General features: G+C 68.0%; 52 protein-coding genes and 2 pseudogenes (1 of these 54 running past the window's edge). 34 read left to right on the plus strand and 20 right to left on the minus strand.

Annotated features, from left to right (window positions below):
- The 4 genes from OG921_RS23145 to OG921_RS23160 all read left to right on the plus strand — a co-directional run.
- A partial coding sequence (locus OG921_RS23145) for a cbb3-type cytochrome c oxidase subunit I (RefSeq protein WP_266114900.1) occupies positions 1–844 on the plus strand: 844 nt, incomplete at its 5' end.
- A gap of 156 nt (positions 845–1000) precedes the next feature.
- Positions 1001–2230: a phosphoserine phosphatase SerB gene (gene serB, locus OG921_RS23150; protein ID WP_266114901.1), complete on the plus strand. Its 1230-nt coding sequence runs from the start codon at positions 1001–1003 to the stop codon at positions 2228–2230.
- Positions 2223–2984: an aminoacyl-tRNA hydrolase gene (locus tag OG921_RS23155; protein WP_266114902.1), complete on the plus strand. Its 762-nt coding sequence runs from the start codon at positions 2223–2225 to the stop codon at positions 2982–2984. Before serB ends, OG921_RS23155 begins: the two co-directional genes overlap by 8 nt.
- Complete coding sequence (locus OG921_RS23160; protein ID WP_266114904.1) at positions 2971–3411, plus strand: TIGR03668 family PPOX class F420-dependent oxidoreductase; 441 nt, start codon at positions 2971–2973, stop codon at positions 3409–3411. Before OG921_RS23155 ends, OG921_RS23160 begins: the two co-directional genes overlap by 14 nt.
- 6 nt (positions 3412–3417) lie before the next feature.
- Here OG921_RS23160 and OG921_RS23165 read toward each other — a convergent pair whose 3' ends face one another.
- The 3 genes and pseudogenes from OG921_RS23165 to glgX all read right to left on the minus strand — a co-directional run bounded on the left by OG921_RS23165 (position 3418) and on the right by glgX (position 7406).
- Complete coding sequence (locus tag OG921_RS23165) at positions 3418–4611, minus strand: lipid-transfer protein (RefSeq protein WP_266114905.1); 1194 nt, start codon at positions 4609–4611, stop codon at positions 3418–3420.
- A 125-nt stretch (positions 4612–4736) separates the two neighbouring features.
- Positions 4737–5165, minus strand: a pseudogene (locus OG921_RS23170) (Zn-ribbon domain-containing OB-fold protein); the annotation flags it as partial.
- Positions 5166–5279: 114 nt separating this feature from the next.
- Positions 5280–7406 (minus strand): glycogen debranching protein GlgX, encoded by a 2127-nt coding sequence (glgX, locus tag OG921_RS23175; RefSeq protein WP_266114906.1) that lies wholly within the window; start codon positions 7404–7406, stop codon positions 5280–5282.
- Between the two features lie 51 nt (positions 7407–7457).
- Here glgX and OG921_RS23180 point away from each other — a divergent pair, with 51 nt between their 5' ends.
- The 5 genes from OG921_RS23180 (at position 7458) to OG921_RS23200 (ending at position 12217) form a co-directional block, all read left to right on the plus strand.
- Positions 7458–8282 (plus strand): ABC transporter ATP-binding protein, encoded by an 825-nt coding sequence (locus OG921_RS23180; RefSeq protein WP_266114907.1) that lies wholly within the window; start codon positions 7458–7460, stop codon positions 8280–8282.
- Positions 8283–8317: 35 nt separating this feature from the next.
- On the plus strand, positions 8318–9130 hold the full coding sequence (locus tag OG921_RS23185; protein WP_266114908.1) for an NUDIX domain-containing protein: 813 nt from the start codon (positions 8318–8320) through the stop codon (positions 9128–9130).
- 22 nt (positions 9131–9152) lie between these two features.
- Positions 9153–9932, plus strand: coding sequence for an enoyl-CoA hydratase/isomerase family protein (locus OG921_RS23190; RefSeq protein WP_266114909.1), 780 nt, complete (start codon positions 9153–9155; stop codon positions 9930–9932).
- Positions 9933–10009: 77 nt separating this feature from the next.
- The gene (locus OG921_RS23195) at positions 10010–11011 is read left to right on the plus strand and encodes a class I SAM-dependent methyltransferase (RefSeq protein ID WP_266114910.1); all 1002 of its coding nucleotides are present in this window, start codon (positions 10010–10012) and stop codon (positions 11009–11011) included.
- 39 nt (positions 11012–11050) lie between these two features.
- On the plus strand, positions 11051–12217 hold the full coding sequence (locus tag OG921_RS23200) for a class I SAM-dependent methyltransferase (protein ID WP_266114911.1): 1167 nt from the start codon (positions 11051–11053) through the stop codon (positions 12215–12217).
- A gap of 9 nt (positions 12218–12226) precedes the next feature.
- Here OG921_RS23200 and OG921_RS23205 read toward each other — a convergent pair whose 3' ends face one another.
- Positions 12227–13525: a PQQ-binding-like beta-propeller repeat protein gene (locus OG921_RS23205; protein WP_323182864.1), complete on the minus strand. Its 1299-nt coding sequence runs from the start codon at positions 13523–13525 to the stop codon at positions 12227–12229.
- 151 nt (positions 13526–13676) lie between these two features.
- Between OG921_RS23205 and OG921_RS23210 the strand changes: the two genes are divergently transcribed.
- The gene (locus OG921_RS23210; protein ID WP_266114912.1) at positions 13677–14456 is read left to right on the plus strand and encodes an acyltransferase; all 780 of its coding nucleotides are present in this window, start codon (positions 13677–13679) and stop codon (positions 14454–14456) included.
- A 63-nt stretch (positions 14457–14519) separates the two neighbouring features.
- On the opposite strand, the gene OG921_RS23215 is transcribed toward OG921_RS23210, so the two are convergent.
- Entirely contained in the window at positions 14520–14960 is a 441-nt protein-coding gene (locus tag OG921_RS23215; RefSeq protein ID WP_266114913.1) for a VOC family protein, read from the minus strand.
- 100 nt (positions 14961–15060) lie between these two features.
- On the opposite strand from OG921_RS23215, the gene OG921_RS23220 reads away from it, so the two are divergent.
- Complete coding sequence (locus OG921_RS23220; protein ID WP_266114915.1) at positions 15061–15609, plus strand: DUF1697 domain-containing protein; 549 nt, start codon at positions 15061–15063, stop codon at positions 15607–15609.
- Positions 15610–15619: 10 nt separating this feature from the next.
- Here OG921_RS23220 and OG921_RS23225 read toward each other — a convergent pair whose 3' ends face one another.
- The 3 genes from OG921_RS23225 to OG921_RS23235 all read right to left on the minus strand — a co-directional run bounded on the left by OG921_RS23225 (position 15620) and on the right by OG921_RS23235 (position 19271).
- Positions 15620–16876, minus strand: a complete 1257-nt coding sequence (locus OG921_RS23225) for a glycosyltransferase family 4 protein (RefSeq protein WP_266114916.1) — start codon at positions 16874–16876, stop codon at positions 15620–15622.
- Entirely contained in the window at positions 16873–18423 is a 1551-nt protein-coding gene (locus OG921_RS23230; protein WP_266114917.1) for a glycoside hydrolase family 57 protein, read from the minus strand. Before OG921_RS23230 ends, OG921_RS23225 begins: the two co-directional genes overlap by 4 nt.
- Positions 18424–18485: 62 nt before the next feature.
- Complete coding sequence (locus OG921_RS23235) at positions 18486–19271, minus strand: bifunctional 2-polyprenyl-6-hydroxyphenol methylase/3-demethylubiquinol 3-O-methyltransferase UbiG (protein ID WP_266115062.1); 786 nt, start codon at positions 19269–19271, stop codon at positions 18486–18488.
- A gap of 190 nt (positions 19272–19461) precedes the next feature.
- On the opposite strand from OG921_RS23235, the gene OG921_RS23240 reads away from it, so the two are divergent.
- The 15 genes from OG921_RS23240 to OG921_RS23310 all read left to right on the plus strand — a co-directional run bounded on the left by OG921_RS23240 (position 19462) and on the right by OG921_RS23310 (position 34555).
- Entirely contained in the window at positions 19462–20247 is a 786-nt protein-coding gene (locus tag OG921_RS23240; RefSeq protein ID WP_266114918.1) for an electron transfer flavoprotein subunit beta/FixA family protein, read from the plus strand.
- A gap of 48 nt (positions 20248–20295) precedes the next feature.
- Positions 20296–21252 (plus strand): electron transfer flavoprotein subunit alpha/FixB family protein, encoded by a 957-nt coding sequence (locus OG921_RS23245; protein ID WP_266114919.1) that lies wholly within the window; start codon positions 20296–20298, stop codon positions 21250–21252.
- Between the two features lie 84 nt (positions 21253–21336).
- Positions 21337–21975 carry a nitroreductase family protein gene (locus tag OG921_RS23250; protein ID WP_266114920.1) on the plus strand — a complete coding sequence of 213 codons (639 nt, stop codon included), beginning with the start codon at positions 21337–21339 and terminating at the stop codon, positions 21973–21975.
- Between the two features lies 1 nt (position 21976).
- A complete protein-coding gene (locus OG921_RS23255) occupies positions 21977–22750 on the plus strand; it encodes a nucleotidyltransferase domain-containing protein (RefSeq protein WP_266114921.1) in 774 nt (257 codons plus the stop codon).
- Complete coding sequence (locus OG921_RS23260) at positions 22747–23664, plus strand: dienelactone hydrolase family protein (protein WP_266114922.1); 918 nt, start codon at positions 22747–22749, stop codon at positions 23662–23664. Before OG921_RS23255 ends, OG921_RS23260 begins: the two co-directional genes overlap by 4 nt.
- Before the next feature lie 97 nt (positions 23665–23761).
- Entirely contained in the window at positions 23762–24565 is an 804-nt protein-coding gene (locus OG921_RS23265; RefSeq protein ID WP_266114923.1) for a GNAT family N-acetyltransferase, read from the plus strand.
- Positions 24562–25482: a 1-acyl-sn-glycerol-3-phosphate acyltransferase gene (locus OG921_RS23270; protein WP_266114924.1), complete on the plus strand. Its 921-nt coding sequence runs from the start codon at positions 24562–24564 to the stop codon at positions 25480–25482. The genes OG921_RS23265 and OG921_RS23270 overlap by 4 nt, the downstream gene beginning before the upstream one ends.
- A 41-nt stretch (positions 25483–25523) precedes the next feature.
- Positions 25524–26789 (plus strand): cysteine desulfurase family protein, encoded by a 1266-nt coding sequence (locus OG921_RS23275; protein ID WP_266114925.1) that lies wholly within the window; start codon positions 25524–25526, stop codon positions 26787–26789.
- Positions 26789–27895: a tRNA 2-thiouridine(34) synthase MnmA gene (mnmA, locus tag OG921_RS23280; protein WP_266114926.1), complete on the plus strand. Its 1107-nt coding sequence runs from the start codon at positions 26789–26791 to the stop codon at positions 27893–27895. Before OG921_RS23275 ends, mnmA begins: the two co-directional genes overlap by 1 nt.
- On the plus strand, positions 27892–28932 hold the full coding sequence (locus OG921_RS23285; RefSeq protein ID WP_266114927.1) for a methionine synthase: 1041 nt from the start codon (positions 27892–27894) through the stop codon (positions 28930–28932). The genes mnmA and OG921_RS23285 overlap by 4 nt, the downstream gene beginning before the upstream one ends.
- Before the next feature lie 31 nt (positions 28933–28963).
- Entirely contained in the window at positions 28964–31078 is a 2115-nt protein-coding gene (gene ligA / locus OG921_RS23290; RefSeq protein WP_266114928.1) for an NAD-dependent DNA ligase LigA, read from the plus strand.
- Positions 31079–31136: 58 nt separating this feature from the next.
- Positions 31137–31835 (plus strand): SDR family oxidoreductase, encoded by a 699-nt coding sequence (locus OG921_RS23295; protein ID WP_266114930.1) that lies wholly within the window; start codon positions 31137–31139, stop codon positions 31833–31835.
- Positions 31832–32884: an S-adenosylmethionine:tRNA ribosyltransferase-isomerase gene (locus OG921_RS23300; protein WP_266114931.1), complete on the plus strand. Its 1053-nt coding sequence runs from the start codon at positions 31832–31834 to the stop codon at positions 32882–32884. The genes OG921_RS23295 and OG921_RS23300 overlap by 4 nt, the downstream gene beginning before the upstream one ends.
- A 72-nt stretch (positions 32885–32956) precedes the next feature.
- Positions 32957–33928, plus strand: a complete 972-nt coding sequence (locus OG921_RS23305) for an RNA polymerase subunit sigma-70 (RefSeq protein ID WP_266114932.1) — start codon at positions 32957–32959, stop codon at positions 33926–33928.
- A gap of 132 nt (positions 33929–34060) precedes the next feature.
- Positions 34061–34555, plus strand: a complete 495-nt coding sequence (locus OG921_RS23310) for a GNAT family N-acetyltransferase (RefSeq protein ID WP_266114933.1) — start codon at positions 34061–34063, stop codon at positions 34553–34555.
- Here OG921_RS23310 and OG921_RS23315 read toward each other — a convergent pair.
- A complete protein-coding gene (locus OG921_RS23315; protein WP_266114934.1) occupies positions 34548–35198 on the minus strand; it encodes an amino acid-binding protein in 651 nt (216 codons plus the stop codon). The genes OG921_RS23310 and OG921_RS23315 overlap by 8 nt on opposite strands.
- 237 nt (positions 35199–35435) lie before the next feature.
- Between OG921_RS23315 and gatC the strand changes: the two genes are divergently transcribed.
- From gatC to OG921_RS23330, 3 genes and pseudogenes are all read left to right on the plus strand, one after another.
- Positions 35436–35735 (plus strand): Asp-tRNA(Asn)/Glu-tRNA(Gln) amidotransferase subunit GatC, encoded by a 300-nt coding sequence (gatC, locus tag OG921_RS23320; protein ID WP_266114935.1) that lies wholly within the window; start codon positions 35436–35438, stop codon positions 35733–35735.
- A complete protein-coding gene (gatA, locus tag OG921_RS23325) occupies positions 35732–37222 on the plus strand; it encodes an Asp-tRNA(Asn)/Glu-tRNA(Gln) amidotransferase subunit GatA (RefSeq protein ID WP_266114936.1) in 1491 nt (496 codons plus the stop codon). The genes gatC and gatA overlap by 4 nt, the downstream gene beginning before the upstream one ends.
- 870 nt (positions 37223–38092) lie before the next feature.
- A pseudogene (locus OG921_RS23330) lies at positions 38093–38544 on the plus strand (amidase family protein); the annotation flags it as partial.
- A 95-nt stretch (positions 38545–38639) separates the two neighbouring features.
- Here the strand turns inward: OG921_RS23330 and OG921_RS23335 are convergent.
- The 7 genes from OG921_RS23335 to OG921_RS23365 all read right to left on the minus strand — a co-directional run bounded on the left by OG921_RS23335 (position 38640) and on the right by OG921_RS23365 (position 47364).
- A complete protein-coding gene (locus OG921_RS23335) occupies positions 38640–38903 on the minus strand; it encodes a hypothetical protein (RefSeq protein ID WP_266114937.1) in 264 nt (87 codons plus the stop codon).
- 716 nt (positions 38904–39619) lie between these two features.
- Positions 39620–40099: a hypothetical protein gene (locus OG921_RS23340; protein ID WP_266114938.1), complete on the minus strand. Its 480-nt coding sequence runs from the start codon at positions 40097–40099 to the stop codon at positions 39620–39622.
- 1040 nt (positions 40100–41139) lie between these two features.
- A complete protein-coding gene (locus tag OG921_RS23345) occupies positions 41140–41898 on the minus strand; it encodes a hypothetical protein (RefSeq protein ID WP_266114939.1) in 759 nt (252 codons plus the stop codon).
- Positions 41899–42269: 371 nt separating this feature from the next.
- Positions 42270–43022 (minus strand): hypothetical protein, encoded by a 753-nt coding sequence (locus OG921_RS23350; RefSeq protein ID WP_266114940.1) that lies wholly within the window; start codon positions 43020–43022, stop codon positions 42270–42272.
- A gap of 219 nt (positions 43023–43241) precedes the next feature.
- Positions 43242–45386 (minus strand): molybdopterin-dependent oxidoreductase, encoded by a 2145-nt coding sequence (locus OG921_RS23355; RefSeq protein WP_266114941.1) that lies wholly within the window; start codon positions 45384–45386, stop codon positions 43242–43244.
- 86 nt (positions 45387–45472) lie between these two features.
- Positions 45473–46840: an alpha/beta-hydrolase family protein gene (locus OG921_RS23360; protein ID WP_266114942.1), complete on the minus strand. Its 1368-nt coding sequence runs from the start codon at positions 46838–46840 to the stop codon at positions 45473–45475.
- The gene (locus tag OG921_RS23365) at positions 46837–47364 is read right to left on the minus strand and encodes a hypothetical protein (RefSeq protein ID WP_266114944.1); all 528 of its coding nucleotides are present in this window, start codon (positions 47362–47364) and stop codon (positions 46837–46839) included. Before OG921_RS23365 ends, OG921_RS23360 begins: the two co-directional genes overlap by 4 nt.
- Positions 47365–47567: 203 nt before the next feature.
- Here OG921_RS23365 and OG921_RS23370 point away from each other — a divergent pair, with 203 nt between their 5' ends.
- From OG921_RS23370 to gatB, 4 genes are all read left to right on the plus strand, one after another.
- Positions 47568–48770 carry a sensor histidine kinase gene (locus tag OG921_RS23370; RefSeq protein ID WP_266114945.1) on the plus strand — a complete coding sequence of 401 codons (1203 nt, stop codon included), beginning with the start codon at positions 47568–47570 and terminating at the stop codon, positions 48768–48770.
- A gap of 9 nt (positions 48771–48779) precedes the next feature.
- Complete coding sequence (locus OG921_RS23375) at positions 48780–49442, plus strand: response regulator transcription factor (RefSeq protein ID WP_266114946.1); 663 nt, start codon at positions 48780–48782, stop codon at positions 49440–49442.
- Positions 49443–49558: 116 nt separating this feature from the next.
- The gene (locus OG921_RS23380; protein WP_266114947.1) at positions 49559–50590 is read left to right on the plus strand and encodes an ATP-dependent 6-phosphofructokinase; all 1032 of its coding nucleotides are present in this window, start codon (positions 49559–49561) and stop codon (positions 50588–50590) included.
- A 45-nt stretch (positions 50591–50635) separates the two neighbouring features.
- On the plus strand, positions 50636–52141 hold the full coding sequence (gatB, locus tag OG921_RS23385) for an Asp-tRNA(Asn)/Glu-tRNA(Gln) amidotransferase subunit GatB (protein WP_266114948.1): 1506 nt from the start codon (positions 50636–50638) through the stop codon (positions 52139–52141).
- A gap of 85 nt (positions 52142–52226) precedes the next feature.
- Here the strand turns inward: gatB and OG921_RS23390 are convergent, their stop codons facing one another.
- The gene (locus OG921_RS23390) at positions 52227–53363 is read right to left on the minus strand and encodes a sorbosone dehydrogenase family protein (RefSeq protein ID WP_266114949.1); all 1137 of its coding nucleotides are present in this window, start codon (positions 53361–53363) and stop codon (positions 52227–52229) included.
- A gap of 116 nt (positions 53364–53479) precedes the next feature.
- Between OG921_RS23390 and OG921_RS23395 the strand changes: the two genes are divergently transcribed.
- Positions 53480–54346, plus strand: a complete 867-nt coding sequence (locus OG921_RS23395; RefSeq protein WP_266114951.1) for a DoxX family protein — start codon at positions 53480–53482, stop codon at positions 54344–54346.
- 64 nt (positions 54347–54410) lie between these two features.
- Here OG921_RS23395 and OG921_RS23400 read toward each other — a convergent pair whose 3' ends face one another.
- The 3 genes from OG921_RS23400 to OG921_RS23410 all read right to left on the minus strand — a co-directional run.
- Entirely contained in the window at positions 54411–55340 is a 930-nt protein-coding gene (locus OG921_RS23400) for a hypothetical protein (protein ID WP_266114952.1), read from the minus strand.
- Positions 55341–55499: 159 nt separating this feature from the next.
- On the minus strand, positions 55500–57341 hold the full coding sequence (ilvD, locus tag OG921_RS23405; protein WP_266115063.1) for a dihydroxy-acid dehydratase: 1842 nt from the start codon (positions 57339–57341) through the stop codon (positions 55500–55502).
- A 120-nt stretch (positions 57342–57461) separates the two neighbouring features.
- Positions 57462–57671 carry the final stretch of a PH domain-containing protein gene (locus tag OG921_RS23410; RefSeq protein ID WP_266114953.1) on the minus strand. Its footprint extends 345 nt past the window's final position, so the window shows 210 of its 555 coding nt (coding positions 346–555); the start codon falls outside the window, past its right edge — the gene reads right to left on this strand; its stop codon occupies positions 57462–57464.

Consider the following 57671-nt stretch of genomic DNA (forward strand, 5'->3'; position numbering starts at 1 on the left):
TGCCAGAAGGCTTCACGGCGCCGTGCTGCTGCCCTTCTTCTCGTTCATGACATTCCTCATCGCGGTGCCGACCGGTGTGAAGTTCTTCAACTGGATCGGCACCATGTGGAAGGGGCAGTTGACCTTCGAGTCACCGATGTTGTGGTCGGTCGGCTTCCTGGTGACGTTCCTTTTCGGTGGCCTGTCCGGTGTCATCCTGGCCAGCCCCCCGCTGGACTTCCACGTCACCGACTCGTACTTCGTCATCGCGCATTTCCACTACGTGCTCTTCGGCACCATCGTGTTCGCGACCTTCGCCGGCATCTACTTCTGGTTCCCGAAGATGACCGGTCGCATGCTTGACGAGCGCCTGGCGAGGTGGCACTTCTGGACCACGATTATCGGCTTCAATGCGACATTCCTGGTGCAGCACTGGGTGGGTGCCGAGGGCATGCCGCGTCGCTACGCGGATTACCTCCCGTCCGACGGCTTCACCGTGCTGAACTCGATCTCCACCGTCGGCGCGTTCGTCCTCGGTGCTTCGACGCTGCCGTTCGTCTGGAACGTCTTCAAGAGCTTCCGGTACGGCGAGGTCGTCACGGTGGACGACCCGTGGGGCTACGGCAACTCGCTCGAATGGGCGACGAGCTGCCCGCCGCCGCGGCACAACTTCTACGAGCTGCCCCGCATCCGCTCCGAGCGTCCCGCGTTCGAGCTGCACTACCCGCACATGGTCGAGCGGATGCGCGCCGAGGCGCACGTCGGTTTCGGCTCCGGGCACGGCACCGTCGACGCCCTCGAACGCGACCGAGTGCCGTTCGGCGACAAGGGCGACGACCACGCCGGCACCGATAGCACCATGTAGGACCGTTGCCGCGCGACGATACGACGGAAGGCCCCGCCGCGAGGCGGGGCCTTTCGCGTTCGCCCGGCAAGCAGTTGCGACAATGGTGCGCAGGGCTGTGCTCCGGCGGCGGTGTTGCCGCAGCGAGCCGGCGAACGATCGAACGGAGATGAGCGCGTGGGCACCCAGACGACTGTGCTGGTGACGGTCACCGGTGGCGACCGGCCCGGTGTTACCTCGGCGCTGTTTGCCTGCTTGACCCGCCACGATGTGAGCCTCCTCGACGTGGAGCAGGTCGTGATCCGGGGCCGGCTCACGCTTGGGGTGCTTGTCTCCTGCCCGAACGATCCGGAGGCGTTGCAGGAGCAGCTCGAGCAGGCGATGAGCACGGTCGATGTGACGGTCGAGGTGGCGATCGGGGTCGACCCGAAGCGTCGGATTTCCTCGACGCACGCGATCGTCATCCTCGGCAGCCCGGTGACGGCGAAGGCGTTCAGTGCCATCTCGCGCAAGCTCGCCGAACAGGGCGCCAACATCGACTCCATCCGGGGCGTCGCCGACTACCCGGTCACGGGCCTCGAACTCCTCGTCACCGCGCCGAATACCGGTGCCGACGGCGATGCGCTGCTGCGCACCGGGCTGGCCGAGGTGGCGGTGCGCGCCAACGTGGACGTCGCGGTCGAACGTGCGGGCCTGGCGCGGCGGGCCAAGCGCCTCATCGTGTTCGACGTCGACTCGACGCTGATCCAGGGCGAGGTCATCGAGATGCTCGCCGCCAGAGCGGGCGTGGAGGAACACGTCCGCGCGGTCACCGAGTCGGCGATGCGCGGAGAGATCGACTTCGGCGAATCACTGCGGCAGCGGGTTGCCACCCTCGCCGGTCTGGACGCGTCCGTCATCGACGATGTCGCGGGGGAGGTGCAGCTGACGCCGGGCGCGCGCACCACGGTGCGGACGCTGCGCCGGCTCGGCTATCACTGCGGTGTGGTCTCGGGTGGCTTCCGGCAGGTGATCGAGCCGTTGGCGCACGACCTCGAACTCGACTTCGTCGAGGCGAACATTCTCGAAATCGTGGACGGCAAAATCACCGGCCGGGTACTCGGCGAGATCGTGGACCGCGAGGGCAAGGCCGTTGCGCTGCGCCGATTCGCCGCCCAAGTGGGTGTGCCGATGGAGCAGACGGTCGCTGTGGGCGATGGCGCGAACGACATCGACATGCTCAACGCGGCCGGGCTCGGCATCGCCTTCAATGCAAAACCAGCGCTGCGCGAGGTGGCCGACACCGCGCTGTCGCACCCCTATCTGGACGCGGTGCTGTTCGTGCTGGGGGTGACGCGCGACGAGGTGGAGGCCGCCGACGCGGTGGACGGTCTGGTCCGCAGGGTCCCGCTGGAGCCAAGTGTCTGAGCAGGACTTCGTGTCCGAGCCGGCCGGGTTTGCCGTGCGGCACGCGGCGCTGGCCCGCGGTTACGGCCTCGCCGAGGATCCGGCCGATCCCGCTGCGGTACTGGCCATGCAGCTCGTGCTGCACCTGCCCAAGCAGGAACCGCCGCGGCGCAGTGCGATTCTCGAAGCGGCTGCCGCGGCGACGGTCGCGCTGTGCCTCGACGAGCGGGTCGGACCGGACGGCCCGTGGTTCGACGCCTTCGAGGCGTGGACCGCCGCTCGAATCCGCAAGATCGCTCGCCGTGCGCGTGGCGCGCACTGGCAGGCTGCCGGCGAGGTGCCCGGTGTCACGGCCGAAGTCGACGGTGCGCAAGTGCGTGCCCTCGTGCCGGGGCCGGTCGGCGAGGTCGACTCGCGCATCAAACGCCTGCAGATCGGCGGCACCGACCTCGAGCACGACGACCCAGGGCAGCCCGAGCGGGGCCTGCCGGTGCTGTGGATCAATCCGACCCTCGAAATGACGCTCGGCAAGGCCGCTGCACAGGTCGGGCATGCGGCGATGCTGCTCGTCGGGGCGCTGACCGTCGCACAGGCATGGGACTGGGCGCAGAGCGGGTTCCGCAGCGCGGTGCGTGGGGCGTCGGCGAACCAGTGGATCGCGTTGCAGCAGCTCGTCGGTCGCGGTCACGCTGTCGCAGTGCGCGACGCGGGCTTCACCGAGGTGGCGCCGGGTTCGATGACCGTGATCGCGGTGCCCGACCTTGGTCTCGCGTAGCGCGCGCGAACGGTTCGCCGCGGCACGCGTGGCGCGGCTCGCGACGGCGAGCGCCGCCGCGGTGCCGCATCTCGTGCCAGTCGTGTTCGCACTGGAAAACGACTACATCGCGCTCGCTGTCGACGCGAAGCCGAAGACGACCACCCGGCTGCGGCGGTTGGACAATATCGCCGCCACGGGCCGGGTGAGTCTGCTCGTCGACGCCTACGACGAGGACTGGAGCCAACTGTGGTGGGTACGGGTCGACGGTGTCGCCGACATCGTTGCGGCAGAACAACCGTCGGGGACAGCCGCGATCGACGCACTGGTCGCGAAGTATCCGCAGTACGCGCACGCCCGCCCCGCGGGCCCGGCGATCATTGTGCGCGACCTACGTTGGCGGGCCTGGGAATTCACCCCGCATCCCGGGGACCGGGACGCGGAGTGAACTCGGTCAGACCGCGACGATCACCGACGACCCGTGCCCGAACAGTCCCTGGTTCGCCGTAATCCCGACCCGAGCGCCCTCGACCTGTCGACCGTCGGCCTGCCCGCGTAGCTGCCAGGTGAGCTCGCAGACCTGAGCCAGCGCCTGCGCAGGCACGGCCTCGCCGAAGCAGGCCAGCCCGCCGGACGGGTTCACGGGAAGTCGGCCGCCGATTGTCGTGTCACCCGCACGAAGCAGGTGCTCGGCCTGGCCACGCTTGCACAGCGCGAGATCCTCGATCCAGTCGAGTTCGAGCGCGGTGGACAGGTCGTAGACCTCGGCGACGTCGACGTCCTCGGGGGAGATCCCGGCCTCCTCGTAGGCGGCGTACCCGATCGACTCCTTGAACGTCCGTTCCGGCGCCGGCACGGCGGCCGAGGAGTCGGTGGAGAAATTCGGCATGTCCATGACGGTCTGCGGGAAGGTCGGGGTGACCGTCGAAATTGCCTTGATCCGAACCGGATCCGTGAGGCCGTGCTTGCGCGCGTATTCCACCGAGGTGAGGATCAGTGCCGCTCCGCCGTCGGAGGTGGCGCAGATGTCGAGCAGGTGCAGTGGATCGGCGACCATCGCGGAGTTCAGCACGTCCTCGGCGCTGACCTCCTTGCGGTAGCGCGCATTCGGGTTGTTGAGCCCGTGGCGGGCGTTCTTCACCTTCACCGCCGCGAAGTCCGCGGGAGTCGCCCCGTAGAGGTCGATGCGGCGCCGCGCGTACAGCGCGAAGTAGCCCGGGTTGGTCATGCCCATCAACCGGAACCGAAGCCAGTCCGGGTCGTTCCAGCGCTCGCCTGCGTTCGGTGCGAGGAAGCCCTTCGGCGTGGTGTCCGCGCCGACAACCAGGGCGACGTCGGACAGTCCGGCCAGGATCCGCGCCCGCGCCGTGTCCAGTGCCTGGGCTCCTGTCGCGCACGCCGCGTACGATGTCGCCACCCTGGCGCCGTTCCAGCCGAGTGCCTGGGCGAAGGTGGCACCGGCGACGTAGCCGCCGTACCCGTTGCGGACCGTCTCGCCGCCGACAATCAGATCGACGTCGTTCCAGGCGATCCCGGAATCGGCAAGCGCGGCACGCGCCGCGGCGACACCGTAGTTGACGAACGGCTGTCCCCACTTGCCCCAGGCGTGCATGCCAACGCCGAGAATGGCAACGTCTTTCGAGCTCACGCGTCGGCTCCGTTCGAATCGGTGACATCGGCTCCGCTTCGCTGCGCGGTGACATCGGCTCCGCTTCGCTGCGCGGTGACATCGGCTCCGCTTCGCTGCGCGGTGACATCGGCTCCGCTTCGCTGCGCGGTGATCGGCTTCCAGCGCCAGATCGTTCGTACGCCCACCTCGTCCGTGTACAGCGGTTCCACCACGAGTTCCACCGGGCTGCCCACCTTCAGATCGGCGACGCCGTGTCCGTCGGCGACCTGGCCGAGCACCACGATGCCCTCCGGTAACTCGACGGCGGCCAGCGCGAACGGCTGGTACGGGTCGGTGTTCGAGATATAGGGCGCCGGTGGCTTGTACTGGGCATCGGTGTAGGACCACACCGTGCCGCGGCGGGACAGTTCGACGTCGTCGAACTCTTCGCCGGCACAACTCGGGTTCTTGCAGAAGGTCGTCTCGCGCGGGAAGGAGATCGTGCCGCACGCTCGGCACGACGTGCCGATCAGGGCAGGCGCCGGACCGGTGGTGAACCAGCCCTCGATGGCCGGTGTCGCGGTGTCGCTCATTCAAACCTCGTCTGGTCGGGACCGTCCGGCGGCGAACCGCCGAGACCAAAATGAAACGTGTTCTAGTATTGCACGCGCTTCCTGGTTTGTGATCCCCGGCACGTGCCGGCCGGATCAGGCCTGCGCGCGCAGCGCGAGCGCCACCGGACCGGTCAGCGTCAGTACCGTCCCCGGGGCCAGCGGGGTGCGGTCCGCGGGTGTGCCGTCCACAGCCGTCGAATCGAGTACCGGCTCCAGGACTCCGTCGAACCATTCGGGGGCGGCGAGGCAGATCTCGGCTGCGGGGCCGGAATGCAGGACGAGGCACCAGCTCGTGTCGGCGAGTGGTTCCCCCGCACCCGAGTGCGAGCGGACATCGGAACCATCCACCCACATCTGCAGCGTGCGGCGCGCATCGTCGTGCCAGGCCCCGTTGACCAACTCGGTGCCCTCCGCGCCGAACCACACCAGATCGGGATGGCCGGTGTTGGTGTGGCGGCCCTCGAAGAATTCCGGCTGACGCAGTGCGGGTGCGTCGCGACGCAGCGCGAGTGCCGCGGCCACGAAGGCGGTGTGCAGCGGATCCGCGGTAGACCAGTCGACCGGCCAGGAGTCGGCCACCGGAGTCCGTTCGCGCACGCAATAGGCGTTGTTGTTGCCCTGCTGGGTGTGCCCGAGTTCGTCTCCGGCCAACAGCATCGGGGTGCCGGTGGCGAGCAACAGCGTGGCCAGCAGCGCGCGCACATGCCGGGCGCGGGCCGCTTCCACCTCGGGGTCGTCGGTGGGGCCCTCGATGCCGTAGTTCACCGACAGATTGTTGTTGGAGCCGTCCCGGTTGTTTTCGCCGTTGGCCTCGTTGTGCTTGTGCGCGTAGGACACCAGATCGCGCGCCGTGAACCCGTCGTGCGCGGTGACGAAGTTGATCGAGGTCCACGTCCGCTGCTTGGGCCCGAAGAGGTCCGACGAGCCGGCCAGCCGGGACGCGACTTCGCCGATACCGTGGTCGCCGTTCCAGAACCTGCGCACATCGTCGCGGAACCGGTCGTTCCACTCCGACCAGGCGGTGCCGAACTTGCCGACCTCGTAGCCGGTCGGTGTCGCGTCCCACGGCTCGGCGATCAGCTTGGCGCGCCGCAACACCGGGTCGGCGCCGATCGCGCCGAGCAGTGGCGCGCGCTGGTCGAAGGACATCCCGCGGTCCCGGCCGAGTACCGACGCGAGATCGAACCGGAAGCCGTCGACGCCCATCCGTTCCACCCAGTAGCGCAGGCTGTCGCACACCATCCGCACGGTGGCCGGTGTGTACAGGTTGACCGTGTTGCCGCAGCCGGTGAGATCGACATCGAATCCGGTCGGGGTGAGCTGGTAGTAGCCGGGCGCATCGAGCCCACGCCAGGACAGCGTCGGTCCGTCCACCCCGACTTCGCAGGTGTGGTTGTAGACCACGTCGAGCAGCACCTCGATACCGCCCTCGTGCAGCCGGTCCACCATCGCGCGGAACTCGGGCACCTCGTGGCCCGGCACGCTCGCGTAGCCGGGGTGCGGGGCGAAGAATGCGGCCGTGGAATAGCCCCAGTGATTGCGCATGCCACGGGCGCGGACCGACGGCTCGCTCGCAAACGCCTGTACCGGAAGCAATTCGACCGCGGTGATGCCGAGGCCGGTGAGGTGGTCGAGCACCGCGTCCGAGGCGAGACCGAGGTAGGTCCCGCGTTCGCCGGGGGCAACATCGGGGTGACGCGCGGTGTAGGAGCCGACGTGCACCTCGAGGATGACCGTCTCTTCCCAGGGGGTCTCCAGCCGGTCGGCCGCTGCCATCGCCGGGGGGTCCGGCGTGACCACCGAGAGCGGCACGTGGCCGAGCGAATCAACCTCCGAGGGGGCGCCGAACGGGTCGCCTGCGTAACCGAGCAGCGCCTCGGCCTTGCCGAACCGGCCGCTGATCCGGCGCGCCGAGGGGTCGAGGAGCAGTTTGTTCGGGTTGAACCGCCGCCCGCGCCTTGGCGTCCACGGACCGTGCGCGCGGTAACCGTAGTGCGCGCCGTCCTCGACCCCATCGAGCGTGCCGTGCCAGACCCCGGCCGTCAGATGTGGCAGGTCCAGGCGATTTTCGCGGCCGGAGCCGTCGACGAAACACACCTGCACCCGTTCGGCCCGCGGCGCGTGGACGGCGAACTGCACGCCGTCGCGCACGCGCGAGGCGCCGAGTGGGAAGGGGGAGCCCGGACGAGGATTCGCGGCCGGAATCGACACGTGCGACACAACTGCCGATCCTGCCGTGAAACGCTTTGGGATGTGCGTAAAGATGAACGAGTGTCAGAACCCGATCCGGACTTGCTCATCGATTTCACCGACGTCCTCGTCCGGCGATCGGGGAACGTTCTCGTCGGTCCGGTCACCTGGCAGGTGGAGCTCGACGAGAAGTGGGTGATTCTCGGCCCGAACGGTGCGGGCAAGACGTCGCTGCTTCGGATCGCGGCCGCCCAGGTGCATCCGACCTCCGGTACCGCGCACCTGCTCGGTGAGGTACTCGGCCACGTCGATGTGAACGAGCTGCGCCCGCGTATCGGCCTGTCGTCGGCCTCGCTGGCGAGTCGGATTCCGCCTGACGAAAAAGTGAGCGACCTGGTGGTTTCCGCCGGCTACGGCGTGCTCGGCCGGTGGCGTGAGCGCTACGAGGCCATCGATACCGAGCGGGCCGTCGACATGCTGGAAAGTGTCGGTGCCGAGCATCTCGCGGAGCGGACCTACGGCACGCTGTCCGAGGGCGAGCGCAAACGGGTGCTGATCGCGCGGGCGTTGATGACCGATCCCGAGTTGCTGCTGCTCGACGAGCCGGCCGCCGGTCTCGACCTCGGCGGCCGCGAGGAACTCGTCTCGCGCCTCACCGATTTCGCCGAGGATCCCGACTCACCGGCAACCGTGCTCGTGACCCACCACGTCGAGGAGATCCCGATCGGGTTCACGCACGCCATGCTGCTCAAGGACGGCGTGGTTGTCGCGCAGGGTCTGCTCGACGACGTGCTGAACGAGGACAACCTGAGCCACGCATTCAGCCAGTCGATCGCGCTCGAAAACGCCGACGGCCGGTACTTCGCGCGGCGGAAACGGCGGCCGGGGCGTCACCGCACCCGCTGATCCTGATCGGCGCCGGGCCGGGCTACGGTGCACAAATGAGCGATTCCGTTCCGCAGCCCACCGGCGCACCCATCAAGGATGCATCCACCGTGATGCTGGTCCGCGACACCGATACCGGTGTCGAGATCTTCCTCGTACGCCGATCCAAGGGAATGGCGTTCGCCGCGGGCGTGACGGTGTTCCCGGGTGGCGGGGTCGACCCGACCGACGCGCACACCGAGCTCGACTGGGCCGGGCCGTCGCCGGCCTGGTGGGGCGAGCGGTTCGGTGTCGACGACAAGCGCGCCCAGGCGCTGGTCTGCGCCGCGGTGCGCGAGACGTTCGAGGAATGCGGAGTGCTGCTCGCGGGGCCCACCGCCGACACCGTCGTCGCCGACACCACCGGGTATCACGAGGCGCGCGGCCGGCTCGAGCGCCGCGAACTGAGCCTCAGCGAATTCCTGACCAGGGAGAAACTCGTGCTGCGCAGCGACCTGCTGCGCCCGTGGGCGCGCTGGATCACGCCGGTGATCGAGACGCGTCGCTACGACACCAACTTCTTCGTCGCCTTGCTGCCCGACGGACAGATCCCCGACGGTGCGACCACCGAGGCGGCCGAAGTGATGTGGCGGACCCCGCAGGCGGGGATTCAGGATTGGGTCGACGGCGACACCATGCTGATGCCGCCGACCTTCACCCAGCTCCACTCGTTATCCCAGTTCGAGAACACCGCCGGGATCCTCGCCGCCGAGCCGACGATCCAGACGATCGAGCCGACACTCGACACCTCCGGCCCGAAGTGGCGGCTGTCGTTCCCGGGCGAGGAAAACTACTACGCGGCGGGGGAACTGCCGCAGATCAGCCGCTAGCTCTCGCGTAACGTCGCGCGGCATGGCTGAATTCGTCACGGTCGAGGTCTCCGACGGCATCGGCACAATCCGGCTCGACCGGCCGCCGGTCAACGCGCTCGATCAGCAGGCCCGTCGCGAGCTCACCGCAGCAGCCCGGGAGGCCGCCGCGCATCCAGAGGTCCGCGCGGTCATCGTGTACGGGGGCGAGAAGGTGTTCGCCGCGGGCGACGATGTGGCCGAACTGGCAGAGTTGAGTGTCGCGCAGGTCCGTGCGATGACCGCCGATATGCAGGAAGCGCTCGGTGCGGTCGCGGCGATTCCGCAGCCGACCGTCGCCGCGATCACCGGGTACGCGCTCGGCGGCGGGCTCGAGATCGCGCTCGGCGCGGACCGGCGGATCATCGGCGACAACGTCCGGCTCGGGCTGCCCGAGATCCTGCTCGGCATCATCCCCGTCGGCGGCGGCACGCAGCGGCTCGCACGCCTGATCGGGCCGAGCCAAGCCAAGGACTTGATCTTCACCGGCCGGTTCGTCGAGCCGGACGAGGCCAAGCGGATCGGGCTTGTCGACGAGGTGGTCGCCCCGGACGAGGTCTACAACCGCGCACGCAGCTGGGCACAACAGTTCGTGTCCGGACCGGCACTGGCGCTGGCGGCAGCGAAGTCCGCCATCGACTCCGGCTTGGAGTCCGGGTTGGATGCCGGACTTGCGACCGAGCGACGCTTGTTCGCGGAGGTTTTCGACACCGCGGATCGTGTCGAGGGGCTGCGTTCATTCCTGGCGGACGGCCCGGGACGAGCCGCGTTCAGCGGCGGATAACGCCCTGCTACCAGCGGCGCAACCATCGCGGCAGGGAGCAGAACGATAACCGGTTCGTGACCGGTAGGCTGCCCTGCATGACTGCAAGCCCGAACGAGGCCCCTGGCCGGCCCGCGACCGCCGCGGACCCCGATCCGGCGCCGAATCCGCACGCCACCGAGGAGCAGGTGCAGGCGGCACTGAAGGACACCAAGCTCGCCCAGGTGCTGTACCACGACTGGGAAGCGGAGACCTACGACGACAAGTGGTCGATCTCCTATGACGAGCGCTGCATCGACTACGCGCGCGGCCGATTCGATGCAATCGCGGGTGAGCAGCAGCTGCCGTACCAGCGTGCCCTCGAACTCGGTTGCGGCACCGGCTTCTTCCTGCTCAACCTGATGCAGGGCGGCGTCGCGGAGACCGGTTCGGTAACCGACCTCTCGCCGGGCATGGTCAAGGTCGCCCTGCGCAATGCAGAGAACCTGAAGCTCCCCGTGGACGGGCGCGTCGCCGACGCCGAGACGATCCCGTACGAGGACAACACCTTCGACCTCGTCGTCGGGCATGCCGTGCTGCACCACATCCCGAACGTCCAGCAGGCGCTGCGCGAATGCCTGCGCGTGCTCAAGCCGGGCGGCCGGTTCGTCTTCGCCGGCGAGCCGACCACGGTCGGCAACTTCTACGCCCGCTGGCTCGGCCGCGCGACCTGGGCGGCCACCACCAAGGTGACCCGGCTGCCGTTCCTGAGCGACTGGCGCCGTCCGCAGGCCGAGCTCGACGAGTCCTCGCGCGCCGCCGCGCTGGAGGCCGTCGTCGACCTGCACACCTTCGATCCGTCCGAGCTCGAGCGCATCGCCCGCGCGGCGGGTGCGGTCGAGGCGAAGGCCAAGACCGAGGAGTTCGCGGCCGCGCTGTGGGGTTGGCCGGTGCGCACCTTCGAGTGCGCGATCCCGGAGGAGAAGCTCACCATGCGCTACCGCTTGACCATGTACCGCGCGTGGTTGGGCCTGAGCTGGCTCGACGAGAACGTCATGCGGCACGTCGTGCCGCGCTCGCTGTTCTACAACGCGATGATCACCGGCGTAAAGCCGCAATGATGACAGCCCTAAAGGCCGCCTGAACCGCCGAGCAACGCGGTGAGCTATTCGTTCGGCCGCGCCGACGTCACCTACCTGTCCGGTGCCGACGGCGCGGCCGCGCTCGTTACGGCGCAGGACCTGCCACTGACGAAAGCCTCCCTGCTGCGCGATATCGAGACCGCGCGGGCGCGGTTCGGCTCGCAGTCCGGTGCCATCGTCGAGACGGTTCGGTTGCGCCGCCGCGCACTGACCAAACTCGACGGCGCGGCACACTGGCTGCTCACCGACGACGCACTGCAGCAGGCGACGCCGAGCGCGGTCGCACGGCACCGCGCGGCGCGGCTGCGCGGGCACCGCGTGCACGACGTGACCTGCTCGATCGGCGCGGAACTCGCCGAACTGGTGCCGGTGTGCCCGATCGTGGTCGGTAGCGATCTCGACCCGGTGCGGCTGGCGATGGCGGCGGGCAACGTGCCGGGCGCCGGCCTGGTGCGGGCCGATGCGCTCGGGCCATGCACCCGCGCAACCGTGGTGCTGGCGGATCCGGCTCGGCGTGCGGACGGCTCCCGAACCCACGATCCGGCGAAGCTGCAGCCGCCGCTACCGGACCTCATCGAGGCCTATGCGGGTCGCGATCTCGTGGTGAAATGCGCGCCGGGCCTGGATTTCGACCGGCTCGACTGGCCTGGCGAGATCGAGGTGGTCTCGCTCGACGGCGCAGTCCGCGAGGCGTGCCTGTGGTCCCCCGGGCCGGCAGCGGGCGCGCGCAGGCGAGCCAGCGTCCTGGACAGTGACGGCACCGCCTGGGAGGTCACCGACGCGGAACCGGACGAACTCGAGCAACGACCGCCCGGCGCGTGGATCGTCAATCCCGACGGTGCGGTGGTGCGGGCCGGGCTGGTTCGCCATTACGGTGCGCGGCACGGGCTGTGGCAACTCGATCCGCGAATCGCCTATCTGACCGGGGACGCGGTGCCGCCCGGCGCGCGCGGCTTCCGGGTGTTGTCTCAGGTGAAGTTCGCCGAGAAGGCAATTCGTGCGGAGTTGTCCCGTCTCGACTGCGGTGCGCTGGAAATCTTGGTCCGCGGTGTGGACGTGGATCCGGATCGGCTACGGGCCAAGCTGAAACTGCGCGGCGCGATACCGCACGCGTTGATCGTGACCAGAATCGGCCGTACCGCCACCGCGTTCGTGTGCGCCGCGGCGCCGGGGCGGGGCGGTTGAGCCGCCGGTCTACTTGTAGACGAACAGTTCGCCGATATAGCTCGACGTGAGCACCTCGCCCTCGGGCCCGATCGACGTCCCGACGGTCACGCCATGCGCGTCGGGGAGGATATCGGAGGCGACGGTCTGTCCGGACTCGGTGTCGAAGGTCAGCAGTGCCAGATCGTGCGACCCGCTGCGCACGACGGTGTAACCGGTCGACCCGGCGGCGATCGCGGGTGCGCCCAGTTGGTCTTGGTCCTTGCGTTCCCAGGCGAGTTCGGCGTGGTCACCGCGGTCGCGTACGGCGAGAAGGTGTCCGTTCTCGCCGCCGGCGGGCACGATCAGGCCGTCCACCACGGCTGCGCTGCCCCAGGGGGCATAACCGAGGTCGTACACCCACTTCGTCGTGCCGTCCTGCGCGTCGACCGCGATGAGCCGGCGGTCGTTGTCGCTGACGTACACGGTCGAGCCGTCCTCGGACAGCGCCGGACTCGCGCCGCTGCCGTTGGCCAGCAGGTCCGCACTCCACTGCTGCTCGATGCGGGGGTTGTCGCCGCCGGTGTAGGTGAGCGCGACGAGAGAGGCGTTCTGTGCGCCGGGTCGCCAGGTGGTGACATAGAACCGGCCGGTGTCGAGGTCGATGGCCGGGGTGTTGGCCACCGGGCAGGCCGGCCCACCGGTCAGGCAGTCGGCCAGACCCGCACCGTCGGGTGTGACCGGCATGTCCGGTGTGGCCAGAAAATCGGGACGGCCAACCAGGTTCAGCGGTGCGGCCACCCGCTCGCCGGTCTGCTTGCTGACCACATCCACCTCGCCGAGGTGGGTCACGAACAGCACGTTGCCGTCCTCGGTGAACTGCGCGCCGAGCGGCGTGCCGACCACCGGGGTGCGCCAGCGGGGCTGGCCGTGCTCGTTGAACGAGTGCATCGCGCCGGCGTCGCCGACATAGATGTTGGTGGCGCCGTCGACCACCGGGGTGGAGGCGCTGACGCCTGCGTTCAGCTGGTTGCAGAACCGCTTGCGGCCGTTGTTCATCTGGAAGGAGAAAAGATTGCAGCCGGACGGGGTGTTCGAGGTGAGGAACATCTGCCCGTTTGCAGCGATCGCGGTGTAGGTGGCCACGGTGCCGCCGATCGGGCGCGACCAGTCCAACGCGAGCGTGCGGGAGCCCTCGACCGGGCTCGAGTTGCTGTTTCGGGCGTCGGAGTTCGCGCCCGGCCAGCCGCCCGCGGACAGGATGTTGGCGTCCGAGTTGTCCGGACTGCATGCCGCGCCGAGCAGGCTCGCCGCCGCGATCAGCGCCATTGCCGCGCTTCGATTCCCCAACAACCCCGTGCTCTCCTTCGTCCGGTTCGCTCGCACGAGACTAGCCCGGCGCCCGTGAGGCGCGGGTACCAGGCAAGGCGCTCGGGCGGCGAAAGTAGGCTGACCCGAACCGGACGTGGTCCGGAGTCGGTGAACGACGGGAGGCACGACAATGACGAGCATGTGGGGGGCGCCGCTGCGCTCGCGATGGCGTGGCTCGCGTCGCCACGACAACGATCAGGCACGCTTTCTGACCGCCGCCTCGCTGCGCTGGGTGCTGGCGAACAAGGCCTACACGCCGTGGTACCTCGTTCGCTACTACCGGCTCGTCAAGTTCAAACTCGCGAACCCGCATGTGGTGCTGCGCGGCATGGTCTTCCTGGGCCGCAATGTGGAGATCCACGCGACGCCGGACCTGGCCCGGCTCGAGATCGGCCGCTGGGTCCATATCGGCGACGGCAACGCGATCCGCTGCCACGAGGGTTCGCTGCGCATCGGTGACAAGGTCGTGTTCGGCAAGGACAACGTCGTCAACGCCTACCTCGACATCGAGATCGGCGCGTCCACCCTGGTCGCCGACTGGTGCTACATCACCGATTTCGACCACAAGATGGACGACGTGACGATGCCGATCAAGGACCAGGGCATCGTGAAGTCGCCGGTCCGGATCGGCCCGGACACCTGGATCGCCGCGAAGGTCACCGTGCTGCGCGAGACCCGGGTCGGCCGCGGTTGCGTGCTGGGCGCACACGCGGTGGTCAAGGGCGATATCCCGGACTTCAGCATCGCCGTCGGGGCACCCGCGCGGGTCGTGAAGAACCGCAAGGAGGCCTGGGAGGCCGGCGCCGAGGATCGCGCGAAATACATTGCGGCGCTGGAAGATATCGCGCGAAAGAAGGCCGCCACAGGTGACGCGGTGAGCGTCGGCGGCACCGTCAACGGCAGCGCCTGAACGCGCACCTCTTGCGAGCAGCGCGCATGCCCGGGCGTGCGCGCACACCGGAACGGATGCGCGTCAGCCGAGCTGCTCGAACAGCGACACGATGATCCCTTCGGGCCCACGCACATAGGCCATCCGCACGCTGTTCTCGTACTCGCCGATGCCGCCGATGAGCCCGTACCCGTCCGCAGCCACCGCGTCCACGGCGGCTTGGAGGTCGCCGACCTCGAAGGACACGTTGCGCAGCCCAACCTCATTGGCCATCGCCGTCGGCGATCCGGGCACGTGGTCGGGGGTGAAAAAGGTCGCGAGCTCCAGTCGGGACCCTCCGCCGGGCGGCCGCAGCATTGTGATCTCACAGTGCGCGCCGGGGATACCGCAGACGGTCTCCACGAACTCGCCCTGCACGGATCCGGTGCCCTCCACCTCGAGACCCAGTCCGACGAAGAACGCGGTTGCCGAGTCGAGATCGGCGACGGTGATGCCGATGTGGTCGAAACGTTGCACGTGAGCCATGGATCCATCCTGCAATGGTTGCCTTGCCGCTTCGATGCCGGGACCGAGCCCGGGGCCGGGATCTCGCTTGCCGGAGCAGAAGATGCTTAACATTCGCGGCATGACGCGGTACGCGGCTCTCCTTCGAGGCATCGCGCCGAGCAATCCGAACATGACCAACGACAAGTTGCGGGCGGTGTTCGACGGGCTGGGCTTCGCGAAGGTGACCTCGGTGCTCGCCAGCGGAAACATCGTGTTCGGCGCGGACGAGCAGGACACGGCGCTGTTGGAGACTCGTATCCAGGAGGCGTTGCAGACCGAGCTCGGCATCGGCGGCGCCACCATCGTCCGCAGTCACGCCGAACTGCGTGCGCTACTGGACATAGACCCGTTCCCGGGACTGACACACGGCCGCAGTACCTATCTGATCGCGACGTTTCTCCGGGACGGTGCACAGTCCGATCCCGGCAAGCTGCCTGCCCCGGAGTCTGCGGGCGCCCGCATCGTTGGCTACGACCCCGCGGCGCGGGCGCTGCTGGCGGTCGTCGACAACAGCGAGCCGGGCAAGGCGTCCAAATTCATGGCGTTGTTGGAGCGCACCTACGGCACGGACATCACGACGCGAAGCTGGCTGACGGTGCAGCGCATCGTCACCAAACTCGAGTCGTGACGCTGCCGATTCAGGTACCCGGATCCCGTTCCGGCAGTGGGCGTTCCACGATGTGGGGTCGGCCGAGCGGATGGCGAACCCGGCGCTTGGCGGCGTGGTGGACCTGCGCGGTTTCCTCGGCGACGACGTGCCAGTCGAAGTCTTCGGTGAGTCGTTCGCGGGCGGCGCGGGCGCGCAGCTGCGCGGCGGCCGGGTCGTCGAGTACCTCGCGCGCGGCCGAGGTCAGCCCGGCGACGTCGCCGGGCAGGAACGAGAGCCCGGTTTCGCCGTCGACGACCGCCTCGCCGAGCCCGCCCGCAGTGGACGCGATGAGCGGGGTACCGGCGGCCGCCGCTTCGAGGGCGATGATGCCGAACGGTTCGTAGCGGCTGGGCAGCACGATCGCGTCGGCGCCGTGCAGCCAGCCGAGCAGCTCCTCGTGGCCGAGATTGCCGACGAACGACACCGACCGCGCGACTCGATACTGCCGAGCGAGCTCGCGCAGCCACGCGATCTGGGTGCCCTCGCCGGCGATGGTGAGCGTGGTACCGGGATGAGTGCGACGGATCCGGGGCAGCGCCGCGATCGCGTCCTGAATGCCCTTCTCGTACTCGAGCCGGCCGACGTAGAGCAGCTTGGGCGGTCCGCTGCGCGGCTGCCGTTCGCGGTAGCGCCAGGTCGCGACGTCGATCCCGTTGCGGATCACCGTGACGTGCGCGAGGTTCGGGCCGTAGAGCCGGGTCACCTCGTCGCGCATCGAACCCGAGCAGGTGATGAGCGCATCGGACTCGTTGGCCAGCCACCATTCGACGGAGTGGACCTGGCGGTTCACCTTGCCCGCGACCCAGCCGCTGTGCCTGCCCGCCTCGGTGGCGTGCAGCGTGGAGACCAGCGGCACGTCGAAGTGTTCGGCCAAGGCGATCGCGGGATGGGCGACGAGCCAGTCGTGGGCGTGCACCACGTCGGGTTGCCAGGCCGGTCCGACGCCGGGCTTGCCGAGCGCGATTCCGGCGCGCACCATCGCGTGACCCATCGCGAGCGTCCAGGACAGCATGTCCTCGCCGAAGCGGAACTCGTGCGGATCCTCGGCGACCGCGACCACCAGCACGCCCTCGGCGACATGGCTGAACGTCGGATGGGTCAGCGCGTCCGTGCCGCTCGGGCGACGGGAGAGCACGACGACCTCGTGCCCGGCCGCGGCGAGTTCGGTGGCCAGATGATGGACATGCCGACCGAGCCCGCCGACGACGACGGGCGGGTACTCCCACGAGACGATCAGGATTTTCATGCGGTCTCCCTGCAGGCATCATCGTCCGGCAGGCGCCGCGCGTCGAGTTGGGGGAACAACCCGTCGGCGATCGCCCAGCCCTGGGCGAGCCGCAACGCACGTTCCCGGTGCCCCGACGCGGTGGCCGCGCAGATCTCACGGACGGCGTGCGCGTGCAGGTGGGCGCGGTCGCGAGCGTATCCAGCGGCGGAGTCCTTGCTCACCATGAACGCCCAGTCGCTCGATATCGCGAGCAGCGCCTCGCGCAGGATCTGGTCGTTGACCGGGTCACGCAGTTCCACGCGCCGGCCGCGGTGCCGCAATTCCATTCCGCCTTGCGGGTCGCGGGCCTTGTCGACGGTGTCGAGGGCGAGCCGGACGACCTCGTCGTTCAACTCGACGAGGTCGTTGACCTGGTCACCGGCCCACACCCGCCAGTCCTTGCCCGAACCCCAGGACGAGGCGCCGAGTTCGAACGGTTCGCCGACGTAGCCCGCGTGCCGGGCGTCGGCGAGCGTACCGACGGTGATGCCTGCCTCCGGCAGAGCGCGCAACACCTGTTCGAGCCACTGCGGGCCCTCATGCCACCAATGCCCGAACAGTTCGGTGTCGAACGCCGCCACCACGAGCGCGGGCCGGCCGATCCGTTCCGATTCGCTGCGCAGCCGCTTGCGTACGGTCGCGACGAAATCCTCGACGTGCCGCGCAATCGCTGCGGAGGCGAGTTCCGGGTCGTAGGGCGCCTTGTCCGGGCCGGCGACCTTTCGTCCGGTAACCCGGGAAGGCTTGAGTCCGGTGCGGTGGTCGTAGGTGTGGAAGTCGCGGTAGGAGCCGTGGCCCGGATACCCCGACTTCGGTGACCACACCCGGTAGCTGACCTGAAGGTCACGCCCGAACGCGACGACGTCCGAGTCGCGCACCGGCCGGCCGAGCGAGGTGTCGCCGCGCAGCGCGGGACCGTCCACCATGAAGTGGCCGACCCCGGCCGCGGCGTAGCCGGTTTCCATGCCCGGCGAGTAGCCGCACTCCGGCGCCCAGATTCCCGCAGGCAGCCGGCCCCACCGGTGCTGCGCGTCGGCCAGTCCTTCCGCGAGCGAGAACGCGCGCATCCGGGGGTCGAGCAGGGGCTGGAACGGGTGTGCGAGTGGTCCGCCGAGCATCTCGATGGCGTTCGCGTCGATCAGTTCGCGGAAGACGGGCGAGGCGCCGTGCCGCCAGCGCTGCTCGAAGTCGGCGATCGCCTCGGCCGCGGCGCGGTGCTCGCGAGCGCCGAGATCGCGTTGGGTCGGTTCGGTCCCGAGCGCGGCCTCGTGCGCGCGCAACTGCCAGTTTCCGAGCCAGTGGTGCATGCCCGCCAGACAATGCGGGTCGTCGAGTTGGGCCGCGAGTACCGGTGTGATGCCCAGCGAGAGCAGGCCCGTGCGTCCTTCGGCGGACAGCGTGCGCAGCACCCGTGCGACCGGCAGGTAGGACGCCGCCCAGGACTGGTAGAGCCACTCCTCGCCGACCGGCCAGCGGCCGTGGTTGGCAAGCCAGGGCAGATGCGAGTGCAGCACGAGGCTGAACATGCCAGGCACGGAGCCTGCGGAGTGCCCATGTGACTGCGCGGGTGCTGAGGTGGAACGGGGACTCACGGTCGTACCGCGATCGCGACCAGGTCGAGGCTGGCGTCGATATCGTCCTCGCGCAGTTCGAAGTCGGCGATGGTGATTCCCGAAACGTCGGCGGTCAGGTCGTCGGGCCATGGCTCGCCGGCGAGAGCCCGTTCGATCTGTGCGTCGATGAACGAGCCGCCGTGTTTGGCGTCGAGGGTGCGCAGCGAGGCGGCGTGGTGCACGCCGGTCATCGTCGTGACCGAGAGCCCGGCCTGCTCGAGCAGTTCGGTGAGTTCGGCGGCATTGAGTTCACGCGTGTGGAACGGGTTGAGGGGGGTGTCGCGGCCGGGGGAGAAGGTGATCCGGTTCGGCGTGCTGACGAGCAGTTGCCCACCGGGGCGCAACACCCGTCGGCACTCCTGCAGGAACTGCAATTGATCCCAAAGGTGTTCGATCACTTGGAAATTCACCACCACGTCGACGGATTCGTCGGGTAGCGGCAGGCTGGCCAGGTTGCCGTGCAGCATTTCCACGCGGGGGTAGCGCGCCCGGATGTGCTCAACGGCGCTGATGTCGTAGTCGAGGCCGATGACCTTGTTGGCGACGTCGGCGATCATGTCCGCGCCGTAGCCCTCGCCTGCCCCGGCTTCGAGCACCTCGCGACCCGTGCAGTGGGAGAGCAGTGCGCGGTAGACCACCTCGTGCCGGCGGAACCAGTAGTTCTCCTCGGCGATGCCGGGCACGGTTCGCTCGCCGGTCAGCGGTAGCGCCTGCGCTACCGCATTCTCGGCCGTATCGCGGATGGTGTCATTGTTCACAATTGCCTCTCCCACAGCGCAGACGTTAGGCCATCGGGGTATGCCTCGGTGCAGCCGAGATCCCTCTTGGCGAATAAGTTACTCGCGGGTAACTTGACATACGGTAATCTGCGCGGTGAGCCAACGGGCGCCCGAACTGCGCCGGTGCTGCCCGACACCCGTTACAGCAACTACAGGAGGTCGACGGAGACCCATGCCAAATATCGTCGTACTGATCAAGCAGGTTCCCGATACGTGGTCCGAGCGCAAGCTGACCGACGGTGATTACACCCTGGACCGCGAGGCGGCCGATGCCGTGCTCGACGAGATCAACGAGCGCGCCGTCGAGGAAGCGCTGCTGATCAAGGAGGCGCAGGGCGGCGAGGTCACCGTGCTGACCGCCGGTCCGGACCGTGCCACCGACGCGATCCGCAAGGCGCTGTCGATGGGCGCCGACAAGGCCGTGCACGTCAACGACCCGGCCATCCACGGCTCGGATGCCATCCAGACCGCCTGGGTGCTCGCCGGCGCGATCGGCCAGATCGAGGGCGTCGAGCTCATCATCGCGGGCAACGAGGCGACCGACGGCCGCACCGGGGCCGTGCCGGCGATCATCGCCGAGTACCTGGGCATCCCGCAGCTCACGCACCTGCGCAAGCTGACCCTGGAGGGCGAGACGCTTACCGGTGAGCGCGAGACCGACGAAGGCATCTTCCATCTCGAGGCGAGCCTGCCCGCGATCGTGAGCGTCACCGAGAAGATCAACGAGCCGCGGTTCCCGTCCTTCAAGGGCATCATGGCCGCGAAGAAGAAGGAAGTCACCACCTTCACCCTCGCCGACCTGGGCATCGACCCGGAGACCGTCGGTGTGGGCAACGCGGGGAGCTCGGTCACCGCGGCGACCCCGAAGCCGGCCCGCACCGCAGGCGAGAAGGTCGCCGACGAGGGCGACGGTGGCCAGAAGGTCGCGCAGTACCTGATCGGTCAGAAGATCATCTGACGCGCACCCGACGAACCAACACTTTCGACTTCGTAGGAGACCAGAACAATGGCAGAAGTACTTGTGCTCGTCGAGCACGCAGAGGGTGCGATCAAGAAGGTCAGCACCGAGCTCATCACGGCCGCCCGCGCACTGGGTGAGCCGTCCGCGGTGGTCCTCGGACCGGCCGGCACCGCCGACAAGCTGGCGGATGCGCTGAAGGAGGCGGGCGCGGAGAAGATCTACGTCGCCGAGTCCGATGCCGTCGAGGGCTTCCTCGTGACCCCGAAGGTCGACGTGCTCGCCGGCCTGGTCGAGTCGGCGAGCCCGGCTGCGGTCATCGCCGCGGCCAGCGCAGAGGGCAAGGAGGTGACCGGTCGTCTCGCCGCCCGGATCGGCTCCGGTCTGCTCAACGACGTCATCGACGTCAAGTCCGACGGCTCGGCCCTGCACTCGATCTTCGGCGGTGCCTTCACCGTCGACGCCAAGGCCAACGGCGACGTTCCGGTGATCTCGGTGCGCCCGGGTGCCATCGACGCACAGCCGCAGGCCGGCGCGGGCGAGCGGGTCGACGTCGAGGTTCCGGCTCAAGAAGAGGGTGTCGTCAAGATCACCTCGAAGGACCCGGTCGCCGGTGGCGACCGTCCGGAGCTCACCGAGGCGACCGTGGTCGTCTCCGGTGGCCGTGGTGTCGGCAGCGCCGACAAGTTCTCGGTCGTCGAGGAACTCGCCGATTCGCTCGGTGCCGCCGTCGGCGCCTCGCGTGCCGCGGTCGACTCGGGCTACTATCCGGGCCAGTTCCAGGTCGGCCAGACCGGCAAGACCGTGTCGCCGCAGCTCTACATCGCGCTCGGTATCTCCGGTGCCATCCAGCACCGTGCGGGTATGCAGACGTCGAAGACCATCGTCGCCGTGAACAAGGACGAGGAGGCGCCGATCTTCGAGATCGCCGACTTCGGCATCGTCGGCGACCTGTTCAACGTCGCGCCGCAGCTGGCCGAGGCGGTCAAGAAGCACAAGGGCTGAGCAAACCTCATCCCTGTACGGGCCCCGACCACGTCATGTGGTCGGGGCCCGTTCTCGTTTTCGGTGAAGGCTATCGTCGGTTTCATGGACTTCGACGAGGTAGCCACGACAACCCGCGCCGTACGCAAGCGGCTGGATCTGGACCGTCCGGTGGAGCCGGAACTCATCAACGAATGCCTGCGCATCGCGACCCAGGCGCCGACCGGGTCGAACAGTCAGGGCTGGCGGTTCGTGGTGGTGACCGATCCCGATAAGCGCAAGGGCCTCGCGGACTGCTACCGGGTCGGCTGGAACGGGTCCTATCGCGGCGGTGACGCGGCGACCGGGCGGGCGTCGGATGATCAGGCGCAACAGACCCGGGTTCGCTCGTCGGCGCAGTATCTCGCCGACAACATGGAACGCGTTCCGGTGCTGGTGGTGCCCTGCCTGGTCGGCCGGCCGGTCGCGGACTCGACCGCGGCGTGGGCGGGCTTCCTCGGTTCGATCATCCCCGCGGTGTGGTCGTTCCAACTCGCGCTGCGCAGTCGCGGTCTCGGATCCGCGTACACCACGTTGCACCTGGCAGACGAGGCGAAGGCCGCACAGCTCCTCGGCCTCCCGGACACGGTCACCCAGGTGGCGTTGATCCCGGTGGCCTACACCATCGGCACCGATTTCAAGCCCGCGGTCCGGCGCCCGGTCGAGGAGATCACCTACTGGAACGGCTGGAAAGCCACGCGCTGAGATGGACCCCGGGGCGCTGGACGGCGAGGCGTTCGCCGAGCGCATCGCGGACGAGCTGTTCGCCCTCGACGGGATCGAGGCGGTGGCGCTCGGCGGTTCCCGGGCGGCGGGCACGCACCGGCCGGACAGCGACTGGGATTTCGGGCTGTACTACCGCGGCGCGTTCGACACCGAGCAGATCCGCGGGCTCGGCTACGACGGGCAGGTCTTCGCGCTGGGCGCGTGGGGTGGCGGAATCTTCAACGGCGGCGCGTGGCTGACGGTCGATGATCACAAGGTCGATATCATCTACCGCGATCTCGAAATGGTCGAGCGCGAACTCGTCGAGGCCGAGGCCGGACGGTTCCACCGTGAGGCGCTGCTGTTCCACATCGCGGGGATCCCGTCGTATCTCGTGGTGGCCGAGCTCGCGATCAACCGGGTCTTGCGCGGTGCGTTGCCGCGCCCGGAGTACCCGGAGGCGCTTCGGCGCAGCGCGCCACCGGTGTGGCGGATGACCGCGGACATGCTCATCGACTACTTGCGGACCAACGTCGTGCCGCGGGGGCAGCTGTCCGAATGTGCCGCGCTGCTGACCTGCGCGGCGATCTGCGTCGGGCACGAGGTGCTCGCCGCGCGCGGCGAGTGGTGCGTCAACGAGAAGCGACTACTCGACCGCGCCGGGCTGCGCGCAATCGACGAGATCATTGCGCGACTCCGCCCCGATCCGCAGGCATTGGCGCGTAGCGTGAATGACGTTGCGCAGCTTTGCCGTATCGCGAGGGAAGCCCGATGACACCGTTGCAGCAGTACATCGCCGAAGAGATCGCCGTCGATCATGCCGACGGGTTGATGAATCGCCGGGAGGCGATGCGCCGCCTCGGCCTGCTCGGGTTGAGTGTGGCCGCCGCGTCGTCCCTGCTCGCGGCCTGTAGTTCCGACGACGGCGATTCCGCGGCAACGGCCAGTGCCAGCACACCGCCCGAATCGACGCCGGATGCCGCGGCCGAGCCGCCCGGAATGGCGGACGCCGTTGCGACCGAGGCGATTACGTTTGCCGGACCGAACGGTGAATTGCAGGGCGCATGGGCCGCGGCGAGCGATCCGCGCGGTGCGGTGCTGGTGATCCACGAGAACAAGGGGCTGACCGACCATATCCGTTCGGTGGCAGGACGATTCGCCGGCGCCGGGTACTCCGCGCTGGCCGTCGACCTGCTGTCCGAGGAGGGCGGTACCGCCACTTTCGCCGATCCGGCCGAGGCGACCGCGGCCCTGGGTCGTACGCCGCCGGAACGATTCGTCGGCGACATGAAGGCCGGTGTCGACGAGTTGGAACGTCGTGTCCCCGGTGCGAAGGTCGGGCAGATCGGATTCTGCATGGGCGGTGGGCTGACCTGGCGGATGCTCGCCTCCAACGAGCCTCGGCTCGCCGCGGCCACACCGTTCTACGGGCCGATGCCGGAGAACGCGGATTTCACCGGCTCCGACGCGGCGGTGCTCGGGATCTACGCGGCGCTGGACGACCGCGTCAATGCGTCGCGGGACGCGGCCGAGGCCGCACTGACCGCGGCGGGACTCACCCACGAGATCGTCACCGAACCCAACGCCAACCACGCGTTCTTCAACGACACGGGCCCGCGCTACGAACCGACTGCGGCGGCGGACGCCTGGGACCGCGTCTTGGACTGGTTCGGGCGCTACCTGGGGTAACTCGGGCAACTCCGCTGCGTGCACCGTTAACCGAAGCTGCATCGACACGACACTCGGCGGACGGGCGGACGCCGCACTGCGGCGATAGACAACAGCCATGACCACACCAGTCATGGAAACAGTCCGCCGCCGCTACTCGCTCGTCGTCTCCTCCGACCGCACGCACAGGCTGGCCGCGCAACGCCTGCGCTACGACGTATTCGCCGCGGAGCCCGGCTTCCGGCTACCGCCGAACGCGCACGGTCTCGACGAGGACCGCTTCGACCGTTACTGCGACCACCTCCTGGTTCGCGACGAGGCCACCGAACGCTTCGTCGGTTGCTACCGCATGCTGCCTCCCGATGCCGCCGTCGCCGCCGGGAGTTATTACACCGAGTCCGAGTTCGACCTGTCCGCCTTCGCCGCGCTGCGCCCGCACCTGGTCGAGATGGGCCGCGCCTGCGTCCTGCCCGACCACCGCAACGGGTCGGTGGTGCCGCTGATGTGGGCAGGCGTGCTGCGCTACCTGCGGCTTACCGGCCACACCTGGCTGATGGGCTGCGTCTCGACGCCGATGCGCGCCAACCAGGCCAACCCGGTCGGCAGCGAGGTGCAAGGAGTACGTGACCTGGTGCTGCGCCGGTACGCCAGTGCACCCGAACACCGAGTTCGCCCGTATCGCCCGGTCGTCGTCGACGGCCGGTCACTCGATGACCTGCCTGCCCCGGTCGGGTGGCGGCTGCCACCGCTGCTCAATGCCTACCTGCGGATGGGTGCCTCGATCTGCGGGGAACCGGCGCACGACCCGGATTTCGGTGTCGCCGACTTCGTCGCATTGGTCGGACTGCACGAGGTCAACGAGCGCTACCTGTCGCGGCTGCAGGCGGCAGCCGCAAAACTCGACGAACCGGTTTCGCGATGAGCGGCGCGGGTCGCGCACACGCCTGGATGCCCGTCTCGGCGTGCACCGCGGCCTGTATCGATGCCGGGGGCGACCGCGTCGGCCCGGCGATGGCTGCCGCACGGGCAGCCGGAATCCTGGGTGTGCTCGCCGCGTACCCGGCGGCGCTGCTGGTCGGTCGGGGGCGGCGCGAGGAGGTGCAGCGACGCTACGCCCGCGCGGTGCTCCGCTGCCTCGGCATGCGGGTGCGAGTGGTGGACCGCCGGAAACCGCCGCGCGACGATGCGAGATTCGCCACACCGGGCCGGGGCACCCTCGTCGTCGCCGGTCACGTCGGGTGGACCGACGTGCTCGCGATCGCCTCGGTGCAACCGGTGAGTTTTGTCGCGCGCGCCGACCTGGCGGAGTGGCCGGTGATCGGCCCGATCGCCGAGTTCACCGGAATCGTGCCGATCGACCGGGCCCGGCTGCGGCAGCTGCCCGGTGTGGTGACCCGGATCGGCGACCGGCTCGCGGCGGGTGACTGCATCGCGGCTTTCCCGGAGGGCACCACCTGGTGCGGCAAGGCATACGGACCGATGCGACCTGCGCTTTTCCAGGCCGCGGTGGATTCCGGGGTGCCCGTCGCCCCGGTCGCGCTGCGGTATCTGCGTGCCACGGGCGAGCCGACGACGGTGGCCGGTTTCGTCGGCGAGGACTCGCTGCTCGGTTCGGCGGTTCGGTTGTTGCGCGCGCGTGGTGTCGTCGCCGAGGTGGTATTGCTGCCGGTCGAAGCGCCGGGCAACGACCGCCGGGAACTCGCGGCGCGATGTGAGCGCGCGGTGCGCGGCTATCGGCCACCGGAACCATCCATGCCCGCGGTGTTGCCGGCTGCCCGCGCCGTGGAGGTCCGGGAGCGGCCGGTCGCGATCGCCGGCGCGCTGGCCCCGGCCTCCTGAGACCGGGGGCGCTGTCGGGGCCGGGCTATCCTGGTTGGGTCATGACTTCGGCACAGCCGGGTGCACACGGCGCGCCCACCCCGGTCTACCTCGATCACGCAGCAACCACGACCATGCTGCCTGCTGCCATCGAGGCGATGACGGCTGTCTTCGCGACCACCGGCAACGCGGCTTCGCTGCACGGTTCCGGCCGCGCCGCGCGACGTCGCGTCGAAGAGGCCCGCGAATCGATCGCCGCCGATCTGGGGGCGCGGCCGTCCGAGGTTATCTTCACCTCCGGTGGCACCGAGAGTGACAACCTCGCGCTGAAGGGCATCTTCCTGGCTCGCCGCGATGCCGAGCCCCGCCGGAACCGGATCCTGGTCAGCACGGTCGAGCATCATGCGGTGCTCGACGCGGTGGAATGGCTCGAGCGCCACGAGGGCGCGGTGGTCACGCTGCTTCCGGTCGACTCCGACGGCACGGTGGCGCCGGCGTCCCTGCGCGCGGCGCTGCGCGAGTATGCCGAGGAAACCGCGCTGGTCAGCGTGATGGCCGCGAACAACGAAGTCGGCACGATCATGCCGATCCTCGAACTGGCCGGAATCGCCCGCGAGTTCGATGTCCCGATGCACAGCGACGCGGTGCAGGCCGTCGCGCAGCTGCCGTTCGACTTCACCGCGAGCGGGCTCGCCGCGGCCAGTATCGCGGCGCACAAGTTCGGTGGCCCGTTCGGAACGGGTGCTCTGCTGCTCGGCCGGGACGTGCCGTGCGCGCCGCTGCTGCACGGCGGCGGGCACGAGCGCGACCTTCGCTCGGGCACCCCGGACACCGCCGGCGTGGTCGGCATGGCCGCCGCGCTGCGCGCCACCGTCGCCGAACTACCCGAGCGCGCCGAGGATCTACGGGCACTGCGTGACTACCTGATCGAGTCGGTGCGCGCGATCGCCCCCGATGCCGTGCTGAACGGCCCGGCGGGCGAGCGTCGGCTGCCCGGCAACGCGCACTTCACCTTTCCCGGTTGTGAGGGCGATTCGCTGCTGATGCTGCTCGACGCCGCCGGAATCGAGTGCTCGACCGGTTCGGCCTGTACCGCCGGTGTGGCCCGGCCAAGTCACGTGCTGGTGGCGATGGGTGTCGATGCTGCGGAATCCCGTGGCTCGCTGCGCTTTTCGCTCGGTCACACCTCCACCAAGGCCGACGTCGACGCGCTGGTTGCGGCGCTCCCGCAGGTGCTCGCGCGCGCACAGGCCGCCGGTTTGACCTCCCCCCGCACAGTGTCGAGCGACGAATCGGTAAGCGCGGGCGTACCGGAAGGAGCGTTCTGATGCGTGTGCTCGCCGCGATGAGCGGTGGCGTCGATTCCGCTGTGGCCGCGGCCCGTGCGGTCGATGCCGGACACGACGTGGTCGGGGTGCACCTGGCCCTGTCCGAGGCCCCTGGTGCGCTGCGCACCGGATCGCGCGGCTGCTGCTCGCGCGAGGACGCGGGCGATGCCCGGCGTGCGGCCGATGTGCTCGGAATCCCTTTCTACGTATGGGATTTCGCGGAGCGCTTCAAGGAGGACGTGATCGACGATTTCGTCGCGTCCTACGCCGCGGGCGAGACGCCGAACCCGTGTCTGCGCTGCAACGAGAAGATCAAGTTCGCCGCGCTCGCCGACCGCGCGGTTGCGCTCGGCTTCGACGCCGTCGCGACCGGGCACTACGCCCAACTCGTCGACGGTGAGCTGCGGCGCGCCGTGGACGCCGACAAGGATCAGTCCTACGTGCTGGCGGTGCTTACCGCCGAGCAGCTTTCGCGCGCAATGTTCCCGGTCGGGGATACCCCGAAGCCGCAGATCCGGGCGGAGGCCGCCGAGCGCGGGCTCGCGGTCGCGGACAAGCCGGACAGCCACGACATCTGCTTCATTCCCTCCGGCGATACCCGGGCCTTCCTCGGCGCCAAGATCGGGGTGCGCCCCGGCAGCGTCGTGGACGACGATTCCGGCGAGGTGCTCGCCGAGCACGAGGGCGTGCACGGTTTCACCATCGGACAGCGCAAGGGGCTCGGCGTCGAAGGCCCGGCCGCGGACGGCAAGCCGCGCTACGTTACGGCGATCGAACCGGATACGGGCACTGTGCGGGTCGGCTCGGCGCAGCGCCTCCAGGTCTGGACGATCGGCGCCCAGCGGGCGATCTGGACTTCCGGGCATGCTCCCGAGGGGCCGGTGGAATGTGTCGCGCAGGTGCGCGCCCACGGCGGCACCGCGAAGGCGATCGCCGAGGCTGCGGGCGACGGTCTCACCGTCCGCCTGCTCGAGCCGTTGACCGGAGTCGCGCGCGGCCAGGCCGTCGTGGTCTATCAGCCCGATTCGGGCGGCGACATCGTGATCGGCAGCGGCACTATCAGCACAACAAGCGCGGATCGACCGACCGCGGTCGCCACCCGGTGACGGCCGACGAGGTTCGCCGTTCGCCGTTCGCCGGCGTCGCCACCGGGGTGGGTTCGTGGCCGGGCATCGACCCGCGCGAGGCCGCGGCGACGATGGTCGGCGAACTGGCCGACCTGCCGTATCTGCCCGAACTTCCCGGCCGCGGCCTCGGTGCCGACCTGGTCGGACGGGCAAGCGCCCTGCTGGTCGACATGCAGTTCGACACCACGACCCGCGCCTACCGGATCGCGTCCCGCCCGAGCGCGGTGTCGCGCCTGGCCCTCGACTACCTGCGTGCCGACCTCGACGCCATCGAGGAAGCGTGGGAGATTGCCGGACGCAGCGGCGGCACGTTCAAGGTGCAGTCGGTCGGGGCGCTGACGCTCGCGTCCGAGGTCGAACTCGCCAACGGTCATCGCGCGCTCACCGATTCCGGTGCGGTCCGCGATATTGCCGGATCGCTCGCCGAGGGGCTCGCCCAGCACGTCGGTGAGCTACGCAGACGCCTCGGTGCCGAGGTGGTGGTGCAACTCGATGAGCCGTTGCTGGGCACCGTGCTCGCAGGCAGCTTGCCGGGGGTGACCGGGCTGGACCAGGTCCGCGCCATGCCGGCGCCCGACGCGCTCGACATCCTCGACTCCGTGATCCGCGTCGTCGGCGCACCGGTGGTGGTGCATACCTGCGCCGCATCGCCGCCGCTGGCACTGCTGCGCCGCAGCGGGGCCGCCGCCGTGAGCATCGACGTCGCGCAGCTGACTGCGCGCGATCTCGACGGCGTGGGCGAGCTGCTCGATGCAGGCAAGGATCTGCTACTCGGCCTGATCCCGACCACCGAGCCGGAGCCGCGGCCGACATGGCGCGAGGTCGCCAAGCCTGCGGTGACGGTGATCGACCGCCTCGGCTTCCCCCGGACCGTGCTGCGCGACCGGGTCGGTGTGACGCCGGCATGTGGACTATCCGGTGCCTCGCTGGACTGGGCGCGTGTTGCGCTTCGGCTGTCTACCGACGTGACGGACGCGTTCGCGCAGGAAGCCGAGACGCTCACCTACACGTCCTGAGCTGTCGGCACGCTCGACTAACCTGCACGGTGTGACCCAGAACGATTCCGACTCGGTTCAGGAAGCGCCCGAAGCCGCCGGGCAGGAGGACCGCGAGCGGTGGCAAGAGCTTGCCGACGAGGTGCGCGAACACCAGTTCCGCTATTACGTGCGGGACGCCCCGATCATCTCCGACGGCGAGTTCGACAAGCTTCTCGGTGAGCTGAACGCACTGGAAGCGGCCCATCCCGATCTGCGCACGGCGGATTCACCCACCCAACTCGTCGGCGGCGGCTTCGCGACCGATTTCGCGGCCGTGGATCACCTGGAACGAATGCTGAGTCTGGACAACGTCTTCGACGAGGAATCGCTGCGCACCTGGATCTCCCGCAGCGAGGTGGAAACCGGGAAGGACGTGCACTACCTCTGTGAGGTGAAGATCGACGGTGTCGCACTGAACCTGGTGTACGAGAACGGCATCCTGACCCGCGCGGCCACCCGCGGCGACGGGCGCACCGGCGAGGACGTCACGCTCAACGCCAAGACCATCTCCGATATCCCGCACCGGCTCACCGGCCACGACGATTATCCCGTCCCCGCGGTGCTCGAAGTGCGCGGCGAGGTGTATTTCCGGCTCGAGGATTTCGCGACGCTCAACGCCGCGATCGTCGCGGAAGGCAAACCCCCGTATGCGAATCCGCGCAACACCGCGGCCGGTTCGCTGCGCCAGAAGGACCCGGCGGTCACGTCGCGTCGCAACCTGCGGATGTACTGCCATGGTTTCGGGAAGCTCGAGGGGTTCGTGCCGCGCTCACAGTTCGAGGCCTACGTCGCGCTCGCCGCGTGGGGGCTGCCGGTCTCCCCGCACACGCGACGTGTGCAGGGTGCTGACGCGATCATCGAACGAGTCGAGTACTGGGGCGAGCACCGGCACGATATCGAGCACGAAATCGATGGTCTGGTGGTCAAGGTCGACGAGATGTCGCAGCACCGCAGGCTCGGCAATACCTCGCGCGCGCCGCGCTGGGCGATCGCTTACAAATATCCGCCCGAAGAGGTCACCACCAAGCTGCTCGATATTCAGGTCAATGTCGGTCGCACCGGTCGAGTGACGCCGTTCGCGGTGATGGAGCCGGTAACGGTGGCGGGGTCCACGGTGGCCATGGCGACGTTGCACAATGCGTCGGAGGTCAAGCGCAAGGGTGTGCTCATCGGTGACACGGTGACGATCCGCAAGGCCGGTGACGTAATTCCGGAGGTGCTCGGGCCGGTTGTCGACGTGCGGCCCGCCGATGCGCGCGAATTCGTCATGCCGACGCACTGCCCGGCGTGTGGCACGAAGCTTGCCCCCGCCAAGGAGGGGGACGCGGACATTCGCTGTCCCAACACTCGGTCGTGCCCGGCGCAGTTGCGCGAGCGGGTCTTTCACGTTGCCGGCCGTGGCGCGTTCGATATCGAGGTGCTCGGCTACGAGGCAGCGGTCGCGCTGCTCGATGCCGAGGTGATCCAGGACGAGGGTGATCTGTTCTCGCTCACCGAGGACCAGTTGATGCAGACCCCGCTGTTCACCACCAAGGCCGGCAAGTTGTCCGCCAACGGAAAGCGGCTGCTCGACAATCTCGCTGCCGCGAAGGACCGGCCGCTGTGGCGGGTGCTGGTAGGTCTGTCGATCCGGCACGTCGGTCCGACGGCGGCGCGCGCCCTCGCGACCGAATTCGCGAGTCTGGAACGGATCGAGTCGGCCTCGGAGGAGGAGTTGAGCGCGGCGGAGGGAGTCGGCCCGACGATCGCGACCGCCGTGGTGGACTGGTTCGGCGTCGACTGGCATCGCGAGATCGTCGCGAAATGGCGGGATGCCGGGGTACGCATGGAGGACGAACGGGACGCGTCCATCGAGCGGAATCTCGACGGAATGTCCATCGTCGTCACCGGTTCGCTGGACGGCTTCTCGCGCGATCAGGCGCGGGAGGCGATCTTGCTGCGCGGTGGAAAGGCCGCGGGGTCGGTCTCGAAGAAGACCGCGTTCGTGGTGGCCGGTGAGGCGCCTGGCTCCAAGTACGACAAGGCGATCGAGCTGGGTGTACCGGTGCTCGACGAAGCGGGCTTCCGTGCGCTGCTCGACGGCGGGCCGGACGCCGTTGCGGTGTCCGCCGAAACCGACGCTTGACCTCAACCTATCTTCAGGTTTCACGATGGACCTCGTAGTCGATGCGAGGGAGTGCGTGATGACGAATCGGAACACGGCGCTGATCACCGGTGCGTCGGCGGGGCTCGGTCGAGCCTTGTCCCGGCAGTTGATCACCGACGGATGGCGAGTGATCGGAACCGCTCGAGGTGCGCAGCGCCTGCAGCGGGTCGGGGACGAACTGGGACCGGACTTCCTCGCTGTGCCGGGGGATATCACCGATCCAGTGCATCGGACCGGGCTGGGCCTGCTCGTGGGCGGGTACGGCGGCCTGGACCTGCTGGTCAACAATGCCAGTCGGCTCGGGCCGAGCCCGATGCCGCGGCTGGAGCGATACCCGCTCGACGAGTTCGGTCGGGTGTTCGACACGAATGTGATTGCGCCGCTGGATCTCATCCAGATTCTGCTGCCCGCGCTGCGGGCGGCCGACGGTGTCATCATGGATATCAGTTCGGATGCCGCGGTGGCCGCGTACCCGGGTTGGGGTGGCTACGGCGCCTCGAAGGCGGCACTCGACCAGCTCGGTGCGGTGCTGGCGGAGGAGACTCCCGAGTTGCGGGTCTACGCGGTCGATCCCGGCGATATGCGCACCCAGATGCATCAGGCCGCGTTCCCGGGGGAGGACATCTCCGATCGGCCGGAGCCGGCAACGGTGGTGCCGGCGCTGCTGCGATTGCTCGGCTCGCGACCGCCCAGTGGGCGATACGTTGCCGCGGACTTGGCGCAGGTGCCGGCATGACCGTACTGGCCGAAAAGAACAATGCGACAGTCGAATTCGTCCTTCCACCCGATCGCGAGGCGGCCGCGCCACCGGAGGCGCGGGGGCTCGAGCGCGACGAAGTGCGACTGCTCGTGTCGCAGGCGGGCGTGGTCGCGCACAGTGTGTTTCGCGACCTGCCGCGATTCCTGCGGGCCGGGGATCTCGTCGTGGTGAACGACTCGGCGACCATGTCGGCCGCTGTCGATGCGCGACTCGGTGACACGCCGGTGGTGCTGCACCTGTCGACGTGGCTCGACGACGGTCGCTGGGTCGTCGAAGTGCGTTCCACCGACGGCAAACCCGGCCCGTGGGCGGAACTCGACGAGGAGGCGACCGTGCTGTTGCCCGGCGGCGTCGAGGCGCGGTTGCACGAGCCGTGGCTGCTGCCGGCCCGACGGCTATGGACCGCGTCGATTTCCGGTGACGACGACATCCGCGATTGGCTGCCACAGCATGGCAGGCCGATCAGCTACGCCTACGTCCGTGAGCGCTGGCCTGCGCGCTACTACCGCACGGTTTTCGGTCGTTCGTACGGCAGTGCGGAAATGCCAAGCGCAGCAAGACCGTTCACCGATCATATGGTGACCGATCTGGTGACGTCCGGAGTCGTCGTCGCGCCGATCACGCTGCATACCGGCGTGTCCTCGCCCGAACAAGGCGAACCGCCGAGCCCGGAGCGGTTCGACGTACCGGCCACGACTGCACGGCTGGTGCGCCAGACGCGGGCAGCGGGGGGCCGCGTCGTCGCGATCGGCACCACGGTGACCCGGGCGTTGGAATCGGTCGCCGACGCCGATGGCGAGGTATGCGCCGGCTCCGGCTGGACCGACCTGGTGCTCGGACCGCACCGACCCGCCCGCGTAGTGGACGGCCTGGTCACCGGCTGGCATGCGCCGGGTGCCTCGCATCTCATGCTGCTCGAAGCGGTCGCCGGTGCCGACGCCGTGCGCGCTGCCTATCGGGCGGCGCTGGGCGGTGGATACCTGTGGCACGAGTTCGGTGACAGCGCCCTGCTCCTGCGGCGATAATCGCACCCGAGGCGATGAGTTTCCGGCGGTGGACTCGTCTACATGGGTACCAACGACCCGCGGAGGGAAACCATGACCGTCACCACCGACGAATCGGCGTTCGCCGAGCAAACCGAGCAGTACCGCCACGAACTGCAGGTGCACTGCTACCGGATGCTCGGCTCCTTCACCGACGCGGAAGACCACGTACAGGAGACGCTGCTGCGCGCGTGGCGCCGGCGCGACGGCTTCGAGGGCCGCTCCAGTCTGCGAGCCTGGCTGTACCGCATCGCCACCAATGCCTGCCTGGACACGTTGCGGCGCCATCCCGAGCGCGTGGTTCCGGTCGGCGTCGGCGGCGAACCTGCGCCAACGGATGTGCCGTGGATCCAGCCCTACCCCGACCGACTGCTGGACGCCGCGAGCCCCGTCGACGATCGACCGGACACGATCGCGATCACCAGGGAGAACATCGAACTCGCCTATCTCGCGTCCATTCAGTTGCTGCCACCGAACCAGCGCGCGGCACTCATCATCCGCGATGTACTCGGCTGGTCGGCGAAGGAGACCGCGGACCTGCTCGACACCAGCGTCGCGGCCGCGAACAGCGCGCTGCAACGTGCCCGCGCCACAATGGCCGAGCACCGACCCGCGCCGTCCGATCAGTGGGCGCCCGCCGCGGATCCCACCGCAGAGGAGCGAACGGTCCTGCAGCGCTACATCGACGCCCATCACCGCGCCGACGCTGCCGCAGTGGTGGAGTTGCTCCGCGAGGATGTGCGCTGCACGATGCCGCCGCAGCCGATGTCCTACGTCGGCCTCGACGCCCTGACCGAATTGTTCGGCACCGTCGCCTTCGGGGAGAAGGCGTTGGGCGAATTCAGGCTGGTCGAGACGAGCGCCAACCGGCAGCCGGCGGCGGTGAACTACATTCGCCGCTGGGATGAGACCGAATTCCGGGCGGAAACGATCGACGTGCTGCGCATCGAGAACGGCCGCATCACCGAAATCACCGCATTCGAGGGACGCCTGGTCGGGGCGTTCGGCCTCCCCGAGGTGCTCTGAACCCGCTCCCGGACTGCGTTGATCACGAGAGAATGGCCCCATATTTCGGCGTGTCGGGGGCGAGATGCTCGTGATCAACTTCGGGGGGTGGAGCCCCAGCGACGAGGCGCGTCCGGCGGTTACGTTGGACTCGTGGACAACGTGATCATTCGCGCCGCTTCCCCCGAGCAGTACGACGAGATCGGTGCGCTGACGGTCGAGGTGTACGTCGACGGCGGGTTCATCCCCGAAACTTCGCCGTACGCGGCAGAACTCGGCGATACGGCCAACCGTGCGGCATCTGCCGACATCCTCGTTGCGGAACTCGACGGGCGAATCGTCGGGTCCGTGACGGTCGCCCGGCCCGGAACGATCTATGCGCGGCTGGCGGCACCGGACGAGATCGAGTTCCGGATGCTCGCCGTCGACAAGTCGGTTCGGGGTAGGGGAGTGGGGACCACATTGGTCCGGCATGTGCTCGCTCTTGCTGCTGCCGAGGGATTCCGGGGCGTCGTGATCACCACGATGGATCAGATGGTCGATGCGCGCCGCATCTACGAGCGACTCGGCTTCGTCCGTGTCCCCGAACGCGATTCGGAGGTCGCTCCGGGCTTCGTGCTCCCGACGCTGGAGTACCGGTTCAGCTGAGTACAGTCGCGATGATGCCGGCAAGGTAGCCGAGGCGCGCGATTTCCGACGGCCGGAATTCCGGTCCGCCGGGGCGGCCGAGCACGAGTGCCTTGCCGGTGTTGCCGAGCGGAGCCGCGGCAAGCTTGGTGTTCATGTCCTTCCACAACTTCGGCACCCAGTCGCCCTCGTCGTCGAGGATCGTCGGCTTCTCCAGCGGCATCCAGGGCACGTCGCCGGCGTGGGTTTCGGGCGCACCGGAGCTGCCGGCCACGCGGTAGGCGCCGTTGGGGCCGACATCCATCACGGTGCTCCAGCCGACGCGAAGCACGCGCGGTGCGCCGTCGACGAGGGTCTGGAGCCGGTCGTCGCGTGCCGCCGCGACATGGTCGATCAGTTCGAGTTCGCGATGCGTGTCCAGCATCCCGGCGAACGGCCGGATCGAATCCACCCGGACGCCGTCGAGCGCCTCCGCGGCGCTGAGCAGTGTGTCGGGCAGCGAACCGGGCCCGACGTCGACCACGAGATCATCGACGGCATATCCGGCGCCGCGCTCGACCACGTCGAGCGACAGAATGTCGGCACCGACGGATCCGAGCGCCAGTGCCAGCGCGCCCAGACTGCCCGGGCGATCCGGCAGCTGCACGCGAAGCAGGAATGACACGTACGGTCCTTTCTCCGCCGCGAACGTCGAACCCCCGGCTCGGCGACGGTGCACGGCAATGGGGCAGTGCACAGCAATACTGACACCTTGTCGCGTCGAGTTCGACCCGGGCGCGGACCGCGGGCGGGCGCCGTGAGCACCGAAACCCGACGTAGCTAGGCTGTTCGCAGACCTGTGCGCGACTTCGTCTCGCGGCGGTCGCCCACCTTCGCATCGAACCTGAAAGGGGCGCACGCGGTGCCTGCCATCTCGCGCGACGAGGTTGCCCACCTCGCCCGGCTGTCCCGGCTCGACCTCTCCGAGGCCGAACTCGATCAATTCGCAGGTCAGCTGGATTCGATCCTCAGCCACGTGCGCGCGGTCGCCGAGGTCGCGGCCGACGACGTGCCCGCGACGGCGTCGCCCAACCCGGTCGCCAATGTGACCCGGCCGGACGCACCAGCCCCGAGTCTTACTCCCGAGCAGGCGCTTTCCGGTGCACCCGCGGTCGACCAGCAGCGTTTTCAGGTGCCGCAGATCCTGGGGGAGGCCGAATGAGCGACGCCGATCTCACTACGCTGTCCGCCTCCGAGCTGGCCGGACTGATCCACGCCAGGGAGGTGTCCTCGGTCGAGGTCACCCGCGCGCATCTCGATCGCATTGCCGCGGTGGATGGCGGGCTCAACGCGTTCCTGCATGTGGCCAACGATGCCGCGTTGCAGGCGGCCGCAGCGGTGGACAAGACGCTTGCCGACGGTGGTGCGCCCGTCTCGGCGCTCGCGGGTGTGCCGCTCGCACTCAAGGACGTCTTCACCACCACCGATATGCCGACCACCTGCGGCTCGAAGATCCTCGAGGGCTGGGTTTCGCCCTACGACGCCACGGTGACCACCAGGCTGCGCGACGCGGGGATTCCGATCCTCGGCAAGACCAACATGGACGAGTTCGCGATGGGCTCCTCGACCGAGAACTCGGCGTACGGGCCGACCCGCAATCCCTGGGGCACCGACCGCATCCCGGGTGGTTCGGGCGGTGGCTCCGCGGCGGCGCTGGCGTCGTTCCAGGCGCCGCTCGCGATCGGTACGGACACCGGTGGTTCGATCCGCCAGCCTGCCGCGGTGACCGCGACGGTCGGCACCAAACCGACCTACGGCACGGTGTCGCGCTACGGACTGGTCGCGTGTGCCTCATCGCTCGATCAGGGCGGGCCGTGTGGTCGTACCGTGCTCGATGCCGCGTTGTTGCACGAGGTGATCGCCGGTCACGATCCGCGCGACTCCACCTCGGTCGATGCGCCGGTTCCCGCGGTGGTGGCGGCCGCTCGGGCCGGTGCCGGCGCGGATCTGCGTGGTGTGCGGATCGGAGTGGTGAAGGAACTGCATTCCGACAGTTACCAACCGGGCGTGATCTCCTCGTTCGATGCGGCGGTCGCCGAGCTCACCGACCTCGGCGCCGAGGTGGTCGAGGTGTCGTGCCCGAATTTCGAGTACGCGCTTGCGGCTTACTACCTGATCCTGCCCAGCGAGGTGTCGTCGAACCTCGCGCGCTTCGATGCGATGCGCTATGGACTGCGGGTCGCGGACGACGGAAACCACAGCGCCGAGCAGGTGATGGCGGCGACGCGCGCGGCCGGCTTCGGCCCGGAGGTCAAGCGTCGCATCATGATCGGCACCTACGCGCTATCGGCTGGTTATTACGACGCCTATTACGGGCAGGCACTGAAGGTGCGCACGCTGATCGCGCGCGATTTCGACCGGGCTTACGAGAAGGTCGACGTGCTCGTCTCGCCGACGAGCCCGTTCACACCGTGGAAGCTCGGCGAGAAAGTCGACGATCCGTTGGCGATGTATCTGTCTGATCTGTGCACGCTGCCGACGAACCTCGCTGGGCACTGCGCGATTTCGGTGCCGTCCGGGCTGTCGAAGGACGACGGCTTGCCGGTCGGGTTGCAGATCATGGCGCCCGCGCTCGCGGACGACCGGTTGTATCGGGTGGCTGCGGCGTACGAGACCGCGCGGGGAGCGCTGCCGACGCCGCCGCTCTGAAACCGTGGCTAGGCGAAGGAAGTCCATTCGCACGGCTCGGCTCTTTGCCGCTCGGACACGTTGCTCGTACCGAGGTGTCGCTGATGCTTGGTAGGGCTCGACCGCCAGGCGGCTGCTACCCGGGGACGTCCGGGCACATTGTGGACGAGCCGAAGCCGTTTACGGTGCATATAAAGGAACCGAAGGCGGAACCGAGGCTTCCGGCGCCACTTCCGGCGTCACTTCCGGTGCCGCTTCCGACACTTTGTGCGAACGCCATGCCCGAACCGCTGAAGCTGATCATGGCTGCAGCGGCGATACCGACAATCGCTGCGCTCCTACGATGCTTTCGAATCATCCTGAATCTCCTTGGTGTAGAGCCTTCACTACCGAATGAATTGCCGGAACGCACTTAGCGAGCCATCGCGTAGGTCGTCGACGGACGGCGGGACCGCGCGTGTCCCGGGGCCAAGCCGGCTATCACTCCCGCCACCCGATCCGGATGGTTGACCGGCTCAGACGGTCTCGGCTGGGTTGTCACGAGCGCTGCCAGGCAGCAGCGCGAACTCCCAGCGGTGGGAGTTGAGGCTGACCGAGGCGATGTCGCTGCCCACGGCGTACCAGAACTGGGCGCGATAGCGAGAATTACCGAGTCCGTACTGAAACGGCCGTGGTCCATGCCCTACCGCCGATCAATCGAGGACGGTGCTGGGAACCTCGGAACGGCTATGTTTCCCCGGGGAATCCCGCGACAGTTCTTGTCTACGCGGGGCAATTGCGAGCCGGGGTTAGAATCTCACGCATCGTTGCGGAGTTGTTATGTAGTCGTTCCGGACTTCGAATCAGAGTCGCAATAAAGGGCCGACGGGAAATCGCCGAGTCCACGGAAACCACAGCGCCGAGCAGGTGATGGCGGCGACGCGCGCGGCGGGCTTCGGGCCGGAGGTCAAGCGGCGCATCATGATCGGTACCTACGCGCTATCGGCTGGTTACTACGACGCCTATTACGGGCAGGCACTGAAGGTGCGCACGCTGATCGCGCGCGATTTCGACCGGGCTTACGAGAAGGTTGACGTGCTCGTCTCCCCGACCAGCCCGTTCACTCCCTGGAAGCTCGGCGAGAAAGTCGACGATCCGTTGGCGATGTATCTGTCCGATCTGTGCACGCTGCCGACGAACCTCGCTGGGCACTGCGCGATTCGGTGCCGTCCGGGCTGTCGAAGGACGACGGCTTGCCGGTCGGGTTGCAGATCATGGCGCCCGCGCTCGCGGACGACCGGTTGTATCGGGTGGCCGCGGCGTACGAGACCGCGCGGGGAGCGCTGCCGGTGCCGTCGTTCTGACTGTCCTGGAGGTGCAGCTCGGCGGCCGGTACCCGACAAAGATCGACCCCAGGACCGGCGCGAAGCGGATCCTGGGGTCGATCTGGTGCGGACTACTACGGGGTTGCGCAGGCGTCGACGCTGCTGAAACTGCCGTTGAAGAACTGGCAGGCCAGCGAACCGAAGCTGGAACCGCCGGCGTTCGATCCGCCGACGTTGCTTCCGGCGCCCTCGCTACCGAAGCTGGGCCCCTCGCCGTTGCTTCCGAGGGCCCCTCCCTCGCCGCTCTGTGCGAACGCCATGCCCGAACCGCCGAAGCCGATCATGGCTGCCGCGGCAATACCGACTATTGCTGCGCTCCTACGATGCTTTCGAATCATTCCTGATCTCCTCGTTCTCGCAGTTGATTCAGATGGCCATACTGATGCGGAATGCCGCAGCCGTTGACTCAATGGAGTTGTTCGACGGTCCGAGTGATCGGCTCGAGCCTGCCACGCGGTGCGGACCCCCTTGTCGCCCTAACCGAGAGGGGAATTGCGCGGGGCGCCAAGCGATCCCCGTGAATTCTTCCCTCGAGTATTTGGTTTACTCCCTCCGAAACTGTCGCGTTGGCAAGATCACGCATCGTTACGGAGCCGTGACCAAAACGCTTCCCGCACTTGTATTTAAGTTTCGAACAAGTTGCCGGAATCGTCGAAATGTCCACTACCGATATTCTGACCATGTGGGGATTCACAATTGCCGATGGCAAACGGAGCGCAACCTTAATTCACTCGAGAATTCCGACGACCCCGCAGAATCTCGCTGGATTTAAAGTGCTTGATGGTGTTTCGCGTGGAATGTGCCTCGTGTACATCGGGTTTCGGGATGTTAGCTGCTGGTGCCGGTGGTCGGCACGGGACGGTAGCTGAGATTGCCAAAGGATCTGCCTAGCGAGCGAACCCGCAGGGCGAGGTCGTCGGCGGCGTGTTTGTAGCCGGATGGGTAGTAGACCGTGTCGAGCCTTCGCTTGCATCTCGATGGCGGGAAGGCGGCGACATCGAAATGGCCCGGGCCTACGTCGGCCCGGGCCACTTCCATGAGTCAACGGTGAGGGCTAGTTTCCGCTGCCGCTACTGCCGCCGCTACCACCCGTGCTCGCGGAGAACGGGCCGGGCTCGAAGTTCCAACGATCGCAACCGAAGCGAATGGCGTCGGCGTGGCCAGTCGCTGCTGGGCTGGCGCCACTGCCGCCCAACAACACGCCATATTGGGTGACGTATGCATCGGGATTCGCGGCCGCAATCTCCTGCAGCGTGGCGGTCGGCCGAGGTGATACGTTCTGTCCGCTCGCGAGGCCGCCGATGTCGCGGGTGCTCCACCATTGGCCATTTTTCAGACTATCGGCGTCCGCCCAGTTCGGCCCACCGCCGCCATTGAGTAATGGTTCCCAAACAAGGCTCGAGAATCCGTTCGAGCCGCCCACGGCACCGTTGATCCGCAGTTGGAACGTCGTCGTGCCGTCGTAATCGTAAGCGAGGTCGCCGCCGAGTACGTTGTCGAGCTGCACGTCGTTCGCGTCGTGGAAGTAGTTCACTATGGTGCCGGCCGGAGCCGTCAGGTCGAGGGAGCCGAGTCCTGGTTGTCCCCCCGGGCCGAATACGAATTCCGGTGCCCGCCCATCTTCATCCGGCGCCCAACCGCGGTTGAAGAAGGGGAATACCACGCTGTTCGTACACCTGTCGTTGCTGCCGCTGCCCGAGCTCAGATCGCCGCTGCCCGAACTCAGATCGCCGCTCTGGGCGGCGGCGGGTGCCGCGATTCCGATCGTCAGGCCGGCGGCCGCTGCGACGACCGCGCTCGTCCATGTCGTAGAACGAAGTTTCATAAGGTAACGCCCCCTGGAGGTGGGTTGGTGAGAGCAGAGTGCCATCGCTGAGAATTCGCCGAGTCGTGAATTAGCCCCCGACCCGCATGTCTCGGTCTACCGGTGACCGAATGCGACAGAATCGGAAAATCGGAAGCTGATGCGTGATCGTGACAACTTGTGACGATCGGCAACGGATGGGTTTCGATCTGGATATTCGGGTGTTGAATTGTCGATGCTGTGCATAGGTCGGCCCGGCCGCGTTAGCCGAAAATTCGCGCGCTCCAATGTGGCAACGCGCGCGAAACATGCATCTGCAGAGAGGAAGTGACATCAGGCCTGTTGTGTCGGACGCCGTCCCGCGACACCTTCCGCCGGCAATTGATATGAAATCGATCGACTATCGGACGGGGGCTTCTCGCAACAGAAATGTCGCACCCCGTGATCGGTGCGTGACCTGCGACTTCGTCACAGCTTGATTTTGCGGCACTTCTGGGGAATCTGACACAGCGTCATTTTTGCATCGAAATATCTACGTGGCGAAAGCTTCTCGAATGTCGATCTCAACCAGGCGCGAAGTGACGCCCAGTGCGAAGAATGTTGTGGAGGAGCATCGATTCCCGGTAGCCCGAAGTTATCCGAAGCGTGAAAGCGTCCACCGCAGAGCGAATCTGCACCACGGCGGGATGGCGAAACCCCGCTTCTGGGGCGGGAGAAGCGTACCCAGGCCTGTTCCGGCCCGGGTCACCTCACGACCGCTCGATCAGCTGTTAGCTGCTTCCGACACTGCCGCCGCTCAATCCGCTACCGGCACTCCCGACGCTACCGACGCTACCGCCGCTCAAGGGAGGCAGGGGTGGCAGTCCGGGTTCGAAATTCCACCCATTGCAGCCGAATTCGAGCGTATCGACCCACGCCGGCTGGATGATGCCGCCGTCGGACGAGCCGAAGAGCACGCCGTATTCAATGACGTAGCCGCTGGGGTTGTCGGCGAGGATAGCGGCGAGCGACCTCGAAACGGTTTGGTCGGGCTGACCGTTGATTGCGGCCGTGCTGATCCAGTTTCCGGTCGAGAGACCGGTCTTTTCGGTCCAGGTGTTTGCGGCGAAGCCACCGTTCTTCTCGGGGGCCCACAACAGCGTCGTGAAGCCATCGGCCTGGTTGTCGAGTCGATTCATGCCGAACAGGCGCAGTTGGTAGGTGGGGCCGAAGGACCCATCACCGGCGAACTTGTACGACAGCGGGAATTGAGCCTCCGCCACCCGTGCTAATGGCGTGTTATCGGCTGGGTGGAAGTAATCGACGACCTCCCTGTCGGGGGTTGCTGTGGTCATGTCCAGCGACCCCCTACCCGAGAGGCCGCCGGAAAGTTCGGGGCCGACGACGAAACCTGGTGTGGCGGCGTCCGCCGGGTCGGGCGTGGACCAGTTCCAGGTGAGCTGCGGCGTGACCTCGGCCTGTACACAAATACCGCCGACACCGCCTTCCCCGCTGCCCGAACTGCCGACCTGGCCTGCGGCGGGCGCCACGAAACCGATTGCCGCTCCGGCAACGGCCACGAAAGCGGCCGCTGTCATGCCGATACCACGAATATTCATCGATCCGCTTTCTGCTGGTTCCGGTAGGTGGAGGCGGGGCCATAGCACCGCCTCATACCGGCAATAGGACCCCGACGACTTCCGGTCTACCCGCGGGGCCGTTCGGTGATGACGAAAAGGGGCCAGACGTCGCCCATTCGTGACGGCAGGTGAGTGCGGGTAACGAAGAGGTATCGAGCGCGAGGTGGATATGGAGAACTTCTGCATGCCCCGTTGCGAGTAGCACACGCAGAACGGTGTGGACGTGGAAGTGGCCCGGGCGTGCTCCGGCCCAGGCCACTTCCCGCTCACTCGATCAGTCGCTAGCCTCCGCTGCCGTTGCCTCCGTTGATGACGGTGCTGCCTCCGCTGCCGTTGCTGCCGGTGTCGAGCACGGTGGGTTCGAATTCCCACTTGTCGCAGCCGTATTGAATCGTGTCCACGTACGCGGTTGCGTTCGGCTGGCCGGAGCCGACCTGAACGGCGAGCGAGGCGACCACCGCGTCCGGGTTGGCCTGCGAGATCTCGTGCAAGGTGGCGTATGTATTGACCGGTGCTCCGGCGATATCTCTGGTACTGAGCCAATTGCCGGCCGCTAGATCGTTGTCCGTTGTCCACTCTTCGGGATACTGGGCCGGCTCGAAGCGCAACGTGCTGTAGCCGCCGGTCCCACCGCCGATCGCGCGGTAGATCGTCAGTTGGAAGGCGACGGCGCCCCAGTACGTCCAGCCGAGTTTGCCGTCGGCAACCTCGCTCAGCGGACGCAGATAGCCGAAGTGCGTGTAGTTGACCCGATCGTTGGGATCGTCGCTTGTTGTGAGTTCGATCGAGCCGTCGCCGGACGGTCGGCCAGGACCTTCGACGAAGTCCGGCCTGCGTCCGTCCAGGTTGATCCACCCCGCTGTGGAGTCCGGCGAGACCTCGACGGCCGGTGGACATACGCTTCCCGAACTACCCCCGCTAAAGTTGCTGCTCAGGTCGCCGCTCTGCCCTGCGGCGGGTGCTACGAAACCGATTGCGGCTCCCGTAACGGCCACGAACGCAGCCGCCGTCAGCCTGGTGAAACGTCTGTTCATTTGTGGGCGCTCTCTGCTGGGTTCAATTGGGCCGACGTTGCGTGGGATGCCACCCGAACGCCGGAAGAGAATCCCCGACCCACCTCGGTTTACTCGCGAGCCCGTACGGTGATGATAATAACTACCTGTTCGTTGCCTATTCGTGACCGAAGGCGAGCCCGCGTGACGAAGAAGTATCGAATCCCGCGACTGACTGACGTCGAATCAATGGATTCCGGGTTATACCGCCGAAACCCGCACCTGGGTCGAGTTCACCGCCGCGTTGCCGGTGAACGTGTCGGTCGTTGCCGTGTCGTGCAGGAGATTCACGTTGGCGCCGGGGTGAGCCGCCGCGGTGGACCATCCGACGCCCTTCTCGTCGTGCCCCCAGCCGTGCGGAATGGCAACGGTGCCAACGCGGATCTCGTCGCTGACTTCCACCGGAACTTCGATGGTGCCGACGTTCGACGCGACATTGACGGGCTGACCGTCGACAAGCCCGCGCGCCGAGGCGTCCTCCGGGTGCATCAACACCGTGCACCGATCGCGGCCCTTCACCATCGATTCGATGTTGTGCAGCCAGGAGTTGTTCGACCGCAGGTGCCGTCGCCCGATGAGGTGCAGGTCGTACTCGGTGCCGTTGCGGGTACTCGAATCTTCGCCGAGCAGCCGCTTTGTCTCGGCAACGAATTCCGGTGGCGCAACATGGACTTTGCGGTCCGGGGTGGCGATCAGCTTCGCCAGCCGTGGCACGAGTGGGCCGAGGTCGATTCCTCCGGCGCTGTCCTTGACCTTCTTAATGGTCATGCCGCGGCGCGGGCCCTTGCGCAGCACACCGTGCGGGCCGAGCGCGACACCGAGAGCCGACATGCGCATGGGGCTCAGCCGACGCACGACCGCCCAGGCGAGCCGATTGGTGAACCGACGCAGCGGCACCGGCGCCACTTCGAGTGTCAGGCGGGCGAGGATCTCCCAGTCCTCAGGCGCACCGGGGGCCGGTTCGATCGCCCGCGCGTTGTACCGCGCGTTGTTGTGCACCGAGAACACCGGGAACAGGATGTCGAACTCCTCGCGCTCGAGATGCGAGATCGGGGGCAGCACGACATCCGCATGGCGCGAGGTTTCGGTGAGGTACATATCCACCGCGACATAGAAATCCAGCTTGTCGAGCGCTTCGTCGAGTCGTCCCTTCTGCGGCGTGGACAGCACTGGATTGCCCGCATAGGTGATCAGCGCGCGAACGGCTTCGGCGTCGTCGGCGAGCATTTCGTCGGCAAGGCCGACCACCGGCAACTCCCCGCGGAACGACTTGCGGGTCCCGGTGCGATCGGTCCACGCGCCGTAACCGGAACCGAAGCGCCGCAGTGCGGCAGCCATGTCGATTGGGGGAGTTGTGTACATCTGCCCGCCCGGCCGGTCGAGATTGCCGGTGACCGCATTGAGTGTGTTCACCAGCCAGTGGGTGATCGTCCCTGTGGTCTGCTGGCATACCCCGATGCGCGCGTAAACCAGAGCGGACTTTGCTTCGCGGTGCTCGCGAGCGAGGCGCCGGATGGTGTCCGCGTCGACCCCGGCCCGCGGGGCCATCGCCTCCGGCGTGCAGGGCGCGACGAGTTCGGCCAGGTCGTTCCAGTCGGCGATCGCGACAGTCGAATTGGGTGCGGTCATACCGTCGGCGAAAAGCGTGTGCAGGATGCCGAGCAGTAGAAACGCGTCACCGCCCGGCCGGACCGCGACGTGCTCGTCGGCGAGTCGGGCGGTCTCGGTACGCCGCGGGTCGATGACGACGACCTTGCCGCCGCGCTTGCGGATTGCGCGAATCCGGCCCCTGGCGTCGGGCATCGTGGTGACCGAGCCGTTCGAGACGGCGGGATTGGCGCCGAGAATGACCAGTCGATCGGTGCGGTCTATGTCGGCGACCGGCGCCAGCACGTTCGATCCGTACATCTTCCAGGCCGCGAATTCCTGCGGGAATTGATCGATGGAGGACGCGGTGTAGAAGTGGTGTGTCATCAGCGCCATGCGCAGCGCCATGCCGTACATCACCGATGGGCTGTGGGCGGCGGGATTGCCCAGATACATCGCGACCGCATTGCGCCCGTGCTTGCGCTGCACCCGGCGCAGGTTCTCGCCGATGAGTGCGTAGGCCTCGTCCCAGCCGATCTCCTCGAAGCCGTCGCCGACCTTGCGCATCGGGCGGCGAAGCCGGTCCGGGTCGTGATGCAGGTCGCCCATCGCCGTCGCCTTGGGGCAGATGTAGCCGTGCGACAGGACGTCGTCGGGGTTGCCCTCGATGCGTGTGACGTGCTCATTTTCGACGGTGACGAGAATTCCGCAGTGCGCCTCGCAGAGCGTGCATTGACGTGCGGTCGTACGAGTGCTCATGGGTGGCCCTCTCGTGAGAGTTCTCTGTGACGAAACTATCACCGACCATCGCACACGGTCCGGCACCGGCGACAGTCCGGACCTTGCTAATGGGTGCAACCCGGCATGGCGGTGCCTTGGTCCGCACCGTATCGGTGCCCGTGACCGGTCGGCATGTTCAGCGCGGACAGCAGATCGACCGAGGTCTGCAGAAAGGTGACGACAGGCAGCCACCGCGGGCGAGGCGCATCCGGGCGGGCGGCGTCGAGTCGTGGCGGCCGCACCAGCAACCGGGGTGACCACCACACCACCGGATCCGAGGCATTGGCCAGTACCGCACCCGTCACCGTGGAGGTACCGGCCGGTGGTCCCGCATACATCGCGCCACACGGTGCGGGGCGCGGCTGCGCGGCCGCTGCCGCAACACCGATCGCGCCGAGGCTCTGCCCGTACAAGTACACCCGCGGCCGGCGATCGGGTGCGAGACGCGAAACGTGCTCGGTGACAGCTGCGTACAACCGAGCGGACGACTCCGTGGCGCTGTTTCGATCGAACACGAACGTGGCCCAGCTCGGTGCCGCCGAGTACTGCACGGCCACCTCGGCCACGTCACCGTCGAATCGTCGCTCCAAACCGGCCACCGCGTCGGCGTCGATCCAACCGGAACCGGTCGGCACCGTCACCACCATGTTGGACCTGCCGAACCCGCCCGCTCGGTCGAGTTCGCGAATCGCGAGCCGGACCCGCGCATCCGGATCCGGTGCGGAAGCGAGACCGACGTAGGTCCGCACCACCGAGTCCGGGGCGGGCGCGGCGACGAACCGGCGGCCGTGTGTACCGAGCGACTCCCACGGGGTCAACGAGTCCGGGCCGCCCGACCTGGCCGGTGACGCGGGTCGGGCCACGGTTCGGTCGACGGACGAGTCGACTGCGCTGGCATGAGCGAGCTGCGGAGGCGTCGCTGGTACCGCCAAACACGCTGTTGCGCAGGCGGACACCGCGAGGGCGGCTAGCCGTGGGCGGGCCCGGGCTCGGCGCAGTCCTGCCCCGACGAGTTGGGCTGTACCAGCGAGCGCGGCGGCCACCGCAACACCACCGGCCAGGACGAGGACCCAGTAGTCCGGTCCGATCCGGCTTGCACCCATCGCGGTACGCAAGTCGTTCTGCCAGTGGTGTGCACGAAGAACGAACGACCCGATCAGCACGGCGCCCCCGGCGGCCACCGCCAAGGACGTCGCCGAGGAACTTCGTTCTGTACTGGGTCGCAATGCTTTCCACAACTTTGCGCCAAGCATGCCCAGCGCCAACAATAGCCCGGTGAGTGCGGCCTGGATCGCCGCGGAGCGGGGGAGCAGCGCGGGGCTCAGGGCGACCGAGCCGGCCAAGGTCAGCGCGACGGTAGTCGCGATGCGTGGCGCCGCGACCGAACGCGCGCGGAACCGGACCGCGGTGGGCAGATCGATGGCGGCGCTCATGGCGTCCCGTAAGACTGGCGCGCCGAATTCCAGTACACCGCCGTCGCGGCGACGTTGGCCATCGTGAAGCAGAACGTGCGGGGGACGCCGGAGCGTGCGTCGCACGCCGTGTGCAGTCGCGCGTCGAGTTGCCGATCGAGTGCCTTGCGGGCCCAGTCACCGAGGGGCGCACCGGTCCGGTCTGCGTACCGCAATATGTCATAGCCGAGATCGTGTGCTTTGCAAGGTATTTCGAATTCGTGTGGCAACGATACGGGGGACGAGCAGTTGCCGAGGGGATTGACCAGCATGCCGCCGACGAGGGTGGGTTGGTAACCGGCCGCGGCGGCGAAGCCTGCTGGGACCGCGCGGGCAGCGGCGTCGGTGTCGGTGTCGGCGCCGGTCAACAGGTCGATTGCCGCCGCGGACGCGCTGTACGTAGGTCCGGATTCGGGGATGTGTGCATCCGCGCGAGGCGGGGCGACGGTCGCCGTCACGGCGATCGCCACGCCGACGGCCAGCACGCTCAGAGTCGATATCTGCATGCCGCCGAAGCTATGTAGTGCCGCTACCCGGAGACGTCACTCGCAGCGGTGGATTCGCCGTCCCACCGACAGGCGATACGACCTCCGGGCTCGTACCGGAGGGTGAGCCACAATCTCACTCCGCAGTATGAGGACATTCCGTGCCCGAGGTTTCTAGTGTCTATCGGGTGAGCAAGACGAAGAAACCGAGGACGCGTCGACTGATGGCGGTGATGTTAGCGCCCCTGCTGCGGCTGCCGCCTGCGGCGCGCGTGGACCTGTTGCTGGTCCTCGTCGGTGCCATTCTGTACTCGATCGCGTGGCCGACACTGCATGTGACCCACGACGTTCCGGCCGCGGTGCAGCCGATGATCGCCGCGCTCGCGGCGTGGCCGATCGTGCTCGCCCGCGCGAATCCGGCGCTCGGCTGGGCTATTTCGGCGGCGGGCGCGCTGGTGATTCCGATGACGTTCGACACGGTCGGGGGGTATCACATCCCCTGGCAAGTGGTGCATGTGCTGGTGCTGATGGTGCTGTTGCTGGTCGTGAGTGCGCGGTCCCCGCTGCCCGCGGTGGTCGTGGCGTGGCTGACCACGGTGCTGCTGTTCGTCGTCTTCGTGCCCGGACAGGATGGCCGCGGCTGGGCGGTCGGCCTGACCGTGCTCGTCGTGTTCGGCCTGCTGGTCCGCTGGTTGGTGTCGTCGCGGCTCGAGCTGGCCGAGCAGGAGGAAGCGGCCGATGTCGAACGGGCCCGGCGCGCTGTGCTGGAGGAGCGGGCCCAGATCGCGCGTGACCTGCACGACATCGTCGCGCACCACATGTCACTGGTCGTGGTGCAGGCCCAGAGCGCCCCATACCGGATCGACGGTCTCTCCGCCGAGGTCACCGCGGAGTTCGAGTCGATCGGGGCCACCGCGCGCGCCGCGCTCAACGAGGTCCGCGGGATGCTTGGCGTGCTGCGCAGCGACGGGCAGGTCGCCGAGTACGCGCCGCTGCCCGGCATCGACGGAATCGACGAGCTGATCGAGAACAGCCGCCGCGCAGGCTTGGTCGTGACGGTGGAACGCGATGCGCTGCCACATGATCCATCGGAGGCAACCGGACTGGTGCTCTACCGGATCCTGCAGGAGTCGTTGTCCAACGCGGCACGGCATGCCCCGGGTGCGTCCGTGCGGGTCCGGCTCGTCGGGTCCGACACCGAGGTGGCCCTGACCGTGACCAACGATCCCTCCGGTGCGGCGGCGGCCGCCGAGAACCGCACGGGCGGTCACGGGATCATCGGAATGCGGGATCGTGCGACATCGGTCGGCGGCACCGTGACCACCGGTGCCACGATCGACGGCGGTTTCGCCGTCCGTGCCGTCCTCCCGCTCACGGTCGCCCCGGGGACCCATGTGCTTTCGGTGGCGAACATCGCCCCGGCCTAGGGTGGCCGGGTGCCCATCACGGTTTTCATAGCCGACGATCAGGCGATGGTGCGGCAGGGCTTCGGAGCACTGCTGGCCGCGCAACCGGATATCAGCGTCGTCGGTGACGCCCCGGACGGGAAGACCGCCGTCGCGGAAGTCGCGCGCCTGCGACCCGATGTGGTCCTGATGGACGTGCGGATGCCCGAGATGAACGGACTCGACGCCGCGGAGCGCATCCTGGCGGCGTCACTCGATCCGCCGATCCGGGTGCTGATGCTCACCACGTTCGACGTGGACGACTACGTCTATCGGGCACTGCGCATGGGTGCGAGCGGCTTCATGCTCAAGGACGCGCCGGCCGACGAACTGGTCCGCGCGGTGCGTGTGGTGGCACGCGGTGATGCGTTGCTTGCGCCGACGGTCACCCGTCGGCTCATCTCCGATGTCGTTCGCCGACGGATGCCGCAACGTGCCGCGCCGGCCGCGCTGGCCGCCCTGACGCCGCGGGAACGCGAGGTGCTCGAGCTGATTGCCCGTGGCATGTCGAATTCCGAAATAGCCGAGGCGCTCTTCGTCGCAGAGCAGACCGTCAAGACACATGTCGGCAAGGTGCTCTCGAAACTTGCGCTGCGCGATCGAGCCCAGGCGGTGGTCCTTGCCTATGAGACCGGGGTCGTAACCCCGGGGTGAGACATCCGTAAATCGGCAGCCTGCCGATGTAGCGGGCACGACCACCGGATTAGCGGCAAGATGGGCTTCGGACCAGAAAATATTCGGACCAAAGACTTCCGGCGCGAGGGGTAGCAATGCGAATCGGAGTGCTCACCGGTGGCGGCGACTGCCCCGGGCTGAACGCGGTGATCCGAGCGGTGGTGCGCACGGCGAGCGCCCGCTACGGCGATACGATCGTCGGCTTCCAGGACGGTTGGCGCGGGCTGCTGGAGGACCGCAAGATCCAGATTCAGAACGACGACCGCATCGACCGTCTGCTCACGAAGGGCGGCACGATGCTCGGCACCGCACGCGTGAATCCGGACAAGTTGAAGGCCGGGCTCGATCAGATCAGGCAGACGCTCGACGACAACGGGATCGACGTGCTCATCCCGATCGGCGGCGAAGGCACGTTGACCGCGGCGCATTGGCTCGCCGAGGAAGGCGTAGCCGTCGTCGGTGTACCCAAGACGATCGACAACGACATCGACTGCACCGACGTCACTTTCGGCCATGACACGGCCTTGCAGATCGCCACCGATGCGATCGACCGGCTGCACAGCACCGCCGAGTCGCATCAACGCGTGATGCTTGTCGAGGTGATGGGCCGGCACGCGGGATGGATCGCGGTGAACGCCGGGCTCGCGTCGGGTGCGCACATGACGCTCATCCCGGAGGTCCCGTTCGACGTGGACGAGGTCTGCCGGCTCATCAAGCGCCGGTTCCAGAACGGGCTGTCGCACTTCATCTGTGTCGTTGCGGAGGGATCGCATCCCGACCCGTCGTCGATGCAGCTGCGTGAAGGCGGCATCGACGAGTTCGGGCACGAGCGGTTCACCGGCGTGGCCCAGCAACTCGGGGTCGAGATCGAGCGGCGGATCAACAAGGAAGTGCGCACGACGGTGCTCGGGCACGTGCAGCGCGGCGGGACACCGACCGCCTACGACCGGGTGCTTGCCACCCGATTCGGGGTCAACGCCGTGGACGCCGCGCACGCGGGCGAATTCGGCAAGATGGTGTCCTTGCGCGGCACCGAGATCGGCCTCGTCGACCTCGGCGAGGCGACCCGCCAACTCAAGCGAGTCCCGCAGACTCGCTACCAGGACGCCGCGGCGTTCTTCGGCTGACGGGGTGGCTCCACGGGCCCTTCTGTTGCCGTCCATAATTGGCCTATGACCGCTGTGACCGCCGATCTGGTCGACTACGCCGACGTCCTTGCCACCTACGAGCCCGTGCTCGGCATGGAGGTGCACGTCGAGCTCGGCACGACGACCAAGATGTTTTGCGGATGCTCGACCACGTTCGGTGCCGAGCCGAACACCCAGGTCTGCCCGGTGTGCCTCGGGCTGCCCGGCTCGCTGCCGGTGGTCAACCAGGTCGCGGTCGAATCGGCGGTGCGGATCGGGCTCGCGCTGAACTGCGCCATCACCCCATGGGGGCGGTTCGCGCGGAAGAACTACTTCTACCCGGACCAGCCGAAGAACTATCAGATCTCGCAGTACGACGAGCCGATCGCGACCAACGGCTACCTGGACGTGCTGCTCGACGACGGCAGCACCTTCCGCGTCGAGATCGAACGCGCGCACATGGAGGAGGACACCGGTAAGTCGCTGCACGTCGGCGGCGCGACCGGACGCATCCACGGCGCGAGCCACTCGCTGCTCGACTACAACCGGGCCGGGGTACCGCTGATCGAGATCGTCACCAAGCCCGTCACCGGAACCGGTGAGCGTGCCCCCGAGGTGGCCCGCGCCTATGTGACTGCGCTGCGTGATCTGCTCAAGGCACTCGGCGTCTCGGACGTGAAGATGGAGCAGGGCTCGCTGCGCTGCGACGCCAACGTTTCGCTGATGCCGATCGGCGCCGCCGAGTTCGGCACCCGCACCGAGACCAAGAACGTCAACTCGCTGCGCAGCGTCGAGACCGCGGTGCGCTACGAGATGCGTCGGCAGGCCGCGGTCCTGCAGTCCGGCGGGACCGTGATTCAGGAAACCCGGCATTTCCAGGAGGCCGACGGCACCACCTCGCCCGGCCGGCGCAAGGAGACCGCGGAGGACTACCGCTACTTCCCGGAGCCCGACCTCGAACCGATCGCGCCCGACCCCGAGTGGGTCGACCGGCTGCGCGCCACGATCCCGGAGCTGCCGTGGCTGCGCCGCGCGCGCATCCAGGCCGATTGGGAGATCTCCGACGAGGTGATGCGCGACCTGCTCAACGCGGGCGCACTCGATCTGATCATCGCCACCGTCGATGCGGGCGCGCCGGCCAAGGAAGCACGCTCCTGGTGGGTCGCCTACCTGACCGAGAAGGCCAACGAGCGCGAGATCGAGCTCGAGCAGTTGCCGATCACTCCCGCCCAGGTCGCGCAGGTGATCGATCTCGTCGCGACCGGCAAGGTCACCAACAAGACCGCGCGTCAGGTGATCGACGGTGTGCTGGCCGGTGAGGGCGACCCGGCCGAGGTCGTCGAATCCCGCTCGCTCGGCAAAGTGAGCGACGAGGGCGCGCTCAAGAGCGAGGTCGAGAAGGCGCTGGCCGCCAACCCCGATATCGCCGACAAGATCCGCAGCGGCAAGGTGCAAGCAGCGGGCAAGATCGTCGGCGACGTCATGAAGGCCACGCGCGGCCAGGCCGATGCGGCTCGGGTGCGCGAACTCGTCCTCGAAGCCTGTGGATAACCGCGCTCAATTTCCGGAGTGAACGGAAGCGTTCACTCCGCCTAACGCACCAAATCTTCCATTCACCCCTTCGGCGGGTTGTGGATTAGTCGGTGCCGCCGCCGTTCTGCGGGATCGGGATCCGGATCACGCGATCGTCGTTCGGGCCTGGGACACCGCCGTCCTTATTGACGGTGGAGGCCCACAGGATGCCGTCCGCGCCCACCGCCGCGCCGTTGAGGCGGCCATAGCGGTCCTGCACGATCAGCGACGGTGCTGCGGTGACCGACCCGTTGTTCGGGTCCACCGAGACGAGCGCGAGCGCCTTCCCGCCGTTCAACGCCACGGCGACGGTGTCGCCGCCCGCCGCGCAGCCGGCGACGCCGGGGCGGTCGGGCCAGGTCCACACCGGTGAGGACACGACACCGTCGGCGCCGATCCGCTGCAACCGGTCCTCGGTCGCGGTGCGGTCGGTGACCCAGATGGTCCCACCCGCTTCGGTGCACACGTCACCGGCGGTGCCGATCCCGGACAGCGTGATCTGAGGTGGCGGGGTCGCGCCCGGCATCGGCGAATTCACCCTCAGTACCTTGCCGGCGAGCGACGCGGGATCGGTTGCCGCAGTGGGTGATCCGGTGTCTCCGGTGATGACGACCAGCTGGTCGCGGGCGACGAAATCCAGCGCGCCGCGATTGCCGGTCGCCCCCTTGGGGATTCCGGTCAGTACATCCTTGGGCACGTCACCGGGCGCGATCCGGACAATCCGATTGTCTGTTTCGGTGGTGATGTAGGCATAGATCAAGCCGTCCTCGATGAAGGTCGGAGACAGCGCGATATCGAGCAGTCCGCCGTCGGAGGAGGCATCCACGTCGAGTGCCGCGATCTCCCGCGGCGCCTGCCCCTGCGTGACCTGAAGCAACCGCCCGGTCCGCCGCTCGGCGACGAGCGCCGAGTTCCCGTCCGGCAGCACAACGAGACCGCTCGTGCTGTCCAGGCAGGTGGCGACGACGTTCGGGTCGGGATCGATACACGGGCCGGTGGCCTGTCTCGGCGGCGTTGTGGTGGTCGGTGGCAGCGTCGGCTCGCCGGGCTTCACCTCGGCGCCGTTGCTGAAACTCGGCTCCGGGCTGAACGGCGTGGAGGCCGAATCATCGAATCGTGCACATCCGGACGCGAGCAGCGCCGACCCCAGTGCGATCGCACATGCAACCCGGCGCCACCGCGGCGCCGCCCCAAGCCTCATGGTGCAGACGTTACGGAAATCGGCTCGCCGGTGCTCGGAGGGGGTGGCGGGAACTGCCGGGGACGCGCCGCGCACAATTCCCGGTCCGACCCGCTATCCGCCCTACGCTCATGTTTGTGAGCGACGAGCCTTCGAACCAGACGTCTCGGCCCGGGCGCGCGTCGAGTCCGTACGACGAGCCGACCGAGCAGATCCCGGTGCAGCACGGGCAGACGAGCGTTCCGCGCTCGGACGACGATCTCGGTCCCGACCCGAGCCAGACGCCGGCCTACAAGCCGACCGGGCAGTCACCGTCGGCGCATCCGACCGAGCAGCTGCCGACCTATTCCGCCGAGAACACCGGCTACACCGGGGAAAACCCCGCCGCGCAGCCGCGCACCTATGCCTTCGCCGGCCCGGCCGGACAACCGACCGAGACCGGCCCCATCGCCGAGCCCGCGCCGGAGCAGTATCGCGACGAGCCACCGCGGCGCGGCACCACCGACCTGGGTTTGCTGGTCCTGCGCGTCACCATCGGTGCGGTGTTTTTCATGCATGGTCTGCAGAAGCTCACCGGCTGGTGGGGCGGCCCCGGGCTGGATGGCATCGAGTCGATGATGGACCGGGGCGGTTGGGATCAGCCGCTCGCCACCGGAGTACTGCTGATGGTCGGTGAGATCGCCGGCGGTGCGTTGCTGATCCTCGGCCTCGCTTCGCCCCTCGCAGCGGGCGCGTTGCTGGCCATCGGGATCGACGCGTGGCTGTTCCGCCAGGTCGCCTCACCCGGGTTGCAATACTTCAACCCGGACGGGCCCGAGCTCGAATCGGTGCTGGTAGCCGCGACGACCTCGATCATCCTCACCGGACCCGGCCGGATCTCGCTGGACGGTGGGCGCGGCTGGGCGACGCGGCCGGCGTTCGGTTCGTTCTTCGTGCTGCTGCTCGCGGTCGCCGCGGCCACCTGCACGTGGGTCTTCCTGCACGGCGGCAACCCGTTCATCTGATCGCGCACCGCGATCACAGTTCGCGCACCCTGCACGGGGCGCGGAGCGGGGTGGAGGTGCGCGCTCATCTGCTGCCGAGCGTGAATGCGCTACGCAGGCGCTGCACGACTACAGACGGATGGTCGAGTTCCGGCCATGTCCAGCGGGCAACGGCTGCGCCCGTCGCCCGCAGCGCATCCTCGCGGAGTTTTTCCCGGCGGACCGCATCCGCACTCGTCTCGCCGGGGCGCAGATAGCGTGTGTATTTGCCCATTCCGTCGAACTCGCCGACGGTGTGGTGCTGCTCGACGTAGAAGTCGACGCGGCCGAGGCGCCTCCCGGTGTGCGCACGGATAACGCGTTGCAGATCGGGTTTGGGCAACCCGTGGGTGTGCATCAGCACGCGGCTACGTGATTCGCCCACCGATTCGCTGCGCCCGTCGGCGAAGGCGACCACGCGTCGCGCCCGCGGAATGCCGCGCCGCGCGGCGCCGAGCACAATCGCCACGCAGAGCTCGTCGTTGGTCACGAGTTCGCGTTGCAGGGCGGAATCAGCCGTGACGACCGCGGTCTCGAACGGTGCGGTCCGAGCGATATCGATGATGGTTCGCGCGACCGAAGTAACCGCGATGCCGTCCGTCGTCCGGACGACGTCGTCGGCCGCCAGCGGCGCGGTGTGCACGTGACGACGGCGCACGATCCGCCCACCGGAGGACGCATCGAGGGTCAGGTGCACGCGGTGTAGCGGCAGGTTCCACACCGCGATCCCGTGTAGAACCGCGGCCGAAGCGTGGCTCACGACTGCTTGCGCATCCGACGTCGCGACAGTCGCCTCGATGAGCAGACGATGTTGCGACTCGACATCCATCGCATCGACGAGTGCGGTCCTGGCATACACGCCACGGCGAACGAGTTGCAGCACACCGGATTGCCGAGCGCGTTCGAGTTCACCGGGGGTGTATCCGCGGGCAAGGGCTTGTCGGCGGTGCAGGAGACGCTCGGGCTCGGGATCCATGGATCGAGCTTGACCTGCCGTGGTCTTACCGGGTGCGGTCCAAGCGATGCGCTGTGGATGAACGCGTGCGTGTGGACTACCGGCTCACCGCGCACCACGACCCAGGTTCGCGCACCCTGCAGGGTGCGCGAACCGGGGAGAAGGTGCGCGCTGAGCCGCCTACGGCACGTACCGGACGGCGCCCTTGTCGGCGGAGGTTGCGAGTGCGGCGTAGGCCCGCAGCGCGGTGGTGACGCTGCGCTGCCGGTCCACCGGCTGCCACGGCCGCTCCCGGGTTTCCATCTTGGCGCGCCGCTCGGCGAGCACCGCGTCGTCCACGAGCACCTCGAGCGCGCGGGTCGCGACATCGATGCGGATCTGGTCACCGTTCTCGACGAGCCCGATCACACCGCCGGACGCGGCTTCGGGGGAGATGTGGCCGATCGACAAGCCCGATGTCCCACCGGAGAACCGGCCGTCGGTGATCAGCGCGCACACCTTGCCAAGGCCCGCACCCTTGAGAAATGCGGTGGGGTGCAGCATTTCCTGCATGCCGGGACCGCCCCTGGGGCCTTCGTAGCGCACGACGATCACATCGCCGGGCTTGATCTGCTTGTTCAGGATGACCGAGACCGCTTCCTCCTGGGATTCCACGACGACCGCCGGACCCTGGAAGGAAAACAGATCCTCGTCGATGCCCGCGGTCTTGAGGATAGCGCCGTCCACGGCGATATTGCCGCGCAGCACGCACAGGCCGCCCTCGACGGTGTAGGCGTGCTCGAGGTCGCGGATGCACCCGCCCGCGGCGTCGGTGTCGAGCGAGCTCCATCGGTTCTGCGTGGAGAACGGCTCGGTGGTGCGCACGCCACCGGGGGCGGCGTGGAACAGCTCGATCGCCTCTTCGGACGCCTTGCCGGAGCGGATGTCCCAGGTGTCGAGCCATTCGTCGAAGCTCGCGGTATGGACCGTGCTGACGTCGGTTTCGAGCAGGCCCGCGCGGCGCAGCTCGCCCAGGATTGCGGGAATTCCGCCTGCGCGGTGCACGTCCTCCATGTGGTAGTCGGAGTTCGGCGACACCTTGCTCAGGCACGGCACGCTGCGGCTGATCTCGTCGATCGTCTCGAGATCGAAGTCGATTTCACCCTCCTGCGCGGCGGCGAGCGTGTGCAGCACGGTGTTCGTGGATCCGCCCATCGCCACGTCGAGCGCCATCGCGTTGCGGAACGCTTTGGGGGAGGCAATGTTGCGGGGTAGCACCGACTCGTCGCCGTCGCGGTACCAGCGCAGCGCCGCCTCGACCACGGCGGTTCCTGCGCGGCTGAACAGCGCGCGCCGGGCAGCGTGCGTGGCGAGGGTGGAACCGTTGCCGGGCAGTGCGAGTCCGAGCGCCTCGGTGAGACAGTTCATCGAGTTCGCGGTGAACATGCCCGAGCACGAGCCACACGTGGGGCAGGCGCTGCGCTCGACCTCGTCGAGACCCTCCTCGCTGACCGAATCGTTGGCCGACGCCGAGATCGCGGTGATCAGGTCGGTCGGGGCCTGCGCGACGCCGCCGACGACGACCGCCTTGCCTGCCTCCATCGGGCCGCCGGAAACGAAGACGGTCGGAACATTCAGGCGCATAGCGGCATTGAGCATGCCGGGTGTGATCTTGTCGCAGTTGGAGATGCAGACCAGTGCGTCCGCGGTGTGCGCGTTGACCATGTATTCGACCGAGTCGGCAATGATTTCGCGGCTCGGCAGCGAATAGAGCATGCCGCCGTGGCCCATGGCGATCCCGTCATCGACGGCGATGGTGTGGAATTCGCGTGGCACACCGCCCGCGGCGCGGACCGCTTCTGCGACGATCTCGCCGACGTCCTTGAGATGGACATGGCCGGGCACGAATTGGGTGTAGGAGTTCGCGATCGCGACGATGGGCTTGCCGAAGTCCGAGTCCGTCATGCCGGTGGCGCGCCAGAGTGCGCGGGCGCCGGCAGCGTTGCGGCCCACTGTCGTGGTGCGCGAACGCAGGCGGGGCAGCGAGGCATTCGAGGACAGGGGTGCGTTCGAGGGCTGCGAGGACATGCGACTTCCTTGGACCATCGGGGCTGGAGTGTCCGGCAAACACGTGCCGAACGTCATGGCGAGCTCGGCTCGATGTTACTCGGCGGAGCCGTTGCGGCTGGATTCGGCCGACTGCTCTGCGGTGCCGTCCGCCGGTTCGGCGATGTCGGGCTCGGTGGGGAGCGGCGCGAGGTACGGGTCGGGGATCCGCCCACCGGACGCGGCGGCGAGCTCGCGCAGCCGGTCGAATCCGACGGCGGGCAACGTCACCTCGGTGCCGTCCTTCAGGTGTGCTCGAGCCCACCC

It is taken from the genome of Aldersonia sp. NBC_00410 (genome assembly GCF_026342035.1).
In the GTDB taxonomy this organism is placed as follows: Bacteria; Actinomycetota; Actinomycetes; order Mycobacteriales; family Mycobacteriaceae; genus Aldersonia.

Bases quoted from the DNA above. Each gene is read 5' to 3' on its own strand.
- OG921_RS23185 (WP_266114908.1), top strand. From the start codon at position 8,318: ATGAGCGATTCCGTTCCGCAGCCCACCGGCGCACCCATCAAGGATGCA.
- OG921_RS23190 (WP_266114909.1), top strand. From the start codon at position 9,153: ATGGCTGAATTCGTCACGGTCGAGGTCTCCGACGGCATCGGCACAATC.
- OG921_RS23195 (WP_266114910.1), top strand. From the start codon at position 10,010: ATGACTGCAAGCCCGAACGAGGCCCCTGGCCGGCCCGCGACCGCCGCG.
- OG921_RS23210 (WP_266114912.1), top strand. From the start codon at position 13,677: ATGACGAGCATGTGGGGGGCGCCGCTGCGCTCGCGATGGCGTGGCTCG.
- OG921_RS23215 (WP_266114913.1), bottom strand. From the start codon at position 14,960: ATGGCTCACGTGCAACGTTTCGACCACATCGGCATCACCGTCGCCGAT.
- OG921_RS23220 (WP_266114915.1), top strand. From the start codon at position 15,061: ATGACGCGGTACGCGGCTCTCCTTCGAGGCATCGCGCCGAGCAATCCG.
- OG921_RS23225 (WP_266114916.1), bottom strand. From the start codon at position 16,876: ATGAAAATCCTGATCGTCTCGTGGGAGTACCCGCCCGTCGTCGTCGGC.
- OG921_RS23230 (WP_266114917.1), bottom strand. From the start codon at position 18,423: ATGTTCAGCCTCGTGCTGCACTCGCATCTGCCCTGGCTTGCCAACCAC.
- OG921_RS23240 (WP_266114918.1), top strand. From the start codon at position 19,462: ATGCCAAATATCGTCGTACTGATCAAGCAGGTTCCCGATACGTGGTCC.
- OG921_RS23245 (WP_266114919.1), top strand. From the start codon at position 20,296: ATGGCAGAAGTACTTGTGCTCGTCGAGCACGCAGAGGGTGCGATCAAG.
- OG921_RS23250 (WP_266114920.1), top strand. From the start codon at position 21,337: ATGGACTTCGACGAGGTAGCCACGACAACCCGCGCCGTACGCAAGCGG.
- OG921_RS23255 (WP_266114921.1), top strand. From the start codon at position 21,977: ATGGACCCCGGGGCGCTGGACGGCGAGGCGTTCGCCGAGCGCATCGCG.
- OG921_RS23260 (WP_266114922.1), top strand. From the start codon at position 22,747: ATGACACCGTTGCAGCAGTACATCGCCGAAGAGATCGCCGTCGATCAT.
- OG921_RS23265 (WP_266114923.1), top strand. From the start codon at position 23,762: ATGACCACACCAGTCATGGAAACAGTCCGCCGCCGCTACTCGCTCGTC.
- OG921_RS23270 (WP_266114924.1), top strand. From the start codon at position 24,562: ATGAGCGGCGCGGGTCGCGCACACGCCTGGATGCCCGTCTCGGCGTGC.
- OG921_RS23275 (WP_266114925.1), top strand. From the start codon at position 25,524: ATGACTTCGGCACAGCCGGGTGCACACGGCGCGCCCACCCCGGTCTAC.
- mnmA (WP_266114926.1), top strand. From the start codon at position 26,789: ATGCGTGTGCTCGCCGCGATGAGCGGTGGCGTCGATTCCGCTGTGGCC.
- OG921_RS23295 (WP_266114930.1), top strand. From the start codon at position 31,137: ATGACGAATCGGAACACGGCGCTGATCACCGGTGCGTCGGCGGGGCTC.
- OG921_RS23300 (WP_266114931.1), top strand. From the start codon at position 31,832: ATGACCGTACTGGCCGAAAAGAACAATGCGACAGTCGAATTCGTCCTT.
- OG921_RS23305 (WP_266114932.1), top strand. From the start codon at position 32,957: ATGACCGTCACCACCGACGAATCGGCGTTCGCCGAGCAAACCGAGCAG.
- gatA (WP_266114936.1), top strand. From the start codon at position 35,732: ATGAGCGACGCCGATCTCACTACGCTGTCCGCCTCCGAGCTGGCCGGA.
- OG921_RS23335 (WP_266114937.1), bottom strand. From the start codon at position 38,903: ATGATTCGAAAGCATCGTAGGAGCGCAGCAATAGTCGGTATTGCCGCG.
- OG921_RS23350 (WP_266114940.1), bottom strand. From the start codon at position 43,022: ATGAACAGACGTTTCACCAGGCTGACGGCGGCTGCGTTCGTGGCCGTT.
- OG921_RS23355 (WP_266114941.1), bottom strand. From the start codon at position 45,386: ATGAGCACTCGTACGACCGCACGTCAATGCACGCTCTGCGAGGCGCAC.
- OG921_RS23360 (WP_266114942.1), bottom strand. From the start codon at position 46,840: ATGAGCGCCGCCATCGATCTGCCCACCGCGGTCCGGTTCCGCGCGCGT.
- OG921_RS23365 (WP_266114944.1), bottom strand. From the start codon at position 47,364: ATGCAGATATCGACTCTGAGCGTGCTGGCCGTCGGCGTGGCGATCGCC.
- OG921_RS23370 (WP_266114945.1), top strand. From the start codon at position 47,568: ATGGCGGTGATGTTAGCGCCCCTGCTGCGGCTGCCGCCTGCGGCGCGC.
- OG921_RS23380 (WP_266114947.1), top strand. From the start codon at position 49,559: ATGCGAATCGGAGTGCTCACCGGTGGCGGCGACTGCCCCGGGCTGAAC.
- gatB (WP_266114948.1), top strand. From the start codon at position 50,636: ATGACCGCTGTGACCGCCGATCTGGTCGACTACGCCGACGTCCTTGCC.
- OG921_RS23390 (WP_266114949.1), bottom strand. From the start codon at position 53,363: ATGAGGCTTGGGGCGGCGCCGCGGTGGCGCCGGGTTGCATGTGCGATC.
- OG921_RS23400 (WP_266114952.1), bottom strand. From the start codon at position 55,340: ATGGATCCCGAGCCCGAGCGTCTCCTGCACCGCCGACAAGCCCTTGCC.